The 55426-nt window shown below is 73.0% G+C and carries 53 protein-coding genes and 2 riboswitches (2 of these 55 only partly in view); of the genes, 30 read left to right on the top strand and 23 right to left on the bottom strand.

Features of this window, described 5'->3' with window-relative positions:
* On the top strand, nt 1-937 hold the end of the coding sequence (locus ACZ466_RS48490; RefSeq protein ID WP_464042042.1) for an AAA family ATPase. 1487 nt of this gene lie to the left of the window's left edge; only the last 937 of its 2424 coding nucleotides appear in the window; its start codon lies off the left edge, out of view; the stop codon is at nt 935-937.
* A 6-nt stretch (nt 938-943) separates the two neighbouring features.
* Here ACZ466_RS48490 and ACZ466_RS48485 read toward each other — a convergent pair whose 3' ends face one another.
* The 3 genes from ACZ466_RS48485 to ACZ466_RS48475 form a co-directional block, all read right to left on the bottom strand.
* Complete coding sequence (locus tag ACZ466_RS48485; RefSeq protein ID WP_378283257.1) at nt 944-1864, bottom strand: HpcH/HpaI aldolase/citrate lyase family protein; 921 nt, start codon at nt 1862-1864, stop codon at nt 944-946.
* Nucleotides 1864-3108 (bottom strand): CaiB/BaiF CoA transferase family protein, encoded by a 1245-nt coding sequence (locus tag ACZ466_RS48480; protein ID WP_378283258.1) that lies wholly within the window; start codon nt 3106-3108, stop codon nt 1864-1866. Before ACZ466_RS48480 ends, ACZ466_RS48485 begins: the two co-directional genes overlap by 1 nt.
* Before the next feature lie 80 nt (nt 3109-3188).
* Nucleotides 3189-4148 carry a TIGR03621 family F420-dependent LLM class oxidoreductase gene (locus tag ACZ466_RS48475; RefSeq protein WP_378283259.1) on the bottom strand — a complete coding sequence of 320 codons (960 nt, stop codon included), beginning with the start codon at nt 4146-4148 and terminating at the stop codon, nt 3189-3191.
* Between the two features lie 108 nt (nt 4149-4256).
* Between ACZ466_RS48475 and ACZ466_RS48470 the strand changes: the two genes are divergently transcribed.
* From ACZ466_RS48470 to ACZ466_RS48435, 8 genes are all read left to right on the top strand, one after another.
* Nucleotides 4257-5114 carry an enoyl-CoA hydratase/isomerase family protein gene (locus ACZ466_RS48470; RefSeq protein ID WP_378283260.1) on the top strand — a complete coding sequence of 286 codons (858 nt, stop codon included), beginning with the start codon at nt 4257-4259 and terminating at the stop codon, nt 5112-5114.
* 81 nt (nt 5115-5195) lie between these two features.
* On the top strand, nt 5196-6497 hold the full coding sequence (locus ACZ466_RS48465) for an aromatic ring-hydroxylating oxygenase subunit alpha (protein WP_378283261.1): 1302 nt from the start codon (nt 5196-5198) through the stop codon (nt 6495-6497).
* A complete protein-coding gene (locus tag ACZ466_RS48460) occupies nt 6497-6838 on the top strand; it encodes a hypothetical protein (RefSeq protein ID WP_378283262.1) in 342 nt (113 codons plus the stop codon). The genes ACZ466_RS48465 and ACZ466_RS48460 overlap by 1 nt, the downstream gene beginning before the upstream one ends.
* Nucleotides 6839-6854: 16 nt before the next feature.
* Nucleotides 6855-7688 carry a TauD/TfdA dioxygenase family protein gene (locus ACZ466_RS48455; protein ID WP_378283263.1) on the top strand — a complete coding sequence of 278 codons (834 nt, stop codon included), beginning with the start codon at nt 6855-6857 and terminating at the stop codon, nt 7686-7688.
* Nucleotides 7685-8464 (top strand): SDR family NAD(P)-dependent oxidoreductase, encoded by a 780-nt coding sequence (locus ACZ466_RS48450; RefSeq protein WP_378283264.1) that lies wholly within the window; start codon nt 7685-7687, stop codon nt 8462-8464. The genes ACZ466_RS48455 and ACZ466_RS48450 overlap by 4 nt, the downstream gene beginning before the upstream one ends.
* A 160-nt stretch (nt 8465-8624) precedes the next feature.
* On the top strand, nt 8625-9539 hold the full coding sequence (locus ACZ466_RS48445; protein WP_378283273.1) for a PaaX family transcriptional regulator: 915 nt from the start codon (nt 8625-8627) through the stop codon (nt 9537-9539).
* 11 nt (nt 9540-9550) lie between these two features.
* Nucleotides 9551-10309: an SDR family NAD(P)-dependent oxidoreductase gene (locus ACZ466_RS48440; protein ID WP_378283265.1), complete on the top strand. Its 759-nt coding sequence runs from the start codon at nt 9551-9553 to the stop codon at nt 10307-10309.
* A 126-nt stretch (nt 10310-10435) separates the two neighbouring features.
* Nucleotides 10436-11308, top strand: coding sequence for an alpha/beta fold hydrolase (locus ACZ466_RS48435; protein WP_378283266.1), 873 nt, complete (start codon nt 10436-10438; stop codon nt 11306-11308).
* A 40-nt stretch (nt 11309-11348) separates the two neighbouring features.
* On the opposite strand, the gene ACZ466_RS48430 is transcribed toward ACZ466_RS48435, so the two are convergent.
* From ACZ466_RS48430 to ACZ466_RS48420, 3 genes are read right to left on the bottom strand one after another with little or no spacing between them, the layout of a single operon-like run.
* Nucleotides 11349-12014, bottom strand: a complete 666-nt coding sequence (locus ACZ466_RS48430) for a FadR/GntR family transcriptional regulator (RefSeq protein ID WP_378283267.1) — start codon at nt 12012-12014, stop codon at nt 11349-11351.
* Nucleotides 12011-13135: an L-talarate/galactarate dehydratase gene (locus ACZ466_RS48425; RefSeq protein WP_378283268.1), complete on the bottom strand. Its 1125-nt coding sequence runs from the start codon at nt 13133-13135 to the stop codon at nt 12011-12013. The genes ACZ466_RS48430 and ACZ466_RS48425 overlap by 4 nt, the downstream gene beginning before the upstream one ends.
* Before the next feature lie 17 nt (nt 13136-13152).
* Nucleotides 13153-13953, bottom strand: a complete 801-nt coding sequence (locus tag ACZ466_RS48420; protein WP_464042036.1) for a sulfite exporter TauE/SafE family protein — start codon at nt 13951-13953, stop codon at nt 13153-13155.
* A 193-nt stretch (nt 13954-14146) separates the two neighbouring features.
* Here ACZ466_RS48420 and ACZ466_RS48415 point away from each other — a divergent pair, with 193 nt between their 5' ends.
* The 4 genes from ACZ466_RS48415 (at nt 14147) to ACZ466_RS48400 (ending at nt 18240) form a co-directional block, all read left to right on the top strand.
* Complete coding sequence (locus ACZ466_RS48415; RefSeq protein WP_378288308.1) at nt 14147-15094, top strand: 5-dehydro-4-deoxyglucarate dehydratase; 948 nt, start codon at nt 14147-14149, stop codon at nt 15092-15094.
* Nucleotides 15095-15238: 144 nt separating this feature from the next.
* Nucleotides 15239-16222, top strand: a complete 984-nt coding sequence (locus ACZ466_RS48410; protein ID WP_378288309.1) for a tripartite tricarboxylate transporter substrate binding protein — start codon at nt 15239-15241, stop codon at nt 16220-16222.
* On the top strand, nt 16219-16719 hold the full coding sequence (locus tag ACZ466_RS48405) for a tripartite tricarboxylate transporter TctB family protein (RefSeq protein ID WP_378288310.1): 501 nt from the start codon (nt 16219-16221) through the stop codon (nt 16717-16719). Before ACZ466_RS48410 ends, ACZ466_RS48405 begins: the two co-directional genes overlap by 4 nt.
* Before the next feature lie 30 nt (nt 16720-16749).
* A complete protein-coding gene (locus tag ACZ466_RS48400; protein WP_378288311.1) occupies nt 16750-18240 on the top strand; it encodes a tripartite tricarboxylate transporter permease in 1491 nt (496 codons plus the stop codon).
* A 261-nt stretch (nt 18241-18501) separates the two neighbouring features.
* Here the strand turns inward: ACZ466_RS48400 and ACZ466_RS48395 are convergent, their stop codons facing one another.
* Together ACZ466_RS48395 and ACZ466_RS48390 are read right to left on the bottom strand one after the other, a co-directional pair.
* The gene (locus tag ACZ466_RS48395; RefSeq protein WP_378288312.1) at nt 18502-19176 is read right to left on the bottom strand and encodes a response regulator; all 675 of its coding nucleotides are present in this window, start codon (nt 19174-19176) and stop codon (nt 18502-18504) included.
* Nucleotides 19173-21776 carry a DUF4118 domain-containing protein gene (locus ACZ466_RS48390; RefSeq protein WP_378288313.1) on the bottom strand — a complete coding sequence of 868 codons (2604 nt, stop codon included), beginning with the start codon at nt 21774-21776 and terminating at the stop codon, nt 19173-19175. The genes ACZ466_RS48395 and ACZ466_RS48390 overlap by 4 nt, the downstream gene beginning before the upstream one ends.
* Nucleotides 21777-22219: 443 nt before the next feature.
* Between ACZ466_RS48390 and ACZ466_RS48385 the strand changes: the two genes are divergently transcribed.
* The 7 genes from ACZ466_RS48385 (at nt 22220) to ACZ466_RS48355 (ending at nt 28799) form a co-directional block, all read left to right on the top strand.
* Nucleotides 22220-23479, top strand: coding sequence for a PP2C family protein-serine/threonine phosphatase (locus tag ACZ466_RS48385; protein WP_378288314.1), 1260 nt, complete (start codon nt 22220-22222; stop codon nt 23477-23479).
* Between the two features lie 135 nt (nt 23480-23614).
* Nucleotides 23615-24721 carry an ABC transporter ATP-binding protein gene (locus ACZ466_RS48380; protein WP_378288315.1) on the top strand — a complete coding sequence of 369 codons (1107 nt, stop codon included), beginning with the start codon at nt 23615-23617 and terminating at the stop codon, nt 24719-24721.
* 48 nt (nt 24722-24769) lie between these two features.
* On the top strand, nt 24770-25954 hold the full coding sequence (locus tag ACZ466_RS48375) for an ABC transporter substrate-binding protein (protein ID WP_378288316.1): 1185 nt from the start codon (nt 24770-24772) through the stop codon (nt 25952-25954).
* Nucleotides 25955-25984: 30 nt separating this feature from the next.
* The gene (locus ACZ466_RS48370) at nt 25985-26146 is read left to right on the top strand and encodes a hypothetical protein (protein ID WP_378288317.1); all 162 of its coding nucleotides are present in this window, start codon (nt 25985-25987) and stop codon (nt 26144-26146) included.
* A complete protein-coding gene (locus tag ACZ466_RS48365; RefSeq protein ID WP_378288318.1) occupies nt 26143-27015 on the top strand; it encodes a metallophosphoesterase in 873 nt (290 codons plus the stop codon). The genes ACZ466_RS48370 and ACZ466_RS48365 overlap by 4 nt, the downstream gene beginning before the upstream one ends.
* Before the next feature lie 318 nt (nt 27016-27333).
* On the top strand, nt 27334-27978 hold the full coding sequence (locus ACZ466_RS48360) for a carbohydrate ABC transporter permease (RefSeq protein ID WP_464042031.1): 645 nt from the start codon (nt 27334-27336) through the stop codon (nt 27976-27978).
* Nucleotides 27975-28799 (top strand): carbohydrate ABC transporter permease, encoded by an 825-nt coding sequence (locus tag ACZ466_RS48355; RefSeq protein ID WP_378288320.1) that lies wholly within the window; start codon nt 27975-27977, stop codon nt 28797-28799. The genes ACZ466_RS48360 and ACZ466_RS48355 overlap by 4 nt, the downstream gene beginning before the upstream one ends.
* Nucleotides 28800-28810: 11 nt before the next feature.
* Here ACZ466_RS48355 and ACZ466_RS48350 read toward each other — a convergent pair whose 3' ends face one another.
* Genes ACZ466_RS48350 through ACZ466_RS48340 form a run of 3 tightly spaced genes read right to left on the bottom strand, consistent with a single transcriptional unit; the run spans nt 28811 to nt 31640 of the window.
* A complete protein-coding gene (locus ACZ466_RS48350) occupies nt 28811-29617 on the bottom strand; it encodes an ABC transporter ATP-binding protein (RefSeq protein ID WP_378288321.1) in 807 nt (268 codons plus the stop codon).
* Nucleotides 29587-30675, bottom strand: coding sequence for a FecCD family ABC transporter permease (locus ACZ466_RS48345; protein WP_378288322.1), 1089 nt, complete (start codon nt 30673-30675; stop codon nt 29587-29589). The genes ACZ466_RS48350 and ACZ466_RS48345 overlap by 31 nt, the downstream gene beginning before the upstream one ends.
* The gene (locus ACZ466_RS48340; RefSeq protein ID WP_464042028.1) at nt 30672-31640 is read right to left on the bottom strand and encodes an ABC transporter substrate-binding protein; all 969 of its coding nucleotides are present in this window, start codon (nt 31638-31640) and stop codon (nt 30672-30674) included. Before ACZ466_RS48340 ends, ACZ466_RS48345 begins: the two co-directional genes overlap by 4 nt.
* Nucleotides 31641-31724: 84 nt before the next feature.
* Nucleotides 31725-31923: riboswitch (cobalamin riboswitch) on the bottom strand.
* Between the two features lie 61 nt (nt 31924-31984).
* Nucleotides 31985-32157, top strand: a riboswitch (cobalamin riboswitch).
* Nucleotides 32158-32201: 44 nt separating this feature from the next.
* Between ACZ466_RS48340 and ACZ466_RS48335 the strand changes: the two genes are divergently transcribed.
* Genes ACZ466_RS48335 through ACZ466_RS48320 form a run of 4 tightly spaced genes read left to right on the top strand, consistent with a single transcriptional unit; the run spans nt 32202 to nt 37065 of the window.
* The gene (locus ACZ466_RS48335) at nt 32202-33767 is read left to right on the top strand and encodes an ABC transporter substrate-binding protein (protein ID WP_378288324.1); all 1566 of its coding nucleotides are present in this window, start codon (nt 32202-32204) and stop codon (nt 33765-33767) included.
* 1 nt (nt 33768) lies between these two features.
* On the top strand, nt 33769-34707 hold the full coding sequence (locus tag ACZ466_RS48330; protein WP_378288325.1) for an ABC transporter permease: 939 nt from the start codon (nt 33769-33771) through the stop codon (nt 34705-34707).
* A 4-nt stretch (nt 34708-34711) separates the two neighbouring features.
* Nucleotides 34712-35521 (top strand): ABC transporter permease, encoded by an 810-nt coding sequence (locus ACZ466_RS48325; protein ID WP_378288326.1) that lies wholly within the window; start codon nt 34712-34714, stop codon nt 35519-35521.
* The gene (locus tag ACZ466_RS48320; RefSeq protein ID WP_378288327.1) at nt 35518-37065 is read left to right on the top strand and encodes an ABC transporter ATP-binding protein; all 1548 of its coding nucleotides are present in this window, start codon (nt 35518-35520) and stop codon (nt 37063-37065) included. The genes ACZ466_RS48325 and ACZ466_RS48320 overlap by 4 nt, the downstream gene beginning before the upstream one ends.
* A 95-nt stretch (nt 37066-37160) precedes the next feature.
* On the opposite strand, the gene ACZ466_RS48315 is transcribed toward ACZ466_RS48320, so the two are convergent.
* A complete protein-coding gene (locus tag ACZ466_RS48315; RefSeq protein ID WP_378288328.1) occupies nt 37161-37769 on the bottom strand; it encodes a superoxide dismutase in 609 nt (202 codons plus the stop codon).
* 103 nt (nt 37770-37872) lie between these two features.
* Nucleotides 37873-38778 (bottom strand): LysR family transcriptional regulator, encoded by a 906-nt coding sequence (locus tag ACZ466_RS48310; RefSeq protein ID WP_378288329.1) that lies wholly within the window; start codon nt 38776-38778, stop codon nt 37873-37875.
* Nucleotides 38779-38992: 214 nt separating this feature from the next.
* Here ACZ466_RS48310 and ACZ466_RS48305 point away from each other — a divergent pair, with 214 nt between their 5' ends.
* Together ACZ466_RS48305 and ACZ466_RS48300 are read left to right on the top strand one after the other, a co-directional pair.
* Nucleotides 38993-39778 (top strand): PaaI family thioesterase, encoded by a 786-nt coding sequence (locus ACZ466_RS48305; protein WP_378288330.1) that lies wholly within the window; start codon nt 38993-38995, stop codon nt 39776-39778.
* A gap of 270 nt (nt 39779-40048) precedes the next feature.
* Complete coding sequence (locus ACZ466_RS48300) at nt 40049-41356, top strand: vanadium-dependent haloperoxidase (protein ID WP_378288331.1); 1308 nt, start codon at nt 40049-40051, stop codon at nt 41354-41356.
* Between the two features lie 27 nt (nt 41357-41383).
* On the opposite strand, the gene ACZ466_RS48295 is transcribed toward ACZ466_RS48300, so the two are convergent.
* The 6 genes from ACZ466_RS48295 to ACZ466_RS48270 are packed head-to-tail and all read right to left on the bottom strand — an operon-like array spanning nt 41384 to nt 48507.
* Complete coding sequence (locus ACZ466_RS48295) at nt 41384-42430, bottom strand: LLM class flavin-dependent oxidoreductase (RefSeq protein WP_378288332.1); 1047 nt, start codon at nt 42428-42430, stop codon at nt 41384-41386.
* 3 nt (nt 42431-42433) lie between these two features.
* Nucleotides 42434-43252 carry a DUF1684 domain-containing protein gene (locus ACZ466_RS48290; protein WP_378288333.1) on the bottom strand — a complete coding sequence of 273 codons (819 nt, stop codon included), beginning with the start codon at nt 43250-43252 and terminating at the stop codon, nt 42434-42436.
* Nucleotides 43249-44979: a dipeptide ABC transporter ATP-binding protein gene (locus ACZ466_RS48285; RefSeq protein ID WP_378288334.1), complete on the bottom strand. Its 1731-nt coding sequence runs from the start codon at nt 44977-44979 to the stop codon at nt 43249-43251. The genes ACZ466_RS48290 and ACZ466_RS48285 overlap by 4 nt, the downstream gene beginning before the upstream one ends.
* Entirely contained in the window at nt 44976-45905 is a 930-nt protein-coding gene (locus tag ACZ466_RS48280; protein WP_378288335.1) for an ABC transporter permease, read from the bottom strand. The genes ACZ466_RS48285 and ACZ466_RS48280 overlap by 4 nt, the downstream gene beginning before the upstream one ends.
* Nucleotides 45902-46861 (bottom strand): ABC transporter permease, encoded by a 960-nt coding sequence (locus tag ACZ466_RS48275; RefSeq protein WP_378288336.1) that lies wholly within the window; start codon nt 46859-46861, stop codon nt 45902-45904. The genes ACZ466_RS48280 and ACZ466_RS48275 overlap by 4 nt, the downstream gene beginning before the upstream one ends.
* A gap of 47 nt (nt 46862-46908) precedes the next feature.
* The gene (locus ACZ466_RS48270) at nt 46909-48507 is read right to left on the bottom strand and encodes an ABC transporter substrate-binding protein (RefSeq protein ID WP_378288337.1); all 1599 of its coding nucleotides are present in this window, start codon (nt 48505-48507) and stop codon (nt 46909-46911) included.
* A 213-nt stretch (nt 48508-48720) separates the two neighbouring features.
* Between ACZ466_RS48270 and ACZ466_RS48265 the strand changes: the two genes are divergently transcribed.
* The 3 genes from ACZ466_RS48265 to ACZ466_RS48255 all read left to right on the top strand — a co-directional run bounded on the left by ACZ466_RS48265 (nt 48721) and on the right by ACZ466_RS48255 (nt 50872).
* Nucleotides 48721-49743: an LLM class flavin-dependent oxidoreductase gene (locus ACZ466_RS48265; RefSeq protein ID WP_378288338.1), complete on the top strand. Its 1023-nt coding sequence runs from the start codon at nt 48721-48723 to the stop codon at nt 49741-49743.
* Nucleotides 49744-49788: 45 nt separating this feature from the next.
* Nucleotides 49789-50280, top strand: a complete 492-nt coding sequence (locus tag ACZ466_RS48260; protein ID WP_378288339.1) for a MarR family winged helix-turn-helix transcriptional regulator — start codon at nt 49789-49791, stop codon at nt 50278-50280.
* Between the two features lie 97 nt (nt 50281-50377).
* Nucleotides 50378-50872, top strand: coding sequence for a beta-class carbonic anhydrase (locus ACZ466_RS48255; protein ID WP_378288340.1), 495 nt, complete (start codon nt 50378-50380; stop codon nt 50870-50872).
* 7 nt (nt 50873-50879) lie between these two features.
* Here ACZ466_RS48255 and ACZ466_RS48250 read toward each other — a convergent pair whose 3' ends face one another.
* Complete coding sequence (locus ACZ466_RS48250) at nt 50880-51737, bottom strand: helix-turn-helix domain-containing protein (RefSeq protein WP_378288341.1); 858 nt, start codon at nt 51735-51737, stop codon at nt 50880-50882.
* A gap of 209 nt (nt 51738-51946) precedes the next feature.
* On the opposite strand from ACZ466_RS48250, the gene ACZ466_RS48245 reads away from it, so the two are divergent.
* The gene (locus tag ACZ466_RS48245; RefSeq protein ID WP_378288342.1) at nt 51947-52330 is read left to right on the top strand and encodes a VOC family protein; all 384 of its coding nucleotides are present in this window, start codon (nt 51947-51949) and stop codon (nt 52328-52330) included.
* Nucleotides 52331-52369: 39 nt separating this feature from the next.
* On the opposite strand, the gene ACZ466_RS48240 is transcribed toward ACZ466_RS48245, so the two are convergent.
* The 3 genes in view from ACZ466_RS48240 to acuI are tightly spaced (at most 47 nt apart) and all read right to left on the bottom strand, a layout consistent with a single transcriptional unit that may run on beyond the window.
* A complete protein-coding gene (locus ACZ466_RS48240) occupies nt 52370-54067 on the bottom strand; it encodes a class I adenylate-forming enzyme family protein (RefSeq protein ID WP_378288343.1) in 1698 nt (565 codons plus the stop codon).
* Nucleotides 54068-54095: 28 nt separating this feature from the next.
* Nucleotides 54096-55292, bottom strand: coding sequence for an FAS1-like dehydratase domain-containing protein (locus ACZ466_RS48235; RefSeq protein ID WP_378288344.1), 1197 nt, complete (start codon nt 55290-55292; stop codon nt 54096-54098).
* A 47-nt stretch (nt 55293-55339) separates the two neighbouring features.
* A protein-coding gene (acuI, locus tag ACZ466_RS48230; protein ID WP_378288345.1) for an acrylyl-CoA reductase (NADPH) crosses the window boundary here: on the bottom strand, nt 55340-55426 show its 3' portion. The gene runs 897 nt beyond the window's last position; only the last 87 of its 984 coding nucleotides appear in the window; the start codon falls outside the window, past its right edge; it ends in the stop codon at nt 55340-55342.

The following is a 55426-nucleotide window of genomic DNA, read 5'->3' as shown; positions in this document are numbered from 1 at the left end:
GGACGAGGCCGTCGGCGCGGTCGCCGAGGCGATCCGCGCCTCCCGCGCCGGGCTCGGCCACCCGGGCCGGCCGATCGGGGTGTTCCTGTTCGCCGGGCCGACCGGCACCGGCAAGACCGAGCTGGCCAAGGCGCTCGCGGAGTTCCTGTTCGACGACGAGCGGCGGCTGGTCCGCATCGACATGTCCGAGTACAAGGAGCGGCATTCGGTGTCCCGGCTGCTCGGTCCCCCGCCCGGGTACATCGGGCACGACCGGGAGGGCCAGCTCAGCGGCCCCATGAGGGACCACCCGCACAGCGTCGTGCTGTTCGACGAGATCGAGAAGGCCCATCCGGAGGTCCTGGACCTGTTCCTGCAGATCTTCGACGAGGGCCGGCTCACCGACTCCCGCGGCCGGCGCGTCCCGTTCGCCGACGCGGTGGTCGTGCTGACCTCCAATCTCGGCTCCGCGGCGGGCTCCGGGGCGCCCGCCGCGGGCCGGCCCTTCGGCTTCGCGGCCGGGGCGGCCCCGCGCGACGGCGAGCGGCGGCCCGGATCGGGCACGGCCGCCACCGAGCGCGTGATGGCCGCGCTGCGCGAGTCGCTGCGCCCCGAACTGCTGGGCCGCATCGGGCGGGTCGTCGTGTTCTCGCCGCTGACCAGGGCGGAACTGCGCCAGGTGGCCGACAAGCTGGTCGACCGCGTCCGCGACCGGCTCGCGGAGCGTTCGATCACGCTGGTCCTCACCGACGGCGCCTACGACCTGCTGCTCCGGCACGGCGGGGCGGGGGCCTCCGGGGTCCGCGGGCTGGAGCACGCCATCGAGCGGCTGCTCGTCCAGCCGCTGGGCGAGGCGCTGCTGGCGGGCCGGTACGCCGACGGGTCGACGGTCACGGCCGAGGCCGGGGCCGGCGGCACATCGCTGACCATCAGGCCGGGCGGCCCGGCCCGCGACTAGCGCGCGTCAGGCGGGCGGCCGCACGTTCGCGAGCGCCGCCTTGTGCAGGACGTTGGCCGCCAGGCGCATGTGGGCGGCGTCGACGAGGCGCCCGTCGCGGCCGATGGCGCCCGTGCCGCCCTCGGCGGCGCTCTGGTAGACCTCCATCGACTCCCGGGCCTCGGCGACCTCCTCGGGCGTCGGCGCGAAGACCTCGTTGGCCACCGGGACCTGGCTCGGGTGGATGGCCCACTTGCCGTCGAAGCCCAGCAGGCCGGCGTGCGTGGCGGCCCGGCGGTAGCCGTCCGGGTCCTTGTAGGCCGGGTACGGCGCGTCGATGGCGTCGATCCCGGCGGTGCGGGCGGCGGTGAGCACCTGGACGCGGGCGTGGTGCCAGAAGTCGCCGGGGTAGTCGCTCACCGGGTCGAAGTTGCCGTCGACCCTGGCGTGCATCGACGCCGACAGGTCCCCGGCGCCGAAGATGATCGCCTCAAGGCGGTCGCTGGAGCGGGCGATCTCGACCGCGTTCGCCAGGCCCTCCGCCTCCTCGATGAGCACCTCGAGCCCGATCCGCTTGGACAGGCCCAGCTTGTCCTCGAGCTGGGTCAGCAGGACGTCGACCCACCAGACGTCGCGGGCCGTGCGCGCCTTGGGCACGATGATCACGTCGAGCGCCTCGCGCGCACCGGTGACGACCTCGATGACGTCGTCGTGGCACCAGCGGGTGTCGAGCCCGTTGACGCGGACGGCGCGGACGGTGCGGCCCCAGTCCTCTCCGGTGAGCGCCTTGACGGCGATGCCGCGCGCCGACTCCTTGGCGGCGGGGGCGCAGGCGTCCTCCAGGTCGAGGAAGACCAGGTCGGCGTCCGACCGCGCCGCCTTCTTGCACATGTACTCGCTGCTGGCCGGCGTGGCCAGCTCCGACCGGCGCGCTCTCGGCTCGCGCATCAGATGATCCCTTCCGTCCGGAGCTTCTCGATCTCGGCGGGGTCCAGACCGAGCAGCTCTCCGTACACGTGGTCGTTGTCGGCGCCGAGCGGGCGGCCCAGGTGGCCGACGCGGCCCGGCGTGCCGCTGAGCCGGGCGACGGGCGCCTGCACCGTCACCCGGCCGAAGTCGGGGTCGTCCACCGGCAGGAACATCCCGCGGGCCCGCAGGTGCTCGTCGGCCAGCAGTTGCGGCGCCTCGTACACGGGCGCGGCGGTGACCTGGGCGGCCTCGAAGACCGCCATGGCCTCGTCCAGGGTCCGCCGCGCGACCCAGTCGGCGACCAGCCCGTCGACCTCCAGCGCCCGCTCCTGCCGCCGGACGGGGTCGACGTAGTCGGGGTCCTCGGCCAGGTCGGACCGCCCGATGGCGCGGAAGACCCGGACCGCGATGCTGGGCGAGGCGCTGGAGATCGCCAGCCAGCGGTCGTCGGCGGTGCGGTAGGCGTTGCGGGGGGCGCTGGCGTCCAGCCGGTTGCCGACCCGGCCCTTGACGACGCCGAGCTGGTCGTAGGCCAGCGTCGAGGACTCCAGCAGCCGCGACAGCGGCTCGATGAGGTTGACGTCGACCAGCTGGCCCTCGCCGCCGCGCACGTCGCGGTGGTAGAGCGCCATCATGACCGCGTACGTCGCGGCCATGCCGGCGATGCCGTCGGCCAGCATGAACGGAGGCAGCGTGGGCGGCCCGTCGGGCTGGCCGGTCACCTGCGCGAAGCCGCTCATCGCCTCGGCGAGCGTGCCGTACCCGGGCCGGTCGCTCTTGGGGCCGCCGGCCCCGTAGCCGCTGATGTGCGCGTACACGATGTGCGGGTGCGCGGCGTGCACCGACGCGTAGTCGATGCCCCAGCGCGCCAGGGTGCTCGGCCGGGTGCCGACGACCAGCACGTCGCTGGTCCCCAGCAGGCGGTGGAGCAGCTCCTGTCCGGCGGGGCCGCGCAGGTCGAGGGTCACGCACTTCTTGTTCCGGCTGATGCTCTTCCAGACCAGCCCGATGCCGTCCTTGCGGTCGCCCCAGGTGCGCATCGGGTCCCCGGCGCGCGGCTGCTCGACCTTGATCACCTCGGCGCCGAACTCGCCGAGCGCGGTGGCCACCGTCGGGCCCGCCGCGAGGGTGGCCGTCTCGACGACGCGCAGGCCGTGCAGGGGCCCCCGCGCGTCCGGGCCGGCGCTGCGCCCGCCGCCCGACGATCGTTCTCGTTCGACCATGCTGCCTCTCTGCCGCCTCTCTGCTGGATCTCCGCCGGCGTGCGCCGGCGCTCTGCGGCCGCGTCCTGCCGCCGAGGTCGCTACCGGCCCGTGAGGCGGGCGACGACGGGCGCGAAGCGCTCGAACTCCGTCTGCTGGACGCTGATGTAGCTGGCGCCGAAGACCTCGCGGCGCTCCTGCAGGAGGTCGGCCACCTGGTCGAGCGAGCCGACCAGCACGTTGGGGTGCTCGGGGAGCAGGGCCGCGTCGACGCCGAGCACCTTGGCCACGCGCGCGGCCGCCTCGCCGGGGTCGTCGGTGATCGCGGTGAAGAAGGGCGAGCTCTCGATCTCGATGCCGGCCAGCCGGTCGCCTGCCGCCGCGCGGACGATGCCGTACCGGTGGACGGCCTCCTGCGCCGGGGTGCGGCCGGCGTCGTTGACGGCGTCGAAGGGCACGTTGTTGATGCTGACGATGTCGGCCTCGCGGGCGGCCAGGGACAGCACCCGCTTCTTGGCACCGCCGATCATGATCGGGGGGCGGGGGCGCTGGACCGGGATCGGCAGGCCGGAGTAGCCGGTCGCGGTCGCGTACTCGCCCCGCAGGTCCATCTGCTCGCCGCTCCAGTGCGCCTTGACCAGGGCGACGACCTCCTCCAGCTTGTCGACACGGCGCGGCGGCGGCGCGAAGTCCAGCCCCATCGCCCGGTACTCGGCTTCGCTCCACCCTGCGCCGATCCCGAACTCCAGCCGCCCCTCCGACAGCAGGTCGATCGTCGCCGCCTCCTTCGCGAGCACGGCGGGCACGTGGTAGTCGGCGCAGAAGACGCGACAGCCGACGCGGAGCGTTCCGGTGACCGCCGCGGCGGTCGCCATGGCGGCGATGGGGGCCAGGCGCTGCGGCGGGAACCGCATCTCGCGCGCCACCTGGCCCGGCCCCACGTAGTGGTCGGACACGAACAGCGTGGCATAGCCGAGGTCCTCGACCTTGCGGGCGAGATCGCGCCACTCGGCGGCCGACTTCGCCTTGGTCGCCTGGACGGCGAACCGGAAAGGATGCATATTTTCCACCGTGCGATAATAGTGTGTCGTGTGGGAGTCGCGCCATCCCCCTGGCGCGGCACGACGCGGTGAGCGCCGGCCGCTCACCGCACGGCGAAGGGACGAGCGATGGTCAAGCGCGCGAGGTACGAGGACTACAAGGACAGCTACCCCAACTACAGGTTCGAGCTGAGCGACGACGGCATCCTGCTCATGCAGTGCCACACCGACGGCGGCAGCCTGGTGTGGGACTGGAAGTCGCACGACGACATGTCCGATGCCTTCTCCGACGTCGCCGGGGACCGTGAGATCAAGGTCCTCATCCACACCGGCACCGGGGAGAACTACAACGCCGACTGGGGCCGGCTGCCCAACGGCGAACTGCCCGACCCGCCCGTCTACGACGTGATGCCGGGCGTCCGCGGGCTCTACAAGCTGGACGAGAAGGCCTGGTACAACCGCCACCTGCAGTGGAACGTGCTCGAGGTGGACGTGCCGATGATCAGCGTGGTCAACGGCCCCTGCAACATCCACTCCGAGGTCCCGCTGATGGGCGACATCGTGCTGGCCTCCGAGGACGCCTACTTCCAGGACGTCTCCCACTTCCCGCGCGGCCAGGTTCCCGGCGACGGCCAGCACGTGATCTGGAGCTACCTGGTCGGCCACAACCGGGCCCGCTACTTCCTGCTCACGGGCAAGAAGCTGGGGGCCCAGGAGGCCCTCGAGTGGGGCGCGGTCAACGAGGTGCTGCCCAAGGACCAGCTCATGGACCGGGCCTGGGAGCTGGCCCGCGAGCTGGTGAAGCGCCCCCCGATGGTGCTGCGCTACACCCGGCAGCTGTTCACCAACCAGATCAAGCGCGCCTACCTGGACGAACTGGGCCACGGCGTGGCCCGCGAGACCTACGCGCAGCAGGAGTTCTTCCCGTTCGGCGGCGGGATGGAGCCGCTGGACCGGGCCTGGAACGACAAGCCGTGGAGCAAGTGAGGCACAAAGCTAGACAGAAGTCTGTTCGTTCTTGGAAAAAGTGACTACTATCCAAGGGACAACACGCCAAGGAGACAGGTCATGACGGAGCTTCAACAACGCCTGGCCACGGGTAAGGGCAAGTTCACCCCCCAGTACGAGGACCTCGGCACCGAGCCGGTCAACTACGAGGACTCGATCTCGCCGGAGTTCTTCGAGGCGGAGCGGGAGGCGGTCTTCAAGCGGTCGTGGCTGTACGTCGGCCGCTCCGAGCTGCTGCCGCGGAAGGGCACGTTCTTCACCCGCGAGCTGCCGGGCCTGGCCTCGATCGTCATCACCCGGGGCCGCGACGGGTCCGTGAACGCCTTCCACAACGTGTGCGCCCACCGCGGCAACAAGGTCGTCTGGCAGGAGCACCCCCAGGAGGAGTCCAAGGGCTCGTGCCGCGAGTTCTCCTGCAAGTACCACGGCTGGCGCTACGGCCTGGACGGGCGCGTCACGCACGTCACCAACGAGGGCGAGTTCTTCAACCTCGACAAGGGCTCCCTGCGGATGCCGCCGGTGCACGTGGAGGAGTTCGCCGGCTTCATCTTCGTCAACCTCTCCGAGGACCCGGTCCCGCTGCGGACCTTCCTCGGTGACCGGCTGCTGGAGCTGGAGACCTACCCGTTCCACCTGATGACCCAGCGGTACGGGTTCTCCGCCCCGATCAGGGGCAACTGGAAGCTCGCCGTCGACTCGGTCTGCGAGTGGTACCACCCGCCGTACGTCCACGCCCGCTTCATCGACCGCGACATCTCCAAGGCCGAGAAGCTCGTCCCGCCGGTGGACTCCTACCACTACGACCTGTTCACGCCGCACATGCTCACCTCGGTGCCCGGCCCGCCGCCGCTGCCGCCGCGCGAGCCCGGGACGGCCGGCGAGGCCGCGCGCGACCAGAAGTGGGTCTACCGCCTGTTCAGGGCGGGCCTGTTCGGCCCCGACGACATCCCCGACATCGGCCCGCTCCCCGAGTTCCTCAACAAGGGGCAGATCAAGTCGTGGGGCAACGACCAGTTCTGGCTGTTCCCCAACCTGTCGGTGCAGATCTGGGCCCGCGGCTTCTACATCACCTACACCTACTGGCCCGAGTCGGTGGACCGGCACCGCTACGACATCGACCTGTACTTCGTGCCGCCCCGCAACGCCCAGGAGCGGCTGGCGCAGGAGCTGATCGTCGACAGCACCATCGAGTTCGCCATGCAGGACGTCAACACGATCGAGGCCACCCAGCAGGGGCTGTCGACGCGCGCCAACCAGACGTTCCACCTCAGCGACCAGGAACTGCTGATCCGCAAGTTCCACAAGACCGTCCGCGACACCGTCGCCGCGCACCAGGCCGGCACCGGCCGGCAGGAGGGCTGATGTCCACGACCACCCGCGCCCTGCCCGAGCAGTTCGCCGAGCTGGAGCCCTACGTCGCCGACTGGGCCAGGCCGACCCGGCAGGAACGCTACGACATGCGCCTGTCCAAGACGTTCGAGGAGCTGGCGGAGTTCTACGACGCCATCGCCCCGCGCGCCGAGGAGGCCATCCTGTACCTCAACGGGCTCGACCTGAACGACCTGCCCGAGGACGCCACCCGCCTGCTGCAGCTGCTCTACTCGATGATCCTGGTGTCGTACGCGGTCAACGTGTTCATGCAGCCGCGCATCCCCGACTCCGGCGCCGCCTTCTTCGACACCGCCGTCGAACCGGCCGTCTGAACGGAGGAGGCGACCGATGCCCGTCACCACCACCCCGATCGGCCCGACCACCGGGCTCGAGATCACCGGGCTGCACGGCGGCGCGCTGGTGGACCGCGGCGTGGCCGGCGACTGCCTGGCCGCGCTGGAGCGCTACGGCGTGGTGATCTACCGCGACGCCGATGTCGGCGACGACGACCTCGTCGCGTTCAGCCGGCTGCTGGGCGAGGTCGTGCCGCTGGCCATGGGGGGCCACGAGCGCCCCGAGATCCAGCGGATCACCCGCGACGCGTCCAAGAGCAAGCTCGCCGCCTACCGTGAGGCGACCTTCTTCTGGCACATCGACGGCACCACCGACACCCTCCCCAACAAGGCGACGCTGCTCACCGCCCGGCAGGTCTCCGACGACGGCAGCGGCGACACCGAGTTCGCCAACACCTACGCCGCCTTCGAGGAACTGCCGGAGGAGGAGAAGCGCGAGCTGGAGAAGCTGCGCGTGGTGCACAGCTTCGCCGCCTCGCAGCTCCTGGTGTACCCCGACCCCTCGCCCAAGGAGCGGGCGGCGTGGGACAGGGTGCCCTCCCGGGAGCACCCGCTGGTGTGGACGCGCCGCAGCGGCCGCAAGTCGCTGCTCATCGGCGCGACCGCCGGGGAGGTCGTCGGGCGCCCGGCCGAGGAGGGCCGGGCGCTGCTGGACCGCCTGCTGGAGCGGGCGACCAGCCCGCGGTTCACGATCCGGCACCGGTGGCGTCCCGGCGACCTGGTCATCTGGGACAACACCGGGATGCTCCACCGGGCGCAGCCCTACGGGGAGAACTCGTCGAGGCTGATGCACCGCACCAGCCTCGCCGGTGAGGAGGAGGTGCGATGAGCGAGCCGAGCCCGGCCCCGGCGCCCGGACGGCGCACGGCGGTCGTGACCGGCGGCGGCTCGGGCATGGGCCGGGCGATCGTGCACCGCCTGGCCCAGGACGGGCACCCCGTCGCGATCGTGGACCTCGACGCCGGCCGCGCCGAGGCCGTCGCCGGCGAGGTGCGGGAGAAGGGCGGCGAGGCGCTGGCGGTCGGCGGCGTCGACGTGTCCGACCGGGCCCAGGTCGACGCGGCCATGGGACGGGTGGGCGAGGACCTCGGGCCGGTGCTGGTGCTGGTGAACAACGCCGGCATCACCGGGTTCCGGGAGTTCCTGAAGATCAACGACGAGAAGTGGCGCCGCATGATGGCGGTCAACCTCGACGGCCCGTTCTACTGCACCCAGGCCGTGCTGCCCGGCATGATCGAGGCGGGCTGGGGGCGGATCGTCAACATCTCCTCCTCCAGCGCCCAGGGCGGCCAGCAGTACATGGCCCACTACGTGGCGGCCAAGGCGGGCCTGATCGGCCTGACCAAGTCGCTGGCCCTGGAGTTCGGGCCCAAGGGGATCACCGTCAACACGATCCCTCCCGGCTTCATCGACACCCCCATGCTCAGGGAGTCGGAGCGGCGCGGGATGTTCGGCGGCACGGTCGAGGACCACACCCTCCGGACGCCCGTCCGCCGGCCGGGCCGCCCGGAGGACATCGCCGCCGCGTGCGCCTTCCTCGTCTCCGAGGAGGCGGGCTACGTGACCGGCCAGATCATCGGTGTGAACGGCGGGCGCAACACCTGATGGCCGTTCCAGCGCGACACGGGCCCCTCCCCGCACTCCGCACGGTGACCGGGTGTCACCGGGGTGCGGGGAGGGGTCCCGCCGGCCGGCCCGAGACGGCACCGGCGGACCGGACGTCGGCCCTCCCGGCGGGGGCCGCGGTGGATAGCGTTCCCACGTGATGGAAGCCTTTGTGCAGACCGACGTCGACCTTCCGCGCGTCCAGGTCGGATCGAATCCCCAGCACCTGGTCCTGGGGCTGTTCACCGACTACTGGTTCGACCGGGAGGAGTACCTGCCGTCCGCGGCGCTGGTCGCGCTGCTCACCGAGTTCGACAACACGGAGGCGAGCGCGCGCGCCGCGATCGCCCGGCTCGCCCGCCGGAACGTCCTGGAGTCGACGCGGAAGGGCCGCAGGACGTTCTACCGGCTCGCGGCGACAGCGTCGCACGTGCTGGAGCAGGCCCAGCGGCGCACCGTGGAGTTCCGGGCCCGCGAGCGGACGTGGGACGGCTCGTGGACGACCGTCGTCTTCTCCGTCCCCGACGACCAGCGCGACCTCCGGTACACGCTGCGGACGCGGCTGCGGTGGCTCGGCTACGCCCCCCTGTACGACAGCGTGTGGGTGTCGCCGCACGCCGCCCACGACCAGACGGTCGAGCTCCTGCAGAGCGTCGCCGTGGCCAACGCGACGGTGCTGCGCTCCCAGGTCACCTTCGCGGTCAACCGCGGCGACCCGCTCGCGGCCTGGGACGTCGCCGCGATCGGCGCCCAGTACGAGGAGTTCATCGCCGAGTTCGGGCCGCTGGTCGACCGCGTCGAGCACGGCACGGTCGGGGCGGCGGAGGCGCTCGTGGCCAGGACGAGCGTCAAGGACTCCTGGCGGGAACTGGTGAGCGTCGACCCCGAGCTGCCGGAGAGCCTGCTCCCGCCCGGCTGGCCCGGGCGCCGCGCGCAGCGCATCTTCGCGCGGATCTACGACGGGCTGGGGCCGCTCGCGGAGGCCCGCTTCCGGCAGATCCTCACCAAGCACGAACCGGAGCTCGCGCCCAAGGCGCGGCACCGCACCACGACCAGCACCCCAGCGGAACCGTAGGGATGGACGCCATGACGCTCAGCAAGGGCCGGCTCGCCGGCAAGGTCTCGGTCATCACCGGCGCGGGGTCGGGGATCGGCCGGTCCATGGCGCTGCTGTTCGCCGCGGAGGGCGCGCGGGTCGTCTGCGCCGACCGCAGCGGGCAGCAGGACGAGGTCGCCGCCGAGATCGGCGACGCGGCCGTCGCCGTCCACTGCGACGTCTCGTCCGCGGCCGAGGTGCGGGCGATGATCGAGACCGCGGAGCGGACCTTCGGGCGGCTGGACGTCCTGTGCAACAACGCCGGTTTCGGCGGTCCCAGGAAGCCCATCGTCGAGCAGGACGAGAGCACCTTCGACGACGTCGTCGCGGTGAACCTCAAGGGCGTCTTCCTGGGCATGAAGTACGGGATCGGGGCGATGCTGCGCACCGGCGGCGGCTCGGTGGTCAACACCGCCTCCGCGGCGGGCCTGGTCGGCTGGAAGCACCATTCGGTGTACTCCGCGGCCAAGGGCGGCGTCGTCCAGATGACCAAGAGCGCGGCGCTCGACTACGCCAAGGAGGGCGTGCGCGTCAACGCGATCTGCCCGGGCAACACCTACACCGGCCTGGCCGGCGCGACCCGCGAGGACCCGGAGCCGCCGCCCGGGACGAGGATGCCGGTCCAGCCGATGGACCGGTGGGGCCTGCCGTCCGAGCTGGCCGCCGCGGCGCTCTTCCTGGCCAGTGACGAGTCGTCGTTCGTCACGGGCACGGCGCTTCCCGTGGACGGCGGCTACGTCGCCCGCTGAGGCCGCGCCGGGCGGTCCCGGATCTCACGGCCCCGGATCTCACGGCACCCCGCCGATTTCATACTGAAAAGCTAGGGATAGGGTGTTCCGGGAGCACGGCACACCTTCCTACCGGCGGGAGTTGTCATGGCGTACGACGAGTTCGGGCTCTTCGAGGAGAACGCCCGGGAGGCCGGGCTGCCGTGGACGGGCCCGCCGTCCGTGCGCCGGGAGTCCGTCGAGGTCGGCCCGGGGCAGCGGGTGAGCTCGCTGGTCTGGGGCGAGGGGCCGCCCCGGCTGGTGCTGGTGCACGGCGGCGCGCAGAACGCGCACACCTGGGACACCGTCGCGCTGGCCCTGGACCGTCCCCTGGTCGCGGTCGACCTTCCCGGCCACGGGCATTCCGACTGGCGCGAGGACCGGGACTACTGGCCCGTCCGCAACGCCGAGGCGATCGCCGCCGTCATCGAACGGCTCGCCCCGCAGGCGGAGGCGGTCGTCGGCATGTCGCTGGGCGGGCTCACCGCGATCCGGCTGGCCGCGCAGCACCCCGAGCTGGTGCGAAAGCTCGTGGTCGTGGACGTCAGCCCGGGGGTGAACCGGGACAAGGCGGCGCCGATCGCGGCGTTCGTCGACGGCCCCGAGACCTTCCCCTCGCTGGACGAGCTGCTGGAGCGGACGGTCAAGTTCAACCCGACCAGATCGGTGAGCTCACTGCGCCGGGGCATCCTGCACAACGCCCGGCAGCTGCCCGACGGCACCTGGCAGTGGCGCTACGACCGGCTGCGGCCGCCCGGCGACCCGTACGGGTTCGGCGCGCTCTGGGAGGATCTCGCCAAGATCGAGGCGCCGGCGATGCTGGTCCTGGGCTCGCTCTCCGGCGTCGTCTCCCCCGACGACGTCACCGAGTTCTCCCGGCTCCTCCCCCGGGCGCGGATCGAGACCGTCGAGGGCGCGGGCCACTCCGTCCAGGGCGACAAGCCCCTCGACCTGGCACGCCTCATCGACGACTTCACCTGACCGGCGAGCGGCCGGGGGTGAACGGTCGGGCTTGGACCGGTCAGGTCTGCGCGGCCAGCAGCCGGGCGCGGCTGTTGGAGAGGTGGACCCGGACGGCCGCGCGCGCGGCCTCGCGGTCCTGGCGCTCGATCGCGGCGTAGATGTTCTCGTGCTCGGTCACGATCGTGGCGAAGTCGGGGCGGCGGGGGTGCAGCCGCTCCCGCGGCATGATGATCATCGAGGGGCCGAACGAGCCCAGCAGGTCGCCGAAGTAGCGGTTGCCGGTGGCCAGCGCGATCCGCAGGTGGAACTGGTAGTCGGCGTTCACCGCCGTGCTGGGGTGGGCGGCCGCGCGGGCGAAGCTCTCCAGGGCCTGGTGCAGGCCGGTGAGGGCGGACTCGGTACGGCGGTCGGCGGCCAGGCCCGCCGCCTCCGCCTCCACGCCCATCCGCAGGTCGAGCAGGTCGAGCACGTCCCGCAGGTCGCGGGGCTCCGGCTCGAACCCGGTCGTGCTCGGCCTGGCCAGGACGAAGCTGCCGCGGCCATGCTGGGTCTCGATCAGCCCGGCGGCCTTGAGGCGCGCGACGGCCTCGCGCACGACCGTCCTGCTCACGCCGTAGGTCTCGACGAGGCCGCCCTCGGTCGGCAGCCGCTCCCCCGGCCTGATCACGCCCTCCTGGATGCGGGCGGTGAGGATGTCGACGAGCCGCTGGGTCCTGGTCGTCATGTCGAGTAGGTCTCCGTCGTCCACGCTCGCGCCTGCTCGCTCATGGTGATGCCGAGGCCGGGGCGGTCGGGCACGATCATCCGCCCGTCGCGGATGTCGAGGCGCTCCTCGAAGAGCGGCTCCAGCCACTCGAAGTGCTCCACCCACGGCTCGGACCGGTAGGCGGCGGCCAGGTGCAGGTGGATCTCCATGGCGAAGTGGGGGGCCAGTTGCAGGTGCTCGTGGTCGGCCAGGGCGGCCAGGCGCAGGAACGGCGTGATGCCGCCGATGCGCGGCGCGTCGGGCTGGACGACGTCGGCGCCCCCGGCCCTGATCAGCTCGGCGTGCTCGGTCACGCTGGTGAGCATCTCACCGGTGGCGACGGGCGTGTCCAGCGCGGTGGCGAGCGCGGCGTGCCCGGCGTGGTCATAGGCGTCCAGCGGCTCCTCGATCCAGACCAGGCCGTGCCGCTCCATCGCGCGGCCCATGCGGTGGGCGGTCGCCCGGTCCCACTGCTGGTTGGCGTCGACCATCAGGGGAACGTCCTCGCCGAGGTGCTCGCGGACGGCGTCCAGCCTGGCCAGGTCCGTCCTGGTGTCGGGCTGGCCCACCTTGATCTTGATGCCGCCGATGCCGCGCTCCAGCGAGGCCGTGGCGTTCTTCAGGACCTCCTCGACGGGGGTGTGCAGGAACCCGCCGGAGGTGTTGTAGCAGCGGACGGAGTCGCGGTGCGCGCCGAGCAGCTTGGCCAGCGGCAGGCCGGCGCGCTTGGCCTTCATGTCCCACAGGGCCACGTCGAGCGCGGCGATCGCCTGGGTGGCCAGGCCGCTGCGGCCGACCGAGGCACCGGCCCAGACCAGCTTGTCCCAGATGCGCGCGATGTCGTTGGGATCCTCGCCGACCAGCTCGTGCGCGATCTCCCGGGCGTGCGCGTACTGCCCCGGCCCGCCGGCCCGCTTGGAGTAGCCGAACCCGACGCCCTCGTGGCCCTGCTCCGATCCGATCTCGGCGAACAGGAAGGCGATCTCGGTCATCGGGCGCTGCCGCCCGGTGAGGACCTTGGCGTCGCTGATCGGGGTGGTCAGGGGGAGGCGGAGCGAGGACAGGCGGACCCGGGCGATGCGGTCGGGACGAGTTGTCATGATGACAACCTAGGTCATCATACGACCAGAAGGGAGAGGGCGAGTCCGAAACCTGCGGCGGCGATCGCGTAGCGCAGCGGCCGCTCCGGAAGTCGTCGTACGACTTTGGGTCCCAGCCAGCTGCCCACCAGGCAGCCGCACGACAGCAGTCCCGCGGCCGGCCAGTGCACCGGTGCCAGGAACGCGAAGGCGACCGCCGCGGTGACGTTGGCCGCGCCGGTGGCGAGGTTCTTCACGGCGTTGGTCACCGGCAGCGGCTCGGTCGCGGTGGCGCACAGCACGGCCAGCATCAGCACCCCGGAGGCGGCGCCGAAGTACCCGCCGTACAGCCCGACCAGCGCGACCGGAACGACGAGGGGCAGGAACGAGGGCGCCGGCGCCTCCCCCGGATCCGCCGACGGGTCCGCGGCCGCCGCGGCGGCCGCGCGCGCCGCCCGCGCCTCGGCCCACGCGCGCAGGCGGTCGCGCGCCAGCAGCAGCGCCGATCCGAGCGCGATGAGCCAGGGCACCACCGCCTCGAACGCCGAGGCGGGGGTGGTGAGCAGGAGCCACGCGCCGAGGGACCCGCCCGCGGCGGCCACCGCGACCAGCCGCAGGACCCGGCGGGTCTGGCCGCGCAGTTCGGGACGCGACCCGGTGGCGGCGCCGACCGTGGTGGAGAACATCGCGACGGTGTTGGTGACGTTGGCGACGACCGGCGGCAGCCCGAAGGCGAGCAGGGCCGGGTAGCTGGCCAGGGAGGCCAGGCCTGCGATGGATCCGGCCAGCCCGGAGGCCAGGCCCGCCGCCATCAGCAGGGCGCCCGAGGACAGGTCCACCCGTCAGGCCGTCCGGGCGCGACGGAGATTGTCCGCTCGAAGGCCGGGGCGGGCGGCCCGGCGCCCTCGTGCGGGGGGAGTCATCACACCTCTTGGGGGGCTCTGAAATCGATCGCGGCCGGAGTATTGACACCCATACCGAAATGCGGCCAAGCTGCTCGCCACATGTCATCCAACTATATATGGAGACAAGTTGGCGGTAACGACGACCCACGGCGAGACGATCGAACGGCTGCGCCGGGGCATGGCGGCGGGAGTGCTCGCGTTCCCGCTGACCGCCTTGGACGCTGGCGGGCGCATCGCCCTCGACGCCTACCGCGCCCACCTGCGCTCCCAGCTCGCCGCCGGTCCCGGCGCGCTGTTCCCCTGCTGCGGGACGGGTGAGTTCTTCTCCCTCGCCGAGGACGAGTACGAGCAACTCGTCACGGCCGCCGTCCAGGAGGCGGCCGGCACCGTGCCGGTCGTCGTGGGCGCGGGCTACGGCTGGGCGCAGGCCGCCAGGTTCGCGGCCATCGCCGAACGCGCGGGCGCGGACGCCCTGCTCCTCCTGCCGCCCTACCTCGTCGAGACGCCGCCGCGGGGACTGGTCGAGCATGTGCGCCGCGTCGCCGCGAGCACCGCGCTGCCGCTCATCGTCTACCAGCGGGCCCAGGTGCGGATCGAGGTCGCCGACGCACCCGCCCTCGCCGCGATCCCCGGCGTGATCGGCGTCAAGGACGGGCACTGCGACCTCGACCGGCTCCAGCGCATCAAGCTGGCCGCCCCCGAAGACTGGCTGTTCTTCAACGGCGCGGCCACCGCCGAGATGCAGGCGCGCGCCTACCGCGCCATCGGCGTCCCGGCCTACTCCTCCGCCGTCCACGCCTTCGCCCCCGAGATCTCCCGGGCCTTCTTCACCGCCCTGCACGCCGAGGACCACGAGCGCGTCGACAGGCTGCTCGAGGAGTTCTACATGCCCTTCGTCGAACTGCGCGACAGGGGGACCGGGTACGCGGTCTCCCTCGTCAAGGCGGCGGCCAGGCTGCGCGGCGCGAACGTGGGCCCGGTGCGCGCTCCCCTCATGGACCCCGCCCCCCGGCATCTGGAGGAACTCGACACCCTGCTGACCACCGGACTGGCCCTCGTCGGCGCCACCCGCTGACCCCGCTCCTTCACTACCCCCGCCCCTTCAACACCCCCGCCCTTCGTCCCCCGCCCTCTCCGCCCACCCCCCATCCCAGCAACCCGGCCGAGTCCACGCTCAGGTCCGGCCCTCCCCTTCCGTGCTGGTGAAACGGAGAATGAAATGAGAATCGGCGTATTCCTGGCCGCCGTCACCGTCACCGTCGCCGCGTCCGCCTGCTCCGTCCAGGGCGGCGGCGCCGACAAGGGCTCCTCCGGCTACCCCGCCAAGCCCGTCGAGTTCACCGTGCCGCAGGACCCCGGCGGCAGCACCGACCTGCTCACCCGCGCCCTGGCCAAGAACATCGACAAGCCGCTCGGGCAGAAGGCCGTCGTGGTGAACAAGCCGGGCGCCAACGGCAAGATCGCGGGCAAGGACGTGTTCGGGAGCAAGCCCGACGGCTACCGCGTCGCGGTGATGCCGCAGTCGCTGTTCGCCATCGGCCCGCTGATGCTGAGCGACCCCGACGCCATCCAGGTCAAGGACATGACCCTCGTCAGGGGCCTCGCCGTCGAGGACTACGTCCTGGTGGTGCCCGCGTCCTCCGAGTACCGCACGCTCAAGGACCTGCTCGGCGCGGGCAGCCTCAAGTACGGCACCACCGGGCCCGGCACCGGCAGCCAGCTCTCGCAGGCACTGCTGTTCGGCACGGCCAAGGTCAAGGCCTCGCCCGTCCCGTTCGACGGCGGCGCCCCCACGGTCACCGCGGTGCTCGGCGGCAAGGTCGACGTCGCCTCCGTCCAGATCGCCGAGGGCTTCAAGCACGTGCAGGCGGGCAAGATGCGCGCCCTGGCGGTCTTCTCCGAGAAGCGGCACGAGGCGCTCCCGGACGTGCCGACCGCCAAGGAGTCCGGCTACCAGGTCCTGGTCGACCAGCGCCGGTTCGTCGCCGCCCCGGCCGGGCTGCCCACCGACGTCCGCGACAAGCTCGGCGCCGCCATCGACAAGGCCGTCGCCTCGCCCGACTACCTCCGGCTGCTCAAGGCGAGCTACATCGTGCCGTGGAACGCCGACGGCGAGCAGGCCGCGGCGCAGATCAACGAGAGCCTCAAGCGGTTCACCGCCATGTCGCAGCAGCTCGGCATCGACCTCAAGGCGCAGCAGTGACGCCGAAGGCCGAGGACGAGACGGCGGACGAGACCGGCTCGTCCCCCGACGTCCCGCGCGCACGCGCGCAGAACGTGGTGGCCGCGCTGGTGCCGCTCGCGGTCGGGGTGGTCGCCGCGGTCATGTCCTGGAACCTCGGGGTCGGCACGCTGCCGGCCCCGGGGCCGGGGCTGTGGCCGCTGCTCGTCAGCGTCGTCATGGTGGTCCTCGCCGCGCTGCTGGTCCTGCGGTCGCGGCCGCGCGGCGACGAGGAGCCGTTCACCAAGGACGTCGTGACGGTCGCCGTCGCGGTGGTCTCGCTCCTGTGCTACGCGTTCCTGTTCGAGCTCATCGGCTTCGAGGTGCCCACCCTCGCGCTCCTGGTGCTGTGGATGAAGGGGCTGGGCCGGGAGGGCTGGCGCGTCACCGCCGCGGTCTCGGTCGTCGCGACGGCGGCCCTCTACCTGCTGTTCATCACCGGGCTCGGGGTGTCGCTGCCCCACCTGATCCACCTGTGAACCCCCGCACCCGCCTGTGAGGACGACGACATGGACTTCCTCTCCCCGGTGATCTCGGGCTTCGGGGTGGTCTTCCAGCCGGAGAACCTCCTCTACTGCCTGCTCGGCGTCACCCTGGGCATGCTGGTCGGCGTCCTGCCCGGCCTCGGCCCGGCGGCCACCATCGCGGTGCTGCTGCCGATCACCTACAACATCGACCCGACCGCGGCGATCATCATGCTGGCCGGGATCTTCTACGGCGCCCAGTACGGCGGCACGATCACCTCGGTGCTGCTGCGCCTGCCCGGCGAGGCGTCCACCGTCGTGACCGCCCTGGACGGGCACGCGATGGCCCGGCAGGGCCGCGCCGGATCGGCCCTCGGCCTCGCCGCCATCGGCTCCTTCGTCGGCGGCACGGTCGCGATCGTCGCGCTGACGTTCGTCGCGCCGCTGGTGGCGGGGTTCGCGCTGGACTTCGGCCCGTCGGAGTACACCGCGCTCGCGCTTCTCGGCATCCTGCTGATCACCACGCTCGGCAGCGGGTCGCGGCTGAAGAGCGGCCTCATGGCGACGGTCGGCCTGCTGCTGGCCACCGTCGGCCAGGACCCGCTGGAGGGCGCCGCCCGCCTGACCCTCGGCGTCGACCAGCTACTGGACGGAATCGACTTCGTGATCGTCGCGATGGGCCTGTTCGGCGTCGCGGAGATCCTGCACAACCTGGAGTCGCTGCGGCGGCCGGGCGCCCCGATGGCCGAGGTGGGCTCGGTCTACCCGTCCCGCGAGGAGATCGGCGAGTCCAAGGCGGCGATCGGCCGCGGGTCGGTGCTCGGCTTCCTGCTCGGCATCCTGCCGGGAGGCGGCGCGACGATGTCGTCGATGGTCTCCTACGCGCTGGAGAAGCGGGTCGCCAAGAAGCCCGAGCGTTTCGGCAAGGGCGCGGTCGAGGGCGTCGCCGGGCCGGAGACCGCCAACAACGCCGCCGCCACCTCCTCCTTCATCCCGCTGCTGACGCTGGGCCTGCCCGCCAACGCCACCATGGCGGTCATGTTCGGCGCGCTGACCATCCAGGGCATCACGCCGGGCCCGACGCTGGTGGACGAGAAGCCCGACCTGTTCTGGGGCGTCGTCAACTCCATGTACGTCGGGAACCTGCTGCTCCTGGCGATGAGCATGCCGCTGATCGGGCTGTTCGTACGGGTCCTGCGCGTCCGGGCGGCGATCCTGGCCCCGCTCACGATCCTGATCACGATGATCGGGGTCTACACGGTCCGGATGAGCGTCTTCGACATGTTCCTGATGGTGGGGCTGGGCGTCGTCGGCTACCTGATGAAGAAGGCCGGTTTCGAGCCCGGCCCGCTCGTCCTGGCCTTCGTGCTCGGCTCCCTGCTGGAGTCGTCGTTCCGGCGGTCGATGCGCATCTTCGGCGGCGACCTCACCGGGTTCCTCACCCAGCCCATCACCGCCGTCCTGCTCGCCGCGATCGTCCTCATCGTGCTGGCGCCCGCCGCCCTGCGCCTGAGACGGCGCACCGCCGGGGCCTGACCAAACTGGTCCGATCCGACCGGGCCCCTCGTGTCACGGCACGTGCGCGCCTGGGGCCCGGCCGCCGGTGGGCAGGCGCGTTCCCACGACGACGCTGCCGTCCCTGTTCGGGTCTGCACGAGAACGCGAACCCGTGCCCGCGCGCCGCCCGCACGGCCCGCCGGACCAGCGGCGGGAGATCGTCGACGTCCTCGTCCTCGTACGCCCGCGTCCCCTCGAGCCCCATGCGGGAATTAGGGGCGACGGGGACATCGCGGTGGTTCAGAGTTCGAAGCGGTAGCCCATGCCCGGCTCGGTGATCAGATGGCGGGGGTGGGCCGGGTCCGGCTCCAGCTTGCGGCGCAGCTGGGCGAGGTAGACGCGCAGGTAGTTGGTCTCCTTCTCGTACGCCGGCCCCCACACCTCGCGCAGCAGCTGCCGCTGTCCGACCAGCCGTCCGGCGTTGCGGACCAGCACCTCCAGGATGTGCCACTCGGTGGGCGTCAGGCGGATGTCCGCGCCGTCCCGGTGCACCTTCTTGGCGGCCAGGTCCACGCTGAAGTCCCCCGCGTCCACCACGGCGTCCTGGTCGGCGGGCGCCGCCCGCCGCACCGCCGCGCGCAGGCGGGCCAGCAGCTCGTCCATGCCGAACGGCTTGGTGACGTAGTCGTCGGCCCCGGCGTCGAGGGCCTGCACCTTCTCGGCGGAGGCGTGCCGGGCCGACAGCACGATGATCGGGACGTTCAGCCAGCCGCGCAGCCCCCTGATCACCTCCACCCCGTCCATGTCCGGCAGCCCGAGGTCGAGCAGCACCACGTCCGGGTGCCGCCGCGCGGCCGCCTCCAGCGCGGTCCGGCCGTCGGCAGCCGTGTCCACCTCGTAGTCGCGGGTCCTGAGGTTGATGCGCAGGGCCCGGACGATCTGCGGCTCGTCCTCGATGACGAGAACGCGAGTCACGGCGTCTCCCTCCGTCGGTCCGGTGTTGCTCCGCCGGCGGGGACGGCGTCCGGCGGACCGGCCGCGTCCCCGTCCCCGGCGGCGAGCGGCAGGGCGAAGACCATGGTGAGGCCGCCGCCCGGGGTGTCCTCGGCGTACAGGGTCCCGCCGACGGCCTCGGTGAAGCCGCGGGCGACGGCCAGCCCCAGCCCGACCCCGGTGCCCCCGGGCGAGTCCCCGAGCCGCTGGAACGGCGCGAAGATCTGCTCCTTCGCCGTGTCGGGCACCCCCGGCCCCCGGTCGGCGACGCGGATCTCGACCCGGCCGGCTCCGCGGCCGAACCGCAGCTCCCCCGCCGACACCAGGACGGTCTCGCGGCTGTGCCGGACGGCGTTCTCGACCACGTTCGCCAGCGCCCGCTCCAGCAGTCCCGGATCGGCGGCGACCGCGGGCAGGGTCTCGGGCACCTCGACCTCGACCCGGTCCACCGGCACGCCCCGCAGCGCTCCCGGCACCACCTCGTCCAGCGCGACCGGACGGGTCAGCGGGACGACGGCGCCCGTCTGCAGCCGGCTCATGTCCAGCAGGTTGCCGATCAGCCCGTCCAGGCGGTCGGACGACTCCTCGATGGAGGCGAGCAGCTCGGCCTCGTCCTCGGGGGCCCAGGTCACGTCGTCGGCGCGCAGGCTGCTCACCGCGGCCTTGATCGAGGCCAGCGGGGTGCGGAGGTCATGGGACACCGCCGCGAGCAGCGCGGTGCGGATCCGGTTGCCCTCGGCGAGCCGGCGGGCCTGGGCGGCCTGCTCGTCCAGCCGCCGCCACTCCAGCACCGCGGCGGCCTGCGCGGCGAAGGCCGAGAGCACCCGGCGGTCGGCCGCGGGCAGCACCCGTCCGCGCAGGGCGAGCACCATCTCCCCCCGCCCGTCCGGCGCCTCGCCCTCGGCCACCTGGACCCGGGCCTCGGCCTGGCCGGGATCGGCGCACGGATCCGGGCCGGCGGCCTCCACCGCCTCCCAGCCGGCGCCGCCCCGTGCCAGGAGCACCGCCGAGCTCACCCCGAAGGTCTCCCGGACCCGCTCGAGCAGGGCGGGCAGCGCCTTCTCCCCGCGCAGCACGCTGGTGGCCAGCATGCTCAGCGTCTCGGCCTCGGCGCTGCTCTGCGCCGCCTGCCGGGTCCGGCGGGCGGCCAGGTCGACCACCGACGACACCGACATCGCGACCCCGATGAAGATCAGCAACGCGACGGTGTTCTGCAGGCCGGCGATGGTGAGGGTGTGGAAGGGCGGGGTGAAGAACCAGTTCGCCAGCAGGGTGCCCAGCACCGCCGCGACCACCGCGGGCCACAGTCCGCCCGCCAGCGCCACCCCGACGGTCAGCGCGAGATAGAACAGGATGTCGGTGACCAGCCCGACATGCTCGCTGATGCCGGCCAGGAGGGCGGTCAGGACCGGCGGGCCCAGCAGCGCCAGCACCCACCCGGCGGCCCTGCGGCGCCGGCTCAGCGCCGACCCGGCCGTCCCGGCGATCCCGCGGCCCTTGCCCACGTGCTCGTGGGTGACGATGTGGACGTCCAGCTCGCCCGACTCCCGGGCCACGGCGGCGCCGACCCCCGGGGCGAGCAGGAACTGCCAGCCGCGCCGCCGGCTCGACCCCAGCACCAGCTGGGTCGCGTTGACCCCGCGCGCGAACTCCAGGAGCGCCGTCGCCACGTCGTCGCCCACGACCTGGTGGTAGGTGCCGCCCAGGCTCTCCAGCAGGGCCCGCTGGCGGGCCAGCGCCCGCGGCGAGCCCTCGGCCAGCCCGTCGCTGTGCACCACCCGGACGGCCAGCAGGTCGGAGCGTCCCGCGCGGGCCGCGATGCGGGCGGCCCGCCGGATGAGGGTGTCGCCCTCCGGCCCGCCCGTCAGCGCCACCACGATCCGCTCCCTCGCCTCCCACGGCTCGGTGATCCCGTGCTGGTCGCGGTAGCGGGCCAGGCCCTCGTCCACCCGGTCGGCCACCCACAGCAGCGCCAGCTCGCGCAGCGCGGTCAGGTTGCCGGTCCGGAAGTAGTTGGCGAGGGCGGCGTCGACCTTCTCCGGGCCGTACACGTTGCCGTGCGCCAGGCGGCGGCGCAGCGCCTCGGGCGTCATGTCGACCAGCTCGACCTGCTCGGCCCGGCGCACCACCGCGTCCGGCACCGTCTCCCGCTGCCGGACGCCGGTGATGCGCTCCACCACGTCGTTCAGCGACTCCAGGTGCTGGATGTTGACGGCGGAGATCACGTCGATGCCCGCCTCCAGCAGGACCTCGATGTCCTGCCAGCGCTTGGCGTTGCGGCATCCGGGGACGTTGGTGTGCGCCAGCTCGTCCACCAGCGCCACCTGGGGCCTGCGGGCCAGGACCGCGTCCAGGTCCATCTCGGTGAACTCCGCCCCCCGGTACCGCACGGTGCGGCGCGGGACCACCTCCAGGTCGCCGATCTGCTCGGCGGTGCGGGCGCGCCCGTGCGCCTCGGCGAAGCCGACGACCACGTCGGTGCCGCGCCCGGCGCGCCGCCGCCCCTCGTTCAGCATCGCGTAGGTCTTCCCCACGCCGGGTGCGGCGCCCAGGTAGATGCGCCAGGTGCCGCGCGTGCCCATACCGGCTTCACCTCCCCCATCCGGACACTCCCCTGATTCCGGCCTGGCGAAATCTAGTCGATCAGACGCCGTGGCGGTCGCGGCGGGCGGGGTGACGATCACGGACGCCCCCGGCAGTAAAACGCCACAATCGGCGCATTTCCAGCCGTCTTGACGCGCCCTTAGCGCCCACCCGGACCCGCTTAACGCGCCCCTAGCGCTCCCGGCGCGGCGCCGACCTCACCGCCGCCAGACGCGCAGGCCCGGCGCCCCGGCGGAAGCGGCGGTAGGTGTTGATCCAGCGGATCAGATCATCCCTCGGGAACCGCCTCGCCGCAGGCCCCCGACCTGGGGTTTTTCCACCCGTACGGCAGGGCAGGGGAGGAACAAGCCGCGGAACGCCCGCCGATCACGGACCGCGCCCCCGTGCGAGCCCGACCGCGCGACCCGACGATGGAGAGGTGATGGGAGCCGACCGGGGGGAACGGCTGCTGGGGGACCTGGTGGAGGCCAGCCACCTGATGTCGATGCAGCAGATCCCCACCGCCGTGGCCGAGCACGCCGAGCGTGCCGGCATCCGGAACGTGCTGATCTACGTGGCTGACCTGCAGCAGAGCGTGCTGCGGCTGCTGCCCGAACGCGACGGGCAGCCCGTCCATCCCGGGGAGGCGGCGGAGCTGCGGGTCGAGGGCACCCTGGCGGGCCGCGCCTTCCGGACTCTGGACCTGGTCCAGGCGCAGGGCCAGGACGCCGGCACCGACGTGTGGTGGGCGCCGCTGCTGGACGGGACCGAACGCATCGGCGTCGTGCGGGCCACCGTGGACGGCGCCGACGAGGAGACCCTGGACATCCTGCGGCGCATGACCGGCCTGGTGGCGCTGATGGTGGTCAGCAAGCGCCCCTACAGCGACACCCACGCCCGGCTCGTCCGCGTCCAGCCCATGTCCGTGTCGGCGGAGATGCAGTGGCGGCTGATGCCGCCGCTCACCTTCGCCAACGACCGGGTGTCGATCGGCGCCGTCCTCGAACCGGCCTACCAGATCGGCGGCGACGCCTTCGACTACGGGCTGGCCGGCGACATCGTCAACCTGGCGATCTTCGACGCGATGGGGCACGACACCTCGTCCGGGCTCACCGCCACCCTCGCCATCGCCGCCTGCCGCAACAGCCGCCTCCAGGGCGCCGACCTCGTCGAGACCGGGCGGAGGATCGGGGAGGTCCTGAGCGGGCAGTTCGACTCCGGCACCTATGTCACGGCGCTGCTTGCCAGCCTGGACACCCGCACCGGACTGCTGTCCTGGGTCAACCACGGCCATCCGCCGCCGGTGGTCATCCGCGGCGGGCGCTGGGTCACCACGCTGGCCTGCCCGCCCGCCAGTCCCCTGGGCACCGGCCTCGGCGACGCCGCCGAAGCGTGCTCCGAGCAGCTCGAGCCCGGCGACCGGCTGCTGCTCTACACCGACGGGATCATCGAGGCCCGCAACGCGGAGAAGCAGGAGTTCGGGCTGCACCGGTTCGTCGACTTCATCATCCGCCACAACGCCGACGGGCTCCCCGTCCCCGAGACCCTCCGCCGCCTCATCCGCGGCATCCTCGACCACCACGCCGACCGGCTCGACGACGACGCCACCGTCCTCCTCCTGGAGTGGCACGGGCCCACCGGTCCCGGCCGGCCGGGACCGGACGACGACGTGCGCCAGCGAGAGGTCATCACTCTCGGTTGATCGCTCCTGCCTATCGCGCCGGAGCGGCAGTGGCGGAGTCCTCGCAGGTCATGCCGCATATAGCCGCGATCGGGCGGTGGCGGGCCGCGTCCCGCGTTCACCCTTTGTCCACGGACCGCTGCTGCACTCTGCGCCGTGAGCCGTATTCGATTGCAAGGGCTGACGCGGCGGTTCGGCCAGGTGACCGCCGTGGACGATGTGTGGCTGGACGTGGCCGACGGGGAGTTCCTGGTCCTGCTGGGCCCGAGCGGGTGCGGCAAGTCCACGCTGCTGCGCATGATCGCCGGCCTGCTGGAGCCGTCCGGCGGGCGGGTGCTGCTGGACGACGCCGACATCACCCACGCCCCGCCGCAACGGCGGAACCTGGCCATGGTGTTCCAGGGCTACGCGCTCTATCCGCACCTGTCGGTCGCCCGGAACATCGGGTTCCCGCTGCGCGCCAGGCGGTTGCCCAAGGCCGTCGTCCGCGCCAAGGTCGCCGAGGTCGCGGCCATGGTCGAGCTGACCGGGCTGCTGGATCGCAGGCCCCGTGAGCTGTCGGGCGGCCAGCGGCAGCGGGTGGCCCTCGCCCGGGCGCTGGTCCGCGACCCCGGCGCCTTCCTCATGGACGAGCCCCTGTCCAACCTCGACGCCAAGCTGCGGGCCACGACCCGGGCCGAGATCGCCGCGCTGCACCGCCGCCTGGGCGCCACGGTCGTGTACGTCACCCACGACCAGGTGGAGGCCATGACGATGGCCACCCGGATCGTGCTGCTGAACGAGGGACGTGTGGAGCAGACCGGCACCCCCGCCGAGGTCTACGACGAGCCGGCCTCGGTGTTCGTCGCCCGGTTCCTCGGATCTCCCCCGATGAACCTCCTGGACGCGACCCTGCACGCGGCCGGCTCCGACCTGGTCGCCCGCGCCCCCGATGTGGAGGTGGCGCTCGGTCTCGACGGCGCCGGGCTGCCCGACCGCGCGGTGACGCTGGGCGTGCGGCCCGAGCACCTGGGTTTCGCGCCCCGCGGGAACGCGCCGTTCCGTGCCGAGGTCATGTCCGTGGAGAACCTGGGCGGCGAGGAGGTCGCGCACTGCCGGGTGGGCTCCGCGCAGGTGAGCGTGCGCGGGGCGCGTCCGCTCGGAGTCGCGCCCGGCGATCGCGTGGGGCTGTCGGCCCGTCCCGGGCACCTGCATCTCTTCGACGCCGGAAGCGGGCGCCGGCTGGTCTGGCGGCCCGCCGGCGTCCAAGCGACGACCGTCTGAGCCCGCTTCGCCCCTTTCTGTCTGGCCCGTTTCTCTAAGGAGCACGCAATGAGAAAACCCCTGTCCTTGGCATGCGCTTTTTCGGCGGTGCTCGTGACGGCCGCCGCCTGCGGAATGGGGGGCGGCGGGGACGCGGCCGGCGATCCCGTGGCCCGCGTCTCCGCACTCGCCCCGGACCAGAAGGTCTCGATCGTCCTGGAGAGTTACAACTTCGGGCAGGCGGGCGCGTGGACGGACACGTTCACCGAGCTGATCGCCGCCTTCCAGAAGGAGCATCCCAACATCAGGGTCACCGCCCAGAAGCCGCAGGGCAACAGCGCCAACCCCGCCACCGACACGATCTCCAGCCTGCAGAACCAGATCGCCACCGGCGGGCCGCCCGACGTCGCCCAGCTCGGCTTCAGCGATCTGGACTTTACGGTCAACCGGCTCAAGGCCCTGCCCCTGGACGACCTGGTCGGCAAGGAGGAGGTCGCGCGCAACTTCGCCGGCGCCCGGCACCCGTACGCGCCCACGACGCGGACGCTCGGTGACTGGAACGGCAAGACCTACGGCGTGCCGTTCGTGCTCTCCACCCCCATGCTGTACTTCAACGCCGACCTGTTCGCCAAGGCCGGGCTCGACCCGTCCAAACCGCCCACGACGTGGGACGAGGTCCGGACCGCCGCGCTGGCCGTCAAGGAGAAGGGCGGCAAGGACGGCGTCTACGTCGACTGCCTCACCAAGGCCGCCAAGGACTGGTGCTTCCAGGCGCTCGCGCTGTCCAACGGCGGACGGGTCATCTCCCAGGACCGCACAAGGCTGACGTTCGCCGATCCGCAGGCGGCCGGCGCGGTCCGGACCATGCGGCACCTGGTCGCCTCGGGCGCCATGCCGAACCGCACGCAGCAGCAGGCGGTCGACGGGTTCGCGCGCGGCGACATCGGCATGATCCTCGAATCCAGCTCGATGCAGGGCACGTTCCTGAAGGCGTCGACCGGCAAGTGGCGGCTGGGTGCGACGGCGATGCCGGCCTTCGCCGGCCGGCAGGCGGTCCCGACCAACTCGGGGGCGGCGCTGTTCGTGTTCGCCAAGGACGCGGCCAAGCGGCGCGCCGCCTGGGAGCTGATCCGGTTCCTGACGAGCGAGCGGGCGTTCACCACCATCGCCAGCAAGATCGGTTACCTGCCGCTGCGCACCGGGCTGGTCGGCGACGCCGCCGGGCTCAAGCCGTGGGCGGACGCCAACCCCTAGCTCAAGCCCAACCTGGAGCAGCTGGCCAGGATGCAGCCGTGGGTGTCCATGCCGGGGGCGGGCTACCTGCAGGTCCGGGACGGCATGATGGCCGCCGTCGAGCGCGCCGTCTTCCAGGGCGCGGACGTGGACACCACGCTGCGCGCCAAGCAGGACGAACTCGCCGCCCTGATCAGGACGGACCGCAAGTGACCGCGCCCCGGGCCGCCGCGAGCACGCGGCCGGATCTGACGTTCGTCCAGCTCACCGACACCCACGTCCTCGCCGAAGGCGAGCTCATGCACGGCGTCGTCGACACCGCCGCGAACCTGCGGGCCGCGCTGGCGATGCTCGAGAAGTCGGGGCAGCCGGTATCGGCGCTGCTGCTCACCGGCGACCTCACCGACGACGGCCGCCCCGCCGCCTACCGGCGGCTGCGCGAGCTGGTGGAACCCGCGGCGCGGCGGATCGGCGCCGAGGTCCTGTACGCCATGGGCAACCACGACGAGCGCGCCGCGTTCCGCTCCGAGCTGCTGCGCGAGGAGCCGTCCGCGGACGCGTGCGACGCCGTCCGGACGGTCGGCGGCATGCGCGTCGTGCTGCTGGACAGCACCGAGCCGGGCAGGCACGACGGGCACCTGTCGGCCGCGCAGCTGGACTGGCTCGCGGACGTGCTGGCCAGGCCCGCGCCGCTCGGCACGATCCTGGTGTGCCACCACCCGCCGCTCCCCTCCCCCGTGCCGACCGTGCACCTGCTGCGGCTGCGCGGCGCGGAACGGCTGGCGCGGGTGATCGAGGGCAGCGACGTGCGCATGGTGGTGTCCGGCCATGCCCACCACGCGGCGGCGGGCGCGCTGTCGGGCGTGCCGGTGTGGGTGGGGCCCGCCCTGGCGTACGGCGTTGCGGGTTTCCCTCCGCGGGGCCGGCTCCGCGCGGCCGCCGAGGCCGCGTTCAGCCGGATCGACGTGTTCGGCGGTCGGGTGGTCGCGACCGCCGTCCCGGTCCCGTCGGCCGCCGGGGTGTACGACGTCGCGGCGGCGGACCGGATCCGCATGATCGAGAACGTGGTCGGGGCATGGTGACCGGAACGTTCGTCGAGGTCGCGCCGCCGTCCCGGCCCGCGACCGTGGAGGGCGCGCCGCCCGCCGCCGCACGTCCCTCCCTGGCCGCCCGGCTGCGGCGGGCGGCCCCGCCGTACCTCTACCTGGCGCCCGGGCTGGCGCTGCTGGCCGTATGGACCTACCGGCCGCTCGCCCAGACGCTCTACCTGTCGTTCCACTCCTGGGACCTGAGCCCGGCCTCGCCGCTGGTCCCGGTCGGCACCGCCAACTACGAGCGGCTGCTGACCACGCCGGAGCTGGGCGCCTCGGTCGTCCGGACGCTCGTGGTCATCGGGGGGGATGCTGCCGTTCACCGTGGCGGTCCCGCTCGCGGTGGCGCTGCTGGCGCGCGGCGTGCGCGGCCGGGCGGGCGCCGCCTATCGCGGCATGGTGTTCGCCCCGATGCTGGTCGCGCCGGTCGCGGGCGCGGCCGCCTGGCAGTGGCTGCTGGACCCGTCGGCGGGCGCGGTCAACGCGGCCCTGGGCACCGGCGCGAACTGGCTGAACGACACCGCGACGGCCCAGTGGGCGATCATCGTCATCGCCGGATGGCATGTCGTCGGGTTCGCGGTGCTGGTCGTGTCGGCGGGCCTGACCGGCATCGATCCCGAGTACGCGGCGGCGGCGCGGGTGGACGGCGCCTCGCGGGCCCAGACCACGCGGTGGATCACCCTGCCGCTGCTGTCGCCGACGCTGGCTTTCCTGGCGCTGGTGACCGTGCTCCTGTCGGCGCAGTGGACCTTCCCCCTGGTCGACACCCTCACCCAGGGCGGCCCGGCCGGCTCCACCACCACGATCTACTACCTGCTCTGGGAGTTCGGCTTCCGCAGCCACGACGCCGGGCTCGCGGCGGCCGCCGGAATGCTCTTCTTCGCGGGCTTCCTGCTGGTCGCGGCGCTGCCGGCCCGCCTGGCCGACCGCGCGCCGCGCGAGGAGGGAGCGTGAGGGGGCACGGCGGGAGCGGACGGATCGAGCGCGCGGCCGGGCACGCGGCCCTGGGGCTGCTCGGCCTGGCCTGCCTCTTCCCGATCTACTGGATCTACGCGACGTCGCTGCGCGCGCCCGGCGACGTCCACGACCTGTCGCCGCTGCCCTGGCCGCTGTCGCTGGACAACTACTCCGACGCGCTGGCCAAGAACGACGTCGCGGGCATGCTGCTCAACACCACGGTCATGGCGGCGCTGTCCGCGCTCGGCCAGCTGCTGGTCGCCCTGCCGGCCGCGTACGCGTTCGCCGCCTGGCGGTTCCGCGGGCGGGGGCTCGCCCACCTGGCGTTCGTGGGCACCTGGCTGGTGCCCTTCCAGGTGGCCATGCTGCCCAACTACGCGCTGCTGGCCCGGCTCGGGCTGCTGGAGACGCTCGCCGGGGTGATCGTCCCGAACCTGTGCTCGGCGCTGGGCGTCCTCCTCCTGCGCGAGCACCTGATGAGCTTCCCCCGCGAGCTGCTGGACGCGGCGCGCATGGACGGGCGCTCGTCCTGGGGCACGCTGTGGACCGTCGTCGTCCCGAACCTGCGGCCCGCGCTGGCCGCACTGGGCATCCTGCTGTTCATCACCTCGTGGAACGAGTACTTCTGGCCGGCGATGGTCCTCCAGCGGTCCAACTCGGTGATCCAGCTCGGCCTGCGCAGCTTCATGGGGACCGAGGGCACCGACTGGGGACCGCTGATGGCCACCGCCGGGCTGGCCGGCCTGCCGGTGCTGGTCCTCTACGTGTTCCTGCAGCGGCACATCGTGAACGCCTTCGTCCGCTCCGGCCTGAAATAGCGACGGTCGCTTCAGGGGAGGACGGTGATCTGGGGGGCGCCGGTGCGGGGATGCGCGTGCACCTCCGCCTCGACCCGGTAGACCTCGGCCAGCAGGCCGGGGGTGAGGATGTCGGCGGGCGGCCCGGCCGCGACCAGGCGTCCGCCGTGCAGGACGTGGAGCCGGTCGCAGAAGGCGGCGGCGAGGTTGAGGTCGTGCAGCGCGATGACCGCGGTGACGCCGAGGCGGCGGACGAGGTGGAGCGCGTCGATCTGGTGCCGCAGGTCCAGGTGGTTGGTCGGCTCGTCGAGGACGAGGGTCCCGGTGCGCTGGGCGAGGGCGCGGGCGATGAGGACGCGCTGCTTCTCGCCGCCCGACAGCCGCTCGAAGGGCGCGTCCACCAGGTGCGCGGCCTCCAGTTCGGCCAGCGAGCCGGTGATGATGTCGCGGTCGCCGGCGTCATCTCCCTGGAAGGCGCGTTTGTGCGGGGAGCGGCCCATCGCCACGACGTCGTACACCGTCAGCTCGAAGTCGCCGGGGGCTTCTTGCAGGACGGCGGCCAGGCGCCTGGCCAGGTGCTTGCCGGGCATCCGCCAGATGTCGTCGCCGTCCAGGAGGACCCGGCCCGAGGTGGGGCGCAGCGCGCGGTAGAAGGTGCGCAGCAGCGTGCTCTTCCCCGCGCCGTTGGGCCCGACGAGCGCGACGACCTCTCCCGGCGCCACGTCGAGGGAGACCGCGTCCACCAGTGTCCGCCCGCCGGCGACGACCGACACCTCCTCGGCCCGCAGGCGGGACGGTCCGGGGCCGTTCACCGTGCCGCCCTCCGTCTCATCAGCCAAAGGAAGAAGGGGCCGCCGACCAGGGCGGTGAGGATGCCGACCGGGATCTCCTCGGGGGCGGCCAGGGTCCGCGCGGCCAGGTCGGCGGCGATCAGGAAGGCCGCGCCCAGCAGCGCGGCGGCGGGCAGGGCGCGGCGGTGGTCGGCGCCGACCAGCAACCGCACCACGTGCGGCATGATCAGGCCGACGAAACCGATCGAGCCGCTGACCGCCACCATCGTCCCGATCATGAGGGCGACCAGCACGAACAGCGCCGCGCGGAAGCGGTGCACGTCCAGGCCCAGGGCGGCGGCGGCCTCCTCCCCGGCCAGCAGCAGGTTCAGCGGGCGCGACAGCCCGACCAGGACCGCCGTGCCCGCCAGGACCACGGTCGCGGGGATCCACAGCACCGTCCACGTGGTGCCGGCCAGCCCGCCGAGCATCCAGCGCAGCGCGGACTCGGCGGCGCGCGGATCGTCTGAGGTGATGACCAGGTAGCTGGCGACGGCGTACAGCACCTCGGCGGTGGCCACGCCCGCCAGCACCAGGCGCACCGTGGTCATCCGGCCCCCGGACCGGGCCAGCGAATACACCAGGATCAGCGCGAGCAGGGCCCCGCCGAAGGCGGCCAGCGGCAGCGAGAACATCCCGAACCAGGTCAGGTGGAACACCACCACGAGCACCGCGCCGACCGTGGCACCGGAGGAGACCCCCAGCAGCATCGGGTCGGCCAGCGGATTGCGCACCAGGGCCTGCAGCGCCGTCCCGCACACCGACAGCCCGGCGCCGACCACGCCGCACAGCAGCACCCGGGGCAGCCGCACGTCCAGCACGATCGTCTCGCGGACCGGCGACCAGACCGGCTCGGCCAGCACCGGATGCAGCCGGTGCAGCAGGATCCCCCAGACCTGTCCGGGCGGCACCCGCACCGACCCGGCCGCGATCCCCGCCGTGGCCGCGACCAGCACCAGCGCCGCCAGCAGCGCCAGCACCAGCGGAAACGGGACGCGGGCTCGGCGTCGCACGGCCGCCGTGCCCGCAACGCTCCCGGTCGCGGGCCGGTCGGCGACGCCGGTCACGCGAAGCGGTCCGGGTGCAGCTGCCGGGCCAGCGACTCGACCGCGGCCGCCACCCGCACACCGGTCACCGTGGACGACAGCGGCAGCACCGCGAACCGCCTGTTCCTGATCGCCGGGACGTCCTTGAGGGCCGGGTTGCTCAGCAGGAACCTCTTCTTGTCCTCGGCGGACCGGTCGCCGTAGTCGTAGATGAGCACGACCTCGGGCGCCCGCTCGGCGAACTGCTCGAAGGAGACGTCGCCGTACGCCTTCTTCACGTCGGAGAACAGGTTGGCGCCGCCCGCCAGCCGGATCATCTCGTCGCCGATCCCCGCCCCGCCCGCGGTGAACACGGTCTTGTCGCCGCTGTCGTAGACCGCGACCTTGACCGGGGCCGCGCCCGACAGCCTGCCCTCGACCCCCGACAGGACGGTGCGCAGCGAGGCGATCCGCCGCTCGGCCCGGTCCGGCACGCCGAAGATCCTGGCGACGGTCCGGATCTCCTCCTCGACCGTGGCCGTGGTCACCGGCCCCTTGGGGCACTCCTCGATGTTGAGATGGGTGTCGATCCCGGCCTTCTTCAGGACCGCGCGGCCCCGGCCCTCCTTCTCCTCGAACGTGCTCGCCCACCCGCCGTAGACGAAATCGGGCTCGGCCGACAGCAGCGCCTCGAACGAGGGGTACTCCTCAGAGATCACCTTCACCCGGTCGTAGGCGGCCTGGAACTCCGGTAGAACCTTGTCGTCGAGGTAGCCGGTGCCGACCATCGACTTCTCCAGCCCGAGTGCCAGCATCACCTCGGTCGCGTGCTGGTTCAGCGACACCGCCCGCTGCGGAGGCCGCTGATAGGTCGTCGTCACCCCGCAGTTGGCCACCGTGACCGGGAAACCGGACGGCACCGCGCCGCCCCGGGCGCCGCCGGCGCGCTCCGTACCGCCGCCGCACCCCGCCACCAGCAGCACCGCGCACAGCAGCGATGCCAGCACCGGTGGCACCCGGCACGCTGCCGGGCCTGACGAGCCCATGGGCATGTCGCCCTCTCCTCTCTGGGGAGATCCGCCCCAGGTCCTTCGAGGAGGCGACCGCGTGAGTCTCCTGGCTCTCGGGTCGAAGCTCGTCCCGGCCTTCCCACCCGCGGGCGCGGGCAGTGGCGTGGTTCGGGATCCGCTCGCCGATCACAGTGGCGGGACCGCGCCGGATTCGCACCGGCTTCCTCGTTCCGCCGTCGCCTACACCGCACATGGTGGCACATGCGGCACCTGCACAACAGTCGCAATAACGACAAGTACCGGAACCGCCGCGGGGACCCTCTCCACGGCACCGATTGGCGCGACTGGTCTAATGTCAGCGCAAAGGCGACGGGGACCAGGAAGCCGGTGTGATTCCGGCGCGGTCCCGCCACTGTGACCGGGGAGCGAACCCCCTCGCACGCCACTGCCCGCGTGAGCGGGTGGGAAGGCCGGGGGCCAGCGACGATCCGGGAGCCAGGAGACTGACCCGTCGCCGGTCCGCCGGAAGGGGGCGAGGACACCCCCGGGAAGGATCCGATGAACGGTCATGCCCCTGAACGGGCCGGCGAAGGGCGAGGGGGGCGGGCGGTCGGCAGGCGCACCCTGCTGGCCGGGAGCGGAGCGGCGCTCCTGTCCCCCGCGCTGCTCACCGGCTGCGGCGGGAACGGCGACGGCGGCGGCACGAACCGCTTCCGCGCCGCGTTCGCGGCCGGCGGTTCGCAGGAGACCCTCGATCCCCACGTCGCGCCCAACTTCGTCGACCAGGTCCGGGCGAAGGCGCTGTTCGACACGCTCGGCACCTACAACGACGACATGTCGGTCCGTGAGCGCCTGGCCGAGTCCTGGGAGAGCGATGCCTCGGGAACGCGCTGGCACATCCGGCTGAGGCGGGCGCGGTTCCACGACGGCCGTCCCGTCACCGCCAGGGACGTGCTCTACAGCTACCGGCGGGCGGCCGCCCCGGAGACCGGTTCGCCCTCCCAGCAACTGCTGTCGGCGATCGACTTCGGTGCCAGCCGCGCTACCGGGGAACGCACGCTGACGCTGGCGCTCGAGCGGCCCGACTTCACGTTCCCCACGGCGTTCGCCGGCCCCGGCACGGAGATCGTCCCGGAGGGCGCCACCGGCTTCCGCGCACCGGTCGGCTCGGGTCCCTTCCGGTACGTCTCGTTCACTCCGGGCGGGCCCGCGCTGTTCAGGCGCTGGGAGGGGCACTGGGCGGGCGCGCCGTCCATCGCCGAGCTGGAGATCGTGCCCGCCAACGAGGAGTCCACGCGGGTCAACGCGCTGCTGTCCGGGCAGGTGCAGTACGCGGCGGACCTGTCGGGGGCCTCGGTGAACCGCCTGAATGGACGGCGGTCGACGCGTCTGCTGACCGTTCCGCGGGCCACGGCGCAGCAGATCCTGCTGCGCACCGAGCGCGCCCCCTTCTCCGATCCCCGGCTGGTCCAGGCCGTGGCGCTGGGCATCGACCGGGAGGCGCTCGTACGGATCGCGCTGGCCGGTCACGGCGAAGTCGGCAACGACCTGTTCGGGAAGGGTCTGCGCGGCTATCCGCCCGACCTCCCCCAGCGCGCACGCGATGTGGATCGCGCCAGGGAACTCGTGCGCGAGGCGGGCGCGGAGGGCCTGGCCGTCACGCTGGAGACCAGCGCGGTCGACGCGGCGTGGGAGCCTGCGGCCAGCCTGATCGCCCGGCAGCTCGGCGAGGTCGGATTGCGGATCACGCCGCGCGCGCTCGCCGCCACCACCTACTTCAGCGAGATCAAGAAGCGCGGTGTGGCGGCGTTCAACACCACCTCGACGCTGCCGCTCTCCGACTTCCTGGAGCAGCGCATGCGCGGCGGGGCCGCGCGGAACATGACCGGGTTCCGTTCCGGACGCTTCGACGACCTCCTCGAACGGGCGCGCACCACCCGCGACGAGAAGCGGCGGCAGGACCTGCTCGCCCGGGCCCAGCGGATCGCCCGGGACGAGTCCGGCCTGCTGGTGTGGGCGTTCTCCGACGCCAACGACGCGATCTCCGCGTCGGTGCGCGGGCTGCGCGCGGCCCCGCCCAACTCCGGCGACTGGGCCCGGTTCGACCGGGTCGCCCTCGGCTGAGGTGCGCCGCTACGCCGCCGGCAGGTGCCTGCTCGCGGTGGCGCAGTGCCTGGCGGTGCTGGTCGCGGTCTTCGCGCTCGGCACGCTGCTGCCGGGTGACACCGCCGACGTCCTGCGGGGCGAGCACGGCACGCCGGAGCAGGTCGCCGCGCTCCGCGAGGGGCTCGGACTGGACGAGCCCGCCTGGCAGCGGTTCGGGCAGTGGCTGGGCGCGCTGTTCGCCGGCGACCCGGGCAGGTCTCTGATGACCGGCGTCCCGGTGAAGGAGGAGATCGGGCGCCGCGTGCTGGACTCGGCGGTGCTGGGCCTGCCGGCGCTGGCCGCCGTGATCGTGCTGGCGCCGCTGCTGGGCGTCGTCACGGGCCTGCGCGAGGGCACGCGGCTCGACCGGGTGCTCAACGCGGTCGCGGTGCTGCTGCATTCGGTGCCGGAGTTCGTCCTGGGACTGCTGCTGGTCGCCTCGTTCTCCCTGGCCGCGGGGCTGCTGCCCGCCACCGCCGTCGGGCTGGAGGGGGCGGCGCTGCTCGCGCACCCTTCCGTGCTGGTGCTGCCGGTGACGGTGCTCGCCGCCCGCCACCTGTGCGACCTGGCGCGGCAGATACGCGCCGGGATCGCCGCCCAGCGGGACGGGCCCGTGGCCGAGCACCTGAGGCTGCTGGGCCAGCGCGAGCGGACCGTGGTGCTGCGCCATGTGGTCCCCAACGCGCTCGGCCCGGCCGTCCAGCAGTTCGCCCGCTGCGTGGAGGGGCTGCTGGGCGGGGCCCTGCTGGTGGAGTCCCTGTTCGGCGTCCAGGGCTTGGGGACCGGCTTCGTCGAGGCCGTGCAGAACCGGGACGCGCCGCTGGTGCAGACCTACGCGCTGCTGTTCGCCGGGACCGCGGTCGCGGTTCACCTGGCGGCCGATCTGGTGTCCACCGGCTGGCGCCGCGCAGGGAGGTGACGGCATGACCGCCCGCCTCCGGGGCGTGCTGGAAGGGGTGCTGCTGGGGTTCCCGATCCTGGTGGCGCTGGCCGGGCCGCTGGTGGCGGGCCCGGTGGACGCGCCCCTGTCCGGCGCCGCGGCTTCGCCCTCCCTTCCGCCCGGCGGGGGCCATCCGCTGGGCACCGACGTGCTGGGGCGGGACATGCTGGCCTTGGTGCTGCGCGGCGGGGTCTCCGTGCTGGGCACCACGGCGGGGGCGCTGCTGCTCGGTTACACCGCCGGGGTCCTGCTCGGCCTGCTGGCCGCCGGGTCGCGCCGGCCGGTGGACGAGGCCGTCATGCGCACCCTCGACCTGCTGCTGGCCTTCCCGGGCCTGCTGCTCCTGGTCACCCTGGCCGCCACCGACCGCAGGCAGTGGTACTGGCTGGTCGCCGCGGCCGGCCTGCTGCAGATCCCGCCCATCGCGCGGCTGGTACGGGGAGCGGCCCTGGCGCCCGCGTCCCGCACGACCGTGGAGGCACTGCGCATGCAAGGGCATCGCTGGGCCTACATCCACCTGCGCCACCTGGCCCGCGAGGTCGCCGCTCCGATCGCGACCGACGCAGGCACGCGCTTCTCGGTGGTGCTCTACCTGCTGGCCTCCGCGAACTTCCTCGGCCTCGGGCTGCCCTCGTCCTCGCCGGACTGGGCCGTGCTCATCGAACGCAACAGCGACGCGATCTTCGCCCAGCCCGCCGCCGTGCTCGTTCCGGCCGCACTGCTGATGTCCCTGTGCGTGGGCGGCAACCTGCTCGTCGACCACGCCCTGGCCCGCAGGAGGCTCATCCCGTGACCGGCACTCCGCTGCTGCGGATCGAGCGCCTGTCGGCGCGCGTCCACGGCACAGACCTCCGGCTGCTGCAGGACATCGACCTGACCGTGTCCGCGGGCTCCGTCGTCGCGGTCGTCGGCCCGTCCGGCAGCGGAAAGACCACCCTGGGACTGGCGGCGCTCGCCGCCGCCCGCGCAGGCATACGGCTGGACGGCCAGGTACTGCTGGAGGGCACCGACCTGCTGCCTCTCCCCGAGCCCCGCCGCCGGGCCCTGAGAGCCGGCACCGCGGGCCACCTTCCCCAGCACCCGGAAATCGTGCTCGACCCGATCCGGCGCATAGGAAGCACTCTCGGCGAACTCGCCGCGCTCCAGCACCGCGCGCGGCCGGCCCGCGCGGCGGCCGTGGACGCGGCGCTGGCAAGCGCGGGACTGCCGGAGCCGGCGCTCGCCCGCCGGCTGCCCCACCAACTGTCCGGCGGACAGCAGCAGCGCGCGGCCCTGGCCTCCGCCCTGGTCACCGGCGCCCGTCTCCTGGTCCTGGACGAACCCACCAGCGGCCTCGACCCCATCACCGCCACCGCCCTCGGCCACCGCCTGCGCGCCCTGGTCGCCGGCGGCACCGGCATCCTGCTGCTCAGCCACGACCTGCCGTTCACGCGGATGCTGGCCGCGCAGGTGGCGGTGCTGGAACAAGGCCGCATCGTGCGGCAGGGCCCGGCGGCACAGGTGCTGGGCGGACCACGCGCCACGGCAGCCCACGGCATGCCGAACGCCGGGGCCGAGCCGGCGGCGGCTCGTGGCGACGGCGTCCAGGCGATCGCCGTGGCCGTACGCCGCCGTACCGGGACGTCCCCGTTGCCGGGACCGGTGACGATGTCGTTCCCGCCCGGCAGCAGGACCGCGCTGATCGGCCCGTCCGGCGCGGGCAAGACCACCTTCGGCCGCCTCCTCGCCGGACTCGTCCCGTCCGGCTCGGGGCGCCTCGCGCACAACGGCGTCCGGCTGCCGGCCCGGATCCAGCGCCGGAATCCCGCCCAGCGCAGGACCGTCCAGTACGTCCATCAGAACAGTGCGGACTCCTTCGAAGGGCACCGGCCGCTGCTCGGGCAGATCGCCGCCGCCGGACGGCTGCTGCGCGGCATGAGCGCGCAGGACGCCGAAGCCGAGGCGCACGTGATCGCGACGCGGCTCGGTCTCGACGACGACCAGCTCGCCAGGACTCCGGGCCGGCTGTCCGGCGGCCAGCTCCAACGCTGCGCACTGGTCAGGGCGTTGATGGCCCGGCCCGCACTGCTGGTGTGCGACGAGGCGACGTCGGCGCTGGACGCCCTGGCCCGCGAACGGGTCCTCGGCGCACTGCCGGACCTGCTCGCCCCGTCCGCGACGGCGCTGCTGTTCATCACCCACGACCTCGCCGCGGTCAGGGAGATCGCGCACACGGTCGCCGTCTTCGACGCCGGGCGCTGCGTCCAGCACGCTCCCACGGCCGAGTTCTTCCGGTCGCCCGCCCCGGGAGCGCCCACCCTGCTCGTCCGGTCCGCGAATGCGCACAGCGACGCCTGAGGCCGTTCGGAAGGTGCAGAATACGAGGCGACGCCCACCGGACCGAGGGAATATGTTCTGAGCATGATCCGTAGTCCGGTGGGCGCCGCGGCTTGTCAGGCCGCCGCCGTGCTCCTGGCGGCGGCGAGGCGGGCGGCGACGTCGTTCCAGTTCACCAGGTCCCACAACTTCTCGACGTAGTCCGGCCGGACGTTGCGGTACTGCAGGTAGTAGGCGTGCTCCCAGGCGTCGAACACCAGCAGCGGGGTCGCCCCGATGCCGACGTTCCCGTGGTGGTCGTACACCTGCTGGACGATCAGGCGCCGCCCGAGCGGTTCCCAGCCCAGCACGCCCCAGCCCGAGCCCTGCACGGTGGCGGTGGCCGAGGTGAGCTGCTTCCTGAAGCCCTCGAACGAGCCGAAGTGCTCGTTGATCGCGGCCGCCAGGTCGCCGTCGGGCCGGTCGCCGCCGTCGGGGGACAGGTTGTCCCAGAATATGGTGTGCAGCACGTGGCCGGACAGGTTGAACGCCAGGGTCTTCTCCAGGCCGACCAGCCCGCCGAGCTGGTCCTTGTCGCGCGCCTCCTCCAGCTTCTCCAGCGTGTCGTTGGCGCCCTTGACGTAGGCGGCGTGGTGCTTGGAGTGGTGCAGCTCCAGGATCTCCCCCGTGATGGCGGGCTCCAGGGCGGCGTAGTCGTAAGGAAGGTCGGGCAGCGAGTACGTCATGCCGCCACTATTGCAAACTTCTCGCAACTGCATCAAGGATGCGACGATGCCGCCGTGGCAGCGCCCCTCGCCTCCGCCGGGCGCCGGGACCTCTCGTGAGTTGTCAGGCGCGGAGGCGGTCGTTCGCGTCGGGCAGGCAGCGCAGGAAGGACTCCACGAGCGGGCCCGGATCGGCGTTCCAGACCGCGTACAGGTCCAGCAGCGGGACGGGGTCGTACAGGCGGACCGTGGTGGTGCCGGGCCCTCCGGGGGCCGCCTGAGCGAAGCCGCCGCGGAGCGCGGAGGCGAAGCCGACCAGCGGCTTGACGGCGGCGATGATCGCGGTGGCGCCCGGGTCGTCGACCTCCTCGGCCACGTTCAGCCGGATGCCGCTGGCGCGCGCGGCGGAGAAGATCGCGTCGTACATCGCCGACGACTGGGCCCGGTGGAACAGGATGCAGCTCTCCCCCGCCAGTTCCTCGAACGGCACCCCGTCCCGGCCCGCCCAGCGGTGTTCCAGGCCCACCACCGCCACCAGCGGGACCCGCAGCAGGCGGCGGCTGCGCAGGCCGTTCGAGGCGGGCTCGCCGTAGACCATGGCGACGTCCAGGCGGCCGTCCTGGAGCGCGGCCAGCTGCGGTCCCGTGCGCATCTCGGCCATGACCACGTCGACCTCGCGGTGGCGGGCGTCGAAGCGGGCCAGCGTGCCGGGCAGCACCCGGCGGCCCGCCGGGAAGTTGTACCCCACCCTGATCGTGCCCGCGCGGCCCGCCGCGGCGGCCCGCGCCGCCTCCTCGGCCCGCTGGACGCGCTCCACGATGTCGCCGGCCAGCTCGCGGAAGACCACGCCCGCCGGGGTCAGCCGGACCTCGCGCGAGTTCCTGGAGACCAGTTCCACCCCGACCGAGCGTTCCAGCTGCCGCAGGTGCTGGCTGAGGGACGGCTGCGCCAGGTGGAGGCGCGCCGCGGCCCGGCCGAAGTGCAGCTCGTCGGCGATGGCGAGGAACGATCTGACATGGCGCAGTTCCACGCGGGCGACGCTAACCTGGGCGGGCGAGCACCCGGTGAACGGTCCGGAACCCCGGTATGACGCGTGACACCCCTGCCGCCCCTCGCCCGCGGGCCCCGCATCAGGGGAGAATACTATTCTCCTAACGAGCAAGTGAGATTTCGCCGCCGCGGGCGGCCCGCGCCCGGCCGGCCCGCCGGGCGTGCCCGCGGCGCGAGCGCGAAGGGATGTCGCAGTGAGCGTCAACGCCGACCAGGAAACCGACCAGGAAAGCCGACGGCACATCCTCCGGGAACTCGGCCTCACGACCCGGCAGGTCGGCGAGGAGCTGCACGGCTCCGCCGTGATCACCCCCCACATGCACGTGCCCGGCACCCCGCACCTGCGGACGTCGATCCTCGCCACGTGGGCCGACACCCTCACCGGCCTCCTGGCCGCGGGGACCATGGCCCCGCGGGTCCCGGTCACGATCGAGCTCGACGTCCACCTCTACCGGCCGGCGCCCTCCTCGGGGCGGGTCCTGGGGTTCGCCAGGACGATCAAGGCCGGTCGTTCGATCTTCGTCGCCGGGGTCGACTTCACCACCGAGGACGGAGAGCCGATCGCCATCGGCGCCGGATCGTTCATGCTCGCGCCCGACCCGTCCGTCCGGCTGCCGGGCCGGCTCAGCGTCGACATGCCGCCCCCGCAGGAGCTGCTCTCGGTCCCGCTGGCCGAGCGGGCCGACTGCCGCCGGACGGAGCCGGGAGTGGCGGTCCTCCAGCGCTCCGACGACGGGCTCAACGCCTCCAACACCGTCAACGGCGGGCTCATCGCCCTGGTCGCCGAAGAGGCGGTGCTGTCGCTGGCGCCGGGCGGCACGCTGTGCTCGCTCGGGCTGCGCTACCTGCAGCCCGTCCGCGTCGGGCCGGTCGTCGCCACCGCCGAGCTCAACGCGGGCCTCGGCCGGGTGAACCTCCGCGACTCGGGCAACGGCGACCGCCACTCGGTCGCCGCCAGCGCCAGGACCTTCGGAGCCTGACCCCGCGCCCGGCGCCACCGGCGCCGGGCTTCCCGGTCACCAAGGGACCACCAAAAGGGGTATTTCCTACTTTTTCCATCTAGACAGTGGGGAATATCGGTGCAAGCATGATCACATGACTCCGGGATGCGATCTGGTGGCGCGGCGCCACGTGGATCTTCTGCGCGTGTGCAGCGCGTGCTGTCGGTAGCGACCGCGCACGGCCCCACCGCTCCCCCGTCACCGCCCTGTCGGGCGCCTGCCCCCGTGTGACCTGAGCAAGGAGTAGGCATGTCCTCGTCCAGCCCCCCGCACCCGGTGCGATCCGCCCTCCGAGCGGCTCGCCCTCGCAACGCCCGCCCGCCCCGTATTGTGCTGACCTCCGCCGCGGCACTGCTGGCCCTGTCCGCGACGCTGACCCCAGCGGCGAACGCCGAGGAGAGCACCGACGCGGCCCTGGAGTGGTACGACGCCACGGCCGAGACGATCGCCGCCGCCGGGGCGCCGACCCAGTCCACCAACAGCCGCACCTGGGCCATCGGCTGGCTGTCGGCCGCCCGCGCCCTGGGCTCGCCGCCCGCGGACGTGAACCGGCGCCACTTCCAGGACGCGGCGCTGGCGAGCGCCGTGCACGCCTCCCTGGTCGCCCTGGTGCCCGCCCGCGCCGCGGAACTGGACGCCGCCCTGAGCCGTACCCTGGGCCGGATCCCCGACGGCCCGGCGGAGGAGCGGGGCGTCGCGGCCGGACGGCAGCAGGCCCGCCAGGTGCTGGCGTCCCGTGAGGGCGACGGCCTGGACCCGGCCTCGGTCAACGAGGCCTTCCCCGTCCCCGAGCCCAAGCCCGGCATCTGGCAGCCGACGCCGCCCGCCTACGCCGCAGCGACGCAGGCGGGCAACCGGAAGGCGCGTCCCTTCCTCCTGGAGAAGGCCGACCGGTTCAGGCCGGGCCCGCCGCCCGCGCCCGGCTCCCGCCGCTACCGGTCCGACCTGGCCGAGGTGCGCGCCTACGGAGCGGCCGACAGCACCGTGCGGACGGCGCGGCAGACCGAGACCGCCGCCTTCTGGTTCGGTTCCTCGCTCACGCTCTACACCGAGCCGCTCCGCGTCGCGCTGGCGCGGTCGCAACGGCCGGTGGCGGCGCGGGCGTCGCTGGTCGCGCTCTTCCACGTGGCCCTGGTGGACACCCAGATCGCCACGTCCGACACCAAGTACGCCTACGTGAGCTGGCGTCCCGTCACCGCGATCCGGTCCGCCGGCTCCGACGGCGATCCCGCCACCTCGCCCGACCCGGACTGGACGCCGCTGCACGTCACGCCCGCGCACCCCGACTACCCGAGCGGGCACAACACCTACTCGGGCGCGGCCGAGGAGGTGCTGACCGCCCTCACCGGCCCGCGCACCGCGCCGTTCCCCCTCACCAGCCCCACCGCGCCCGGGGTCACGCGCACCTACACCGACTGGCGCACGCTGACGCTGGAGAACGTCGACGCGCGCGTCTGGTCGGGCATCCACACCCGTTACGCGGACGAGGTCGGCGTCACCCTCGGCCGCGACGTCGCCCGGCACACCCTCCGCAACGCCGGCGCCCTGTTCCGGTAGGGCCCGCGCACGGCCGAGCCGCGCCCCTCACACCGCGGTGTCCGCGTGGGAGGGGGGCGCGGGGTCGGTCGCGGGCCGCCAGCCCAGCTCGGGCGCGATCAGCGTGCGGACGTCGTGCAGGATCTGCTCGTAGTCGTGCGCCTCGAACTCGTAGGGCAGCTCGAGGCGCAACTCGGACACGGCCGCGACGGCGGCGTCGGCCCGCAGCCGCTCGACGATCTCCTCCGCCGGGCCGACCAGGTCGGGGGCGAACACGAACCGGTGCTCGCCCTGCGGCGCCAGGGTGCGCTCGTGCCGGCCCGCCGCGTAGGCCCGGTAGCGGTCCCGGGTGGCGGCGTCCGCGCCGTCGAACGGGACGATCACCCGGCCCAGCGCCACCCGCCCCGGCCGCCCGGGCGCGAGCAGCCGCCGGTACTCGGTGATCTGCGCGAGCTGCGCGGTCACGAAGTCGTCGGTGCCCTCCCCCCGGACGATGTTGCCGGTCAGCAGGTTCAGCCCGTGCTCGGCGGCCCAGCGGACCGAGCGCAGGCTGCCGCCGCCGTACCAGACGCGGTCCAGCAGGCCCGGGCTGTGCGGCTGCAGCCTGGGCCGCTGGACGTTGCCCGGCGAGTGGATCACGGTGTCCGGGCCGCCGAGGAACTCCCCGCGCAGATGCTCCAGCAGGCGGGCGATGCGCCCGTACGCCAGGTCGTAGCCGCGCCAGTCGCCGTCGTGGACCAGGTCGCCGAGCAGCTCGGCGTGCGGCATCCCGGTGCTGAACCCCGCCTGCAGGCGGCCGCGGGACAGCACGTCGGCGGTCGTGAGGTCCTCGCCCAGCCGGAACGGGTTCTCGTAGCCGATCGGGATCACCGCGGTGCCCAGCTCGAGGCGGCGGGTGCGCTGCCCGGCGGCGGCCAGGAACACCGCCGCCGAGGAGACGCCGTGCTCCAGGTGGCGCTGCCGGATCCAGGCGCCGTCGAAGCCCTCGTCCTCCCCGAACTCGAACAGCCGGAGGGTCGCCTCCAGCCCGGCGTACGGGTCGTCGTCGCGGTAGTTGCCCGGGCTCAGGAAGGACAGGGAACGGATCGCGTTCATGCGTCAGCCGTGCTCGTAGGGGATCTTCTCGCCCGCCTCGACGGCGACCGGCAGCCGGTTCTCCGCGGGCGGCAGCGGGCAGGTCGCGAAGGCGGTGTAGGCGCAGGGCAGGTTGGCGGCGCGGTTGAAGTCCAGCGTCACCGTGCCGTCGGCGGCGGGCGCGTCGATCTGCAGCGCCCGGTTGGCGGCGTAGGTGGTGACGCCCGAGGTCGCGTCGGTGAACAGCACCAGCAGCGCGCCGGGCGCCGCGCCGTTGAACGCGGTGAGGCTCAGGGCCTGCCCGTCAAGCTCGAACTCGACGCGGCCGGGCGCGTCGTACACGTGCTGCAGCCCCTCGACCGCGGCGCCGACCGTCGTCGGCCGCGGCTCGTCGAAGGGGACGTAGCGGCCGGTGGTGACCCAGCGCGGGTCCGGCGGGAACGCGGGCGTGCCGGCGAAGCCCGTCCGCAGCGGGTGGTCCGGGTGCCGCGGCCGGACGATGTCGTGCCCGCCCCGCTTGGCGACCTCGATCGCGGCGTCGCCCCACAGGACGGTCACCCCGCCGCGTTCGGGCAGCACGCCGAACCGGTGCTCGCCGCGCACCGGCGAGCCGTCCACGACGATCTCCTCCCCCTCGCCCAGGGTGACGGCGACGCCGTCCGGCCCGGTCGACCAGGTGCCCGGGGCGCCGTCGAAACGCTCCGGCTCGCCGCCCAGCCAGTGCAGGCCGGTGATGGCGAGGAAGCCGTGCGGTTCGGCCAGGCGCGCCTCCTGCGCGCGGTGCCAGACGTGCCACTCCTCGATGAACGCGTCCAGGTCGGTGCCGGTGCTCGCGGCGGTCATGTCGTCTCCTCGATTCTCGGTCGCTCGTCACGGCGTGGGTTCGGAACGGAGCCGGCGCGCGCACGGGCGCCGGGGATGGCGGCCAGCAGTTCACGGGTGTACGGGTGGGCCGGGGCCGCGAAGATCTCGCCGGTCGTGCCCGTCTCGACGATCCGCCCGTCCTTCATGACCGCGACCCGGTGCGCGATCTGCCGGACGACGGCGAGGTCGTGCGAGATGAACAGGTAGGCCACGCCGGTGCGTTCCTGGAGCTCGGCGAGCAGCTCCAGCACCTGGGCCTGCACGGACACGTCGAGGGCGGAGACCGGCTCGTCGCACACCACCAGGTCGGGGCCCAGCGCGAGGGCGCGCGCGATCGCGACCCGCTGCCGCTGGCCCCCGGACAGCTCGGCGGGCCTGCGGTCCAGCGTCGAGGCCGGCAGGGCGACGCGGTCGAGCAGTTCCCGGGCGCGGGCCGAGCGCGCGGCCCGGTCGCCGACCCGGAAGGCCCGCAGCGGCTCGGTGATCACCTCGCCGATCGAGAACCGCGGGTCGAGCGAGGCGTAGGGGTTCTGGTAGATCAGCTGGGCCCGGCGGCGCAGCCGCCGCAGCCCGTTGCCGCGGACCGCGGTGACGTCCTCGCCGTCGAAGACGATCCGCCCCGAGGACGGCGGGACCAGGCGCAGCACCAGCCGGGCCGTGGTCGACTTGCCCGATCCCGACTCTCCGACCAGCGCAAGCGTCCGTCCGCGGTGGATCGTGAGGCCGACGTCGTCGACGGCGCGCACGGTCCGGGCCGTCCCCCGCCCGTGGGGCAGCGGGAACTCCTTGACCAGGTGCTCGGTGACGACCAGCGGCTCCTCCTCCGACGCGGCCGGGGCCGGGGCCGGGAGGCCCTCTGGGCGCGGTGCCGGCTCGGCCACGGCCAGGCTCGGCGCGTTCCGCAGCAGCCGCCGCGTGTAGGGGTCCCGGGGGTCCCCGAGGATCCGCCCGGCCGGTCCCTCCTCGACGACGCGGCCCCCCGACATCACCGCGATGCGGTCGGCGCGGTCGGCGGCCACGCCGAGGTCGTGGGTGACCAGCAGAACGGCGCTGCCGAGCTCGCCGGTCAGGTCCTGGAGGTGGTCGAGGATCCGGCGCTGGACGGTGACGTCCAGGGCGCTGGTCGGCTCGTCGGCGACGATCAGCTCCGGCCCGGCGGCGATGGCGATCGCGATCAGCGCGCGCTGCCGCATGCCGCCCGACAGCTCGTGCGGATACTGCCGGGCCCGCACCCGCGGGTCGGGCAGCCCCGCGCGCTCCAGCACCTCCACCGCCTCCAGCGGCGCCGAGCGGCGGGTGGCCAGCCCGTGCAGGCGCAGCACCTCGGCCACCTGCTCGCCGACCCGCTTGACCGGGTTGAGGGAGACCGCCGGGTCCTGCGGGATCAGCCCGATCCGGGCGCCCCGGACGGTGCGCAGCTCGCGCTCGGACAGGCCGGTCAGGTCCCGGTCGCCGAACAGGATCCGGCCCGCGTCGATGGCGGCGTTGCCGGCCAGCAGCCGGGTGACGGCGTGCGCGGTGGTGCTCTTGCCCGACCCCGACTCCCCCACCAGCGCGACGATCTCGCCCGGACGCACCTCCAGGGCGACGTCCCGGACCGCGGACACCAGGCCGGTGCGCGTGCGGTACGAGACCGACAGGCCGGCCACCTCCAGCAGCGCGCCCTCCGCCCGGCCGCCGCCGCGCTCGCCGTCGCTATCGGTCATCGCTGCTTCGCCCACTCTCCGTCCAGGGCCCGGGCGATCCGGTTGGTGGCCAGCACGGTCGCCACGATCGTCAGCCCGGGCAGGGCGGTCAGCCACCAGGCGTTGGCCAGGTAGTTGCGTCCGTTGGAGATCAGGCTGCCCCATTCCGGGGCGGGCGGCGCCGCGCCGTACCCGAGGAAGCTCAGCGACGACACCGCCAGGATCGCCCCGCCGAAGTCCACCGTGGCCAGCACCAGCACCGGGCCGATCGCGTTGGGGAGCACGTGCCGTCCCAGCACGCTGTACCAGCGCGTCCCGCAGGAGCGCGCCGCCTCGACGAACACGGCCTGGCGGACGCGCATCACCTCGGCCCGCATCACCCTGGCGAACGCCGCGACGCTGGCGATCCCCACCGCGACCGCGACCTTCACCGTCCCGTAGCCGAGCGCGGTGACCAGCGCCAGGGACAGGAACAGCGCCGGTATGGACAGCAGCACGTCGACGAACCGCATCAGGACGTCGTCGACCCACCTGCCGACGAACCCGGCCAGCAGGCCCAGCAGGCCGCCGATCACGAAGGCGACCGCCAGCGCGATCAGCGTGGCCTGCAGCGACAGCGCGGCGCCGTGCACGACCCGGGCGTACAGGTCGCGGCCGAGCTCGTCGGTGCCGAACCAGTGCGCGCCGCCGGGCGGGCGGAAGCTCAGCGAAGGCGTCCCCGCCAGCGGGTCGCGCGAGGTGAACAGGCCCGGCAGGAACGAGGCCGTGAACACCGCCGCGATGACCGCCACCGAGACCACCAGGCCCGGCCTGCGCAGGAAGAACCTCCCGGTGCGCGTGAGGTCGAAGCGGCGGTACGGGGTCCAGCGGCCCGCGTCCGGCTCACCGGCCGGGCGTGCGGGGGCGGCGGCCTCGGCCACCGGCTCTTCGTCCAGCGTGCGGCTCATACCAGGCTCCATCGCCGGCTGCCCGCGACCACGATCCGCGGGTCGACCAGCGGGTAGATCAGGTCGACGACCAGGTTGACGAGCACGAAGACCAGCGCCCCGAACACCACCACGCCCTGCACGACGGGGATGTCCTGCGCGGTGACCGCGCTCGCGGTGACCCGCCCCAGGCCGTTGCGGGAGAACACCGTCTCCACGACCACCGACTGGGCCATGAGCTGCCCCACCAGCAGCCCGATGATCGTGAGCGCGGGCAGGGAGGCGTTGCGCAGCGCGTGCCGGAGGTGGATCCGCGCCCGGCCCGCGCCCTTCGCGCGCGCCGTCTGCACGTACGGCTCGTCCAGCGCCCGCGCCAGGCTCTTGGCCAGCACCTGCGCGATGACCGCCCCGGTGGGGATCGCGATCGTCACCGCCGGCAGCACCAGCCCGCGCAGCCCCTCGTTGCCGAACGCCGGCAGCAGCCCGGCCTGGAAGGAGAACACCTCCACCAGCATCAGGCCCGCCCAGAACGTCGGGACCGACACCCCCAGCGGCGGCAGCGACAGCAGCGTCTGGCGCAGCCAGCGCCGGGAGGTGTAGGTCGCGGCCATGGCGAGCCCGCCCCCGGCGAGCACCGCCAGCAGCAGGCCCGCCCCGGTGAGCACCAGGGTCTGCGGCAGCGCCTCGCCGATGGTGGTGGTGACGGACCTGCCGGTGGCCACCGAGTCGCCGAACTCGCCGCGCAGCGCCCTGCCGAGATGCTCGGCGTACTGCACCGGCAGCGGCTCGTCGAAGCCGTACTCGGCCTTCAGCGCCTCGATCTGGGCGGGGTCGATCGCCGCCTGGTCGGCCCCCTGCCCGGCCATCGCCGACACCGGGTCGCCGGGCAGGTAGTGCAGGATCAGGAACGACACCGTGTAGGCCGCCCACAGCACCCCGGCCGCCTGCGCGAGGCGCCTGAGCACGTAACGACGCATGTCTGCGCACCTTTCTTCCGGCGCCCCAGATGGGCTGAGCCGGTCGCCTAACCGATCCAGGTGTCGTGCAGCTGGATGCGGCTCGACGCGTCGAACTTCAGGTCGTGGACCTTCTTGGCCACGCCCAGCACCGTCTGCAGCTCCACGACCGGGATCACGTGGGCGTGCTCGACGACCTGCCGCTGCGACTGATCGACCAGCCGACGGCGCTCGGCGGGGTCGGCGGCGGCGGCCTGCCCGTCCAGCACCTCGTCCAGGGGCGTGGACGGCAGCCGGTAGACGTTCGACAGGCGGGTGGAGAGCGAGGTGCGCAGGAGGTCGGGGTCGGCGCGGGTGCCGTTGCCCCAGATCGCGTCGAAGTCGCCCGACTGCTGGACCTGCGCGAACTGGGCGACCTGCTGCTCCTTGATCTCCACCTGGACGCCCACGGCCTTGAGCTGCTGCTGGATCAGTTCGAGCGAGGGCCGGTTGGTGGGCGCGTTGGCGAACCAGCTGACGGTCACGGCCAGGCGCGCGCCGTCCTTCTGCCGGATGCCGTCGGCGCCGGCCGTCCACCCGGCGGAGTCCAGCAGCGACTTGGCCTTGGCCGGGTCGTGGGCGAGCAGCGACCCGAGGTCGGAGTACCCGGGCGTGGTGTGGGCCAGGATGCTGGTGGCCGGACGGGTCCCGGTCGGGAAGACGGTCTGGGCGATCTGCCCGCGGTCGATCCCCGCGCTGATCGCCTGGCGGACCTTCTCGTCCTTGAAGCGCTCGTTGTTGACGTTGAGGGCGAAGACGAGCCCGGGGTTGGCCCGGGCCGGCAGCTGGACGCCGGCCGCCTTGAGCGCCGCCTCGTCCGCCCGTCCCACGCTGCCGATGGCGTCGACCTGCCCCGACTGCAGGCTGCCGGTCCGCACGCCGGACTCGGGCAGCACCTTGAAGACCAGGCGGTCCAGGTAGGCCCCGCCCTGCTTCTTCCACAGCGACGAACCCCAGGCGTAGCCCTTGCGGTTGGTCAGCGTGATCGACTGGTTCGCCGTGTACTTCGACAGCACGAACGGCCCCGAGCCGATGATCCCCTCGCTGCAGCGCTGCTCGGGCGTCTTGCGCACGCTGGCCGCCGCGACGATCCCGAGCGAATGCGTCGCGGTGGCCTGCAGGAACTGCGCGTTCGGCGTCTTGAAGGCCACCCGCGCCGTGAGGTCGTCGACGGCGGTGGTGCTCTCGTAGCCGTTCAGGTAGCCCTTGGGCAGGATGCCCAGCACGCCCAGCTTGGGGACGGCGTCGAAGTTGGCCTTGACGACCTCCGCGGTCAGCGGCGTGCCGTCGCTGAAGGTCACCCCGGGACGCAGTTTGAAGGTGAACGTCCGCGCGTCCTTGCTGACCGTCCAGCTCTGCGCGAGCCACGGCACGATCTTGCCGGTCGCGGGGTCCTGGTCGGTCAGCGAGTCGACCAGCTGCCGTACCGAGTAGATCGTGTCGTTGCTGCCGACCTGCTGCGGGTCGACGCAGCCGGAGTCCGACCCGACCGCGAAGGTGAGGGTGCCGCCGGTGCGCGGCGCGCCCGCGGCGCCGGCGTCGGCCTCGCCGGAGCCGCACCCGCTCGCCAGTCCCACGGCGACGGCCATTCCCCCGGCCAAGGCTCCGGCACTCCACGTTCGTCTCACGCGCGGTTCTCCCCTTCAGCGGTCCGACCTGCCGACACGGTAGGCAACCAGGCCACTTGCCGTCAATACCTACCAATAAAGTAGGAAACATGAGTTGACATGTCAACTCGCCCGCGCTCATGATGCCCCTGCCCCCGCCGTCCCTGGCCGGCGGGCAAGATCCCTACTTTCCCGATCGTCTGACCGGGGAAATCGCGCTGAGAGAGGGCACCGATGAAGTTCCTGCTCCTGCCGTACGTTCCGAGCCAGGACAAGTCCGACGAGCTCCAGCTGCGGGAACTGGTCGACAACGCCGTCCGCGCCGAGGAGTGGGGCTTCGACGGCTACGGGATCGGGGAACGGCACGACAGGCCCGTCGTGTCGTCGTCCCCGCCGGTCATCCTCGGCCACATCGCGGCCAGGACGTCCGCGATCCGGCTGTTCACCACCGTCACCACGCTCGGGATGCTGGACCCGCTGCGGGCGTTCGAGGACTACTCCACGCTGGACAACCTGTCCGGCGGCCGGCTCGACCTCGTGATCGGCAAGGGCAACTACCCGCGGACGGCCAAGCTGTTCGGCATCACGCCGGAGAACCGCTGGACCCGGCTCCAGGAGAACTACGAGCTGTTCCGCCGTTTGTGGGAGAGCGACGACGTCACCTGGGACGGCCCCCGCGCGCTGGAGAACGCCGAAGCGCTGCCGCGCCCGCTGCAGAAGCGGCTGCGGGTCTGGCACGGCAGCGCCACCAACCTCGAATCGGCCGACTTCGCCGCCAGGCACGGCGACCCGATCTTCTCCGCGAACGGCGGTGGACGGCCCGAGCCGTACGCCGAGTTGGTCCGGCACTACCGGGAGCGGTGGGCGCACTACGGGCACGCCCCCGCCGGCGCGCTCGTCGGGATCGGCACCTCCGGGTACTTCGGCGCGAAGACCTCGCAGGAGGCCGTCGCCCGCTACCGCCCGGTCTTCGAGGCCCTGGTCGCGCTCAACCGCAGGTTCGACGGCGGATCCCTCCCCTTCGACGACGTCACCGAGTGGATCGAGCACAGCTCGGTGCTGGTGGGCAGCCCGCAGCAGATCATCGAGAAGGTGCACGCGCAGCACGCGCTGTTCGGCCACGAGGCGCTGCACATCCACGTCGACGCCAAGATCCTCGGGCGGGACGACTACCTGCGCACCCTCGAGCTCTTCTTCTCCGACATCGCCCCCGTCCTGCGCCGGGAGCTGCCCAGCCGCCCCCTCACCTCGGGCTAGACCGTGTTTCACAGTCCCGGCCCACGGCGTCCTAGACTCCGTCGCATGCACGACGGCACCGGCGAGTGGCTCGACGAGCACGAGGAGCGGGCCTGGCGCGCGTTCTTCGACGCGCAGGTCCTGTTCTGGCGGCGCATGGCGCGCGATCTGCAGCGGGACACCGGCCTCTCCGAACCCGACTTCGCGATCCTCGGCGCGCTGCTGGAGGCGCCCGGCGGGGCGCTGCGCCCGTACGAACTCGGCGGCGTGACCGACTTCGAGAAGAGCCGGCTGCACCACCACCTCACCCGGATGGCCAAGCGCGGGCTGGTCACCCGCGAGTCCTGCCCGGACGTCCCCCGCGCCGCCATCGTCACGCTGACCGCCGAGGGCCGCGCCGCCATCACCGCCGCGTTCCCGCGCCGCGCCGACCACATCCGCCGCCGGCTCATCTCCCCCCTGACGCGGGCCCAGCTCGACTCGCTCACCGAGATCTCCGACCGGATCCAGGCCCCCCTCCGTTCCGACGGGCCGTCCGGGAAGGCGACAACCGACTAATCCCGTCGGTTTAGTCTTGTTTTCCCGTGAGCCCGTCGCTACGCTCGGTCGCGATCCGATCCTCCGGACCATCGAACGCGACCCCTGGAGCGACGCGATGAGCGTGACGGACGAACTGCTGGCCAACGCCGAACGGTACGCGGCCTCCTTCGACAAGGGCGAGCTGCCGCTGCCGCCGGCCCGGGGCTTGGCCGTGGTCGCCTGCATGGACGCCCGCCTCAACCCCTACGGCCTGCTCGGGCTCGCCGAGGGCGACGCGCACGTGATCCGCAACGCCGGCGGGGTGATCACCGCGGACGAGCGCCGCAGCCTGGCCATCAGCCAGCGGCTGCTCGGCACCCGCGAGATCATCCTGATCCACCACACCGACTGCGGCATGCTGACCTTCACCGACGACGAGTTCAAGAACGGCATCCTCGCCGAGACGGGCCAGAAGCCGGACTGGTCCGCCGAGGCGTTCTCCGACCTGGAGGGGGACGTGCGCCAGTCCATCGCCCGGATCAAGGCCGACCCGTTCATCCCGCACACCGACCAGGTCCGCGGCTTCGTCTACGAGGTCGAGACCGGCCGGCTCCGCGAGGTCAAGCCCTGACCCGCGATCACTCCGGGGACGCGTGCTCCCGGGACCCGTGATCGTTCAGGCGGGTCGCGGCGATGCTGCCGAGCAGGCTCATCGCGGTCGCGCTGGGCGTTCCGGGCTCGGCGTGGTAGACGACGAGCTCCTGGCCGGGCGCGGAGCGGATGTCGAAGGTCTCCATCGACAGCGTGATCCGGCCGACCTCGGGGTGGTCGAAGGTCTTGGTCTCCAGCGCCTTGCCGCGCACGTCGTGCCGGGCCCACAGCTCGCGGAACTCCGCGCTCCGCTCCAGCAGCGCGGTGAGCACGGCCCGCACGCGCGGGTCCTCGGGGGCGGTGCCGTGGCCGAGGCGGAAGCCGGCCACCGAGTTGGCCGCCACCCGGGGCCAGTCGGCGTAGAAGCCGCGGGCCCGGGGGTCCAGGAAGATGAGCAGCATCAGGTTGCGCTCCGGGCCGTAGTCGCCGAAGAGCGCGTCGGCGATCGTGTTGGCCGCCAGGACGTCGTAGGCGCGGTTGTAGACCAGGGCGGGGTTCCCGGGCCAGGCGTCCATCAGCCGCAGCAGTGAGGGCTCCACCCGGTCGGCGACCGCCCGCCCGCCGGCCTTCGGCGCGAGCCCGGCCAGCCGGAACAGGTGGGCCCGGCCGTCGCCGTCGAGCCGGAGCGCGACGCTCAGGGCCTCGGCCACCTGCGCGGACGGGTTGCGTTCGCGTCCCTGCTCGAGCCGCACGTAGTAGTCGACGCTGACGCCAGCCAGCATCGCGACCTCCTCGCGGCGCAGGCCCGGCACGCGCCGGTGGCCGACCGCCGGCAGGTTCACCGCGGCCGGGGTGATCTGGGCGCGGCGGGTGGTCAGGTAGTCCCCGAGAGCCGAAGTGCTCATGCCTCCAGCGTAGGGCGCACGCGCCGGACGAGCCTGGGTGCGGCACTCCCAGGAAGCCCGCGACCTGCCAGAACGCTCTCCCCCGCGGGAATCTGGATCGCGGCGGGACAGCGCAGGGCCCCGCTCTCCGACGACGGACGCTGCTGCATGTCTGAAAGCCCAGCCCGGACGATGATCGACTCCCGGGTCGTCTGCGTACACTGACGGTCATGGCATGCCGCATCAGTGAGCTGGTCATCGAAGCCTCCGACCCCGATCGGCTCGCCGCGTTCTGGAGCGAGGTCCTCGGCTACGTCGAACTCGGCCGGGAGGACGACGGAAGCATCGAGATCGGGCCGCCCGACGCCGGCTTCGGCGGCCCGCAGCCCACCCTCGTCTTCAGCCCCAGCGGCGAACCGCGGACAGGGAAGCCCCGGTTGCACATCGATGTCAACGCCACCGACCGCGACCAGGACGCCGAGCTGGAGCGGCTGCTCGCCCTCGGCGCCAAGCCCGCCGACGTCGGCCAGACCGGGACCGAGAGCTGGCACGTCCTGGCCGACCCGGAGGGCAACGAATTCTGCCTTCTGCGCACCCGGCTCCAGCCGCTCTGAACACGCGCACCGCGGACGGCGGGCGGGGCTCGAGAACGCCTAGGCCTGGAGCCGTTTCGCGGCCAGTTCGCGGAGGTCGTTGGTCTTGATCTTCGCGCTGCCGGTGAGCGCGATCTCGTCCTCGCGGAACGCCAGCACATGGCGCGGGACCTTGTAGCTCGCCAGCCGTTCCCGCAGGTAGGCGCGGATCTCCTCGGGATCGGCGGACGCGCCCTCGTGCGGGACCACGCACGCGACCACGACCTCGCCGAGCGTCTCGTGCGGCACGCCGACGGTGTGCGCCACCTTCACGCCGGGATGGCCGGCCAGCGCCTCGCTGACCTCCAGCGGTGAGACGTTGGCCCCGCCGGTCTTGATGATGTCGGTCAGCCGCCCTTCCCAGAAGAGCCGGCCGTCCGCGTCGATGTAGCCGCCGTCGCCCGTGTGGAAGAAGCCCTCGGCGTCGAGCGTCTCGTCGAGCGGGACGCCGATGTAGCCCAGCATGAGCGTGGGGCCCTTGACGCAGATCTCGCCGCGCTCGCCGCGCGGGACGACGGCGCCGGTGAGCGGATCGACGACGCTGACGGTGTTGCCCGGCAGCGGTACGCCGCTGCTGTTCACGTGCACGTCCTCGGGCGTGTCCCCGGGGTAGCCCGTCGAGATGGTGAACGTCTCGGTGTTGCCGTAGGCGTGCCCCGGCTCGAACCACTTGCCCGACGACACCGTGGGGTGGTGCGCCAGCGGGGTGCCGTGGTCGGCGTACCGGACGCTGCTCAGATCGACGTCGCCGTAGTTGGGGGCGCCCTGCAGCTGCGCCCACTGGTGCGGCCAGGCGACCGGGAAGTTGACCCGCTCCTCCTGCATGAGCTCGAGCGCCTCCTCCGCGGCGAACGTCGTCTGCAGCACGAGGCTGCCGCCGCTGGAGAAGGTCGTGCCGAGCGCCATGGCGAAGTTGCCGGACCAGAAGAAGCCGTTGGCCGTCCAGCAGCGGATGTCGTCCTCCGGGCCGAAGACGTACATCCTCCGGAAGCGCCACAGCTGGACCGTGACGCCGCGGTGCGCGCTCAGGATGCCCTTCGGCTTGCTGGTGGAGCCGGAGGAGAAGAAGAGCACGGCCGCGTCGCTCGGCCGCGTCGTCTCCGCCGTCGCCTCCACCAACTCGCGCGGCTCCCCGCGGCCACGGGCCAGGAACGCGTCCCAGGTGTCGATCGCTCCGCCCGGCAGGGCGTCCCCGACCATCGCCAGCCCTCGCAGGAACGGGTACTTCGACGACCGCAGGGCGCCGGGCGCGGCCCGGCCGATCTCGGGCTCCAGTTCGGTCAGGACGGCGGCGAAGTCCTTCTTCAGCACCGTCCGCTCGAACAGCAGCACCGAGACGGCCGAAACCTGCAGCAGGTGGTCCAGCTCGGACGGCGTGGAGAAGGTGCTGAGCGTGACGGCCACGCCCCCGGCGAGCGAGACCCCGAAGACCGCCGCGATCCATTCGGGGCGGTTGGTCATCAGGACGCCGACGCGGCCGTCCTTGCCCAGCCCGGACGCGCGGAGCGCGCACGCCACCTCGACGGCGCGCTCCCACACCTCCGCGTACGTCCAGCGCACGGTGCCCTGCGGCGAGCTCAGGACGAGCGCCTCGCGCTCGCCGTACCGCCGGGTCACCTCACGCAGGTAGCCGGGCAGCGTGAGCGGCCCGAGCCCCGGCTCGGCGTCGAGCGGCGGGCCCGACACGATCGACGGTTCCGGGTTCATCTCGGCGCTCATCGCTCGCACTCCCCATCGTCTCCGGCCGCTAGAACGGCAGTTCGATCTCGGCCGTGCAGACCACCAGCGTGCCGCCGTCCTGGTTGGTGAGGCGCAGCTTCACCTGGACGAGCGGCACGCCCAAGGCGGACTCGGTCTGCTTGTCGACGATCTCGCCGTCGAAGTAGGTCACGTCGCCCTCGAAGGCGGGCAGGCGGAAGTCGGCCTTGGAGTGGCGCACCAGGCCGTCGTGGCCCGCCCAGTAGGCGAGGTAGTCGGTGCACCAGGCGCCCATCGTGGCGCCGTACCCGTAGGCCCGCGCCATGCCGACCTCGCTGGCCTTGTCGGCGTCGATGTGGCCGCGCGAGGGCCCGACGTAGAGGCCGTCGCGCTTGCGCGGGTCGATCCTGGCGCCCTCCTCGTCGAAGGCGAAGCCCTCGACCCATCCCGGGTCCTGGTTGATCCAGGGGTCCTCGATGCCGGGCGGCGCGGTCCAGTGGAAGGTGCCCCAGATGTTGAACAGGAAGGCGCGGTACTCGGTGGTGAAGCTGGCGATGCTGTGCGGTCCGATCACGCGCCGCGGCAGCTTGTCGCCGACGTTCACCTCCTCGAAGTGCGGGGAGGCGCCCTCCCGGTTCGACAGGATCCAGTCGTGCCGGACCTTCTCGACCTCGTTCAGCTCGGTGGGGGTCCAGCGCTTCACCTCGCCGAGCTGGTTCTCGTACATGCCGCGCTTCTCGGCCTCGGAGGCGAGGTAGCGGATCGCGGTCGAGCGCTCGCGCGCCACCAGGGCGCCGTGCTGGTTGGTGTGGGTGGTGTCCCCGCGCGAGAACATCGTGGGTCCGGCGAACTTGGTGTCGGTCACCTTGTAGTCGTGGAAGCGCCGCTCCTGGAACAGCTTGTCCCCGGGCCGCACCGGAACGCCGTAGAACCACCACTCCTCGCCACCGAAGATCAGGTGGCTGCCGGGGATGTACCCCACGCACGCGGGCTGCGCGCCGTGCCCGAAGTCCAGGCCCACCGCGATGGACTGCGGCGCGACGATGCCGCCGAACTTGGACTCGCGGGCGAACTCCTGGTCCCAGTGCAGCGGGTTGGCGTAGTCCATCGCCATCACCCAGCGGCGGATGTCGGAGGAGCTGCACGGCTCCCACAGCTGCCCGCCGCCGACCGGCTTGCCCACGCGGTGGTCGACGTCGGTCAGGTCGAGTTCGGTGATCTCCGCTTTCGAGGACTTCTTGCTCATTGGTGCTCCCGTTCCGTTCCCGCTTCGGCTGCGGCTGCGGTTCCCGATCAGCGATTGACGTCGACGACGATGCGGCCGCGTACCTTGCCCGCCAGGAGCCGCTCCGCCGCGTCGATCGCCTCTCCCAGGGGGAT

This window comes from Actinomadura rugatobispora, from assembly GCF_055379765.1.
The sequence above is the reverse complement of the archived record's forward strand: the minus strand, read 5'-3'. Positions and strand labels throughout refer to the sequence as shown.

Excerpts from the sequence above, each read along its gene's own strand:
- ACZ466_RS48450 (WP_378283264.1), top strand. The coding sequence starts at position 7,685 with ATGAGCGAGCCGAGCCCGGCCCCGGCGCCCGGACGGCGCACGGCGGTC.
- ACZ466_RS48470 (WP_378283260.1), top strand. The coding sequence starts at position 4,257 with ATGGTCAAGCGCGCGAGGTACGAGGACTACAAGGACAGCTACCCCAAC.
- ACZ466_RS48245 (WP_378288342.1), top strand. The coding sequence starts at position 51,947 with ATGGCATGCCGCATCAGTGAGCTGGTCATCGAAGCCTCCGACCCCGAT.
- ACZ466_RS48315 (WP_378288328.1), bottom strand. The coding sequence starts at position 37,769 with ATGACGTACTCGCTGCCCGACCTTCCTTACGACTACGCCGCCCTGGAG.
- ACZ466_RS48445 (WP_378283273.1), top strand. The coding sequence starts at position 8,625 with ATGGAAGCCTTTGTGCAGACCGACGTCGACCTTCCGCGCGTCCAGGTC.
- ACZ466_RS48455 (WP_378283263.1), top strand. The coding sequence starts at position 6,855 with ATGCCCGTCACCACCACCCCGATCGGCCCGACCACCGGGCTCGAGATC.
- ACZ466_RS48465 (WP_378283261.1), top strand. The coding sequence starts at position 5,196 with ATGACGGAGCTTCAACAACGCCTGGCCACGGGTAAGGGCAAGTTCACC.
- ACZ466_RS48400 (WP_378288311.1), top strand. The coding sequence starts at position 16,750 with ATGGACTTCCTCTCCCCGGTGATCTCGGGCTTCGGGGTGGTCTTCCAG.
- ACZ466_RS48425 (WP_378283268.1), bottom strand. The coding sequence starts at position 13,135 with ATGACAACTCGTCCCGACCGCATCGCCCGGGTCCGCCTGTCCTCGCTC.
- ACZ466_RS48435 (WP_378283266.1), top strand. The coding sequence starts at position 10,436 with ATGGCGTACGACGAGTTCGGGCTCTTCGAGGAGAACGCCCGGGAGGCC.
- ACZ466_RS48430 (WP_378283267.1), bottom strand. The coding sequence starts at position 12,014 with ATGACGACCAGGACCCAGCGGCTCGTCGACATCCTCACCGCCCGCATC.
- ACZ466_RS48300 (WP_378288331.1), top strand. The coding sequence starts at position 40,049 with ATGTCCTCGTCCAGCCCCCCGCACCCGGTGCGATCCGCCCTCCGAGCG.
- ACZ466_RS48280 (WP_378288335.1), bottom strand. The coding sequence starts at position 45,905 with ATGAGCCGCACGCTGGACGAAGAGCCGGTGGCCGAGGCCGCCGCCCCC.
- ACZ466_RS48440 (WP_378283265.1), top strand. The coding sequence starts at position 9,551 with ATGACGCTCAGCAAGGGCCGGCTCGCCGGCAAGGTCTCGGTCATCACC.
- ACZ466_RS48260 (WP_378288339.1), top strand. The coding sequence starts at position 49,789 with ATGCACGACGGCACCGGCGAGTGGCTCGACGAGCACGAGGAGCGGGCC.
- ACZ466_RS48410 (WP_378288309.1), top strand. The coding sequence starts at position 15,239 with ATGAGAATCGGCGTATTCCTGGCCGCCGTCACCGTCACCGTCGCCGCG.
- ACZ466_RS48250 (WP_378288341.1), bottom strand. The coding sequence starts at position 51,737 with ATGAGCACTTCGGCTCTCGGGGACTACCTGACCACCCGCCGCGCCCAG.
- ACZ466_RS48325 (WP_378288326.1), top strand. The coding sequence starts at position 34,712 with ATGACCGCCCGCCTCCGGGGCGTGCTGGAAGGGGTGCTGCTGGGGTTC.
- ACZ466_RS48390 (WP_378288313.1), bottom strand. The coding sequence starts at position 21,776 with ATGGGCACGCGCGGCACCTGGCGCATCTACCTGGGCGCCGCACCCGGC.
- ACZ466_RS48290 (WP_378288333.1), bottom strand. The coding sequence starts at position 43,252 with ATGACCGCCGCGAGCACCGGCACCGACCTGGACGCGTTCATCGAGGAG.
- ACZ466_RS48370 (WP_378288317.1), top strand. The coding sequence starts at position 25,985 with ATGCAGCCGTGGGTGTCCATGCCGGGGGCGGGCTACCTGCAGGTCCGG.
- ACZ466_RS48485 (WP_378283257.1), bottom strand. The coding sequence starts at position 1,864 with ATGCGCGAGCCGAGAGCGCGCCGGTCGGAGCTGGCCACGCCGGCCAGC.
- ACZ466_RS48480 (WP_378283258.1), bottom strand. The coding sequence starts at position 3,108 with ATGGTCGAACGAGAACGATCGTCGGGCGGCGGGCGCAGCGCCGGCCCG.
- ACZ466_RS48235 (WP_378288344.1), bottom strand. The coding sequence starts at position 55,292 with ATGAGCAAGAAGTCCTCGAAAGCGGAGATCACCGAACTCGACCTGACC.
- ACZ466_RS48375 (WP_378288316.1), top strand. The coding sequence starts at position 24,770 with ATGAGAAAACCCCTGTCCTTGGCATGCGCTTTTTCGGCGGTGCTCGTG.
- ACZ466_RS48255 (WP_378288340.1), top strand. The coding sequence starts at position 50,378 with ATGAGCGTGACGGACGAACTGCTGGCCAACGCCGAACGGTACGCGGCC.
- ACZ466_RS48460 (WP_378283262.1), top strand. The coding sequence starts at position 6,497 with ATGTCCACGACCACCCGCGCCCTGCCCGAGCAGTTCGCCGAGCTGGAG.
- ACZ466_RS48475 (WP_378283259.1), bottom strand. The coding sequence starts at position 4,148 with ATGCATCCTTTCCGGTTCGCCGTCCAGGCGACCAAGGCGAAGTCGGCC.
- ACZ466_RS48285 (WP_378288334.1), bottom strand. The coding sequence starts at position 44,979 with ATGACCGATAGCGACGGCGAGCGCGGCGGCGGCCGGGCGGAGGGCGCG.
- ACZ466_RS48240 (WP_378288343.1), bottom strand. The coding sequence starts at position 54,067 with ATGAGCGCCGAGATGAACCCGGAACCGTCGATCGTGTCGGGCCCGCCG.
- ACZ466_RS48295 (WP_378288332.1), bottom strand. The coding sequence starts at position 42,430 with ATGAACGCGATCCGTTCCCTGTCCTTCCTGAGCCCGGGCAACTACCGC.
- ACZ466_RS48360 (WP_464042031.1), top strand. The coding sequence starts at position 27,334 with ATGCTGCCGTTCACCGTGGCGGTCCCGCTCGCGGTGGCGCTGCTGGCG.
- ACZ466_RS48275 (WP_378288336.1), bottom strand. The coding sequence starts at position 46,861 with ATGCGTCGTTACGTGCTCAGGCGCCTCGCGCAGGCGGCCGGGGTGCTG.
- ACZ466_RS48385 (WP_378288314.1), top strand. The coding sequence starts at position 22,220 with ATGGGAGCCGACCGGGGGGAACGGCTGCTGGGGGACCTGGTGGAGGCC.
- ACZ466_RS48335 (WP_378288324.1), top strand. The coding sequence starts at position 32,202 with ATGAACGGTCATGCCCCTGAACGGGCCGGCGAAGGGCGAGGGGGGCGG.
- ACZ466_RS48265 (WP_378288338.1), top strand. The coding sequence starts at position 48,721 with ATGAAGTTCCTGCTCCTGCCGTACGTTCCGAGCCAGGACAAGTCCGAC.